Source organism: Streptomyces sp. NPDC056580, assembly GCF_042793175.1.
GTDB lineage: Bacteria > Actinomycetota > Actinomycetes > Streptomycetales > Streptomycetaceae > Streptomyces.
The window spans coordinates 1-55,282 of sequence record NZ_JBHTVE010000010.1 but is presented as its reverse complement, the minus strand read 5'-3'; the positions used below and the strand labels follow the sequence as shown (position 1 = coordinate 55,282).

Genomic DNA, 55,282 nt, shown 5'->3' with positions numbered 1-55,282 from the left:
GGTTTCGACGATCCCGAGCGCTGGTGGGAGGACGTCGTCGAGCACCGGGGCGCCGGCCCCCTGGACCCCTTCGCGCCGTTCGCCGCGCTGGAGGAGGCCATGAGCGCGCTGCGGGAGCGCTACGGCGCCGGCGGCAGACCGCGCGACCTCGTGCGGGAGGCCCACATGCGGCTCCAGGTGCGCGCCGCGCGCAAGGAGTTCGGGCCGGAGGTGGCCGTGGTGTGCGGCGCGTGGCACGTGCCCGCGCTGCGGGAGCGGGCCACCGTCACCGCCGACCGGGCGCTGCTCAAGGGGCTGCCCAAGGTCAGGACCGACCTGACCTGGGTGCCCTGGACGCACCGCAGGCTGGCCCGGTCGAGCGGCTACGGCGCCGGGATCGACTCGCCGGGCTGGTACGGGCACCTGTTCCGGGCGCCGGACCGTCCCGTCGAGCGGTGGCTGACCAAGGTGGCGGGGCTGCTGCGCGAGGAGGACCGGATGGTCTCCTCCGCGCACGTCATCGAGGCGGTACGGCTCGCCGGGACCCTCGCGGCGATGCGCGGCCGCCCGCTGCCCGGCCTGACCGAGACCACCGACGCCGTGCGCGCGGTGATGTGCGACGGCTCCGACGTGCCGCTGGCGCTGGTGCACGACCGGCTGGTCGTCGGCGACCTGCTGGGCGAGGTGCCGGAAGCGGCGCCCGCGGTGCCCCTGCAGCGCGATCTCGCCCGGGAGCAGCGCAGGCTGCGGCTGAAGCCGGAGGCGCTGGAACGGGAGCTGGAACTCGACCTGCGCAAGGACACCGACGCCGGCCGGGGCAGGCTGCTGCACCGGCTGCGGCTGCTCGGCGTCGGCTGGGGCGAGCCGGCCGAGTCACGGGGGAGCACCGGCACCTTCCGGGAGACCTGGCGGCTGCGCTGGGAGCCGGAGCTGTCGGTCCGGGTCGCCGAGGCGGGGGTGTGGGGGACGACCGTGCTCGCCGCGGCCACGGCGAAGGCGGAGGCCGACGCGCTCGCCGCGCGCGCCCTCGCCGACGTCACCGCCTTGGCCGAGCACTGCCTGCTCGCCGGGCTGCCGGACGCGCTGCCCGTGGTGATGCGGGTGCTCGCCGACCGGGCGGCCCTCGACACGGACGTCGGCCACCTCGCCCAGGCGCTGCCGGCGCTGGTCCGCTCGCTGCGCTACGGCGATGTGCGCGGCACCGACACCGGAGCCCTGGCCGGCGTCGCCGCGGGCCTGGCCGAGCGGGTCTTCGTCGGCCTGCCGGCGGCCTGCGCCGCCCTGGACGCGGACGCGGCACTGGAGATGCGCGGCCATGTGGACGCAGCGCACACGGCGGTGGGCCTCCTCGCGGAGACCCTGGCCGGCGCACCGGCCGCCGGCCACGGCGACCTGCGCGGCCGGTGGCGTGCCGTGCTGCGGACCCTGGCCACGCGGGACACCGTGCCCGGCGTCGTCCGCGGGCGGGCGGTACGGCTGCTGCTGGACGACGGCGAGCTGGAGCCGGAGGAGGCGGCCCGGCTGATGGGCCTGGTGCTCTCGCCGGGCACCCCGCCCGCCGACGCGGCGGCCTGGATCGAGGGCTTCGCCGGGGGCGGCGGCGGCATGCTGCTGGTCCACGACGAACGGCTGCTCGGCCTGGTCGACGCCTGGCTCACCGGGGTCCCCGCGGACGCCTTCACCGACGTGCTGCCGCTGCTGCGGCGCACCTTCTCGGCGTACGAGCCGGGCGTGCGCAGAACCCTCGGGGAACTGGTGCGCCGCGGCCCGGGGGCGGACACCGCCCGCACGGCCAGGACACCAGTAGTGCCCGGCTTCGCCGCCGAGCCCGACACCGAGCGGGCCGACGCCGTGCTGCCGGTGCTGCGGCTGCTGCTCGGCCCGGACCCGGACGACGGCACCACGACGAGCGACGACGACTGCCTGACGGGAGTGGGCGCATGACCGGCGAACCCCTGCTGACGGAACCCGCCGACCCGGCGCGCGAGCGGCTGCGGCGCTGGCGGCTGGTGCTCGGCGGCGACCAGGCCGACGGCACCGGATGCGCCCTGTCCGGCCGGGACGCGGCGATGGACGGCACGCTCGCCGCGCTGTACGGCAAGGGCGACAAACCGCAGGGCGGGCGGGAGCGTTCGGCGGGCCTCGGCGCCTCGGCGCCGTCCGTGGCCCGCTGGCTCGGGGACATCCGCACCTACTTCCCCTCCTCCGTCGTCCAGGTCATGCAGCGCGACGCCATCGACCGGCTGGGGCTCGCCTCCCTGCTGCTGGAGCCGGAGATGCTGGAGGCGGTCGAGGCCGACGTGCACCTGGTCGGCACACTGCTCTCGCTCAACCGGGCCATGCCCGAGACGACGAAGGAGACCGCGCGGGCGGTGGTGCGCAAAGTGGTCGAGGACCTGGAGAAGCGGCTCGCCACCCGCACCCGGGCCACCCTCACCGGCGCCCTCGACCGCAGCGCGCGGGTCAGCCGGCCGCGCCACCACGACATCGACTGGAACCGCACCATCGCGGCCAACCTCAAGCACTACCTGCCCGAGTACGGCACGATCGTGCCGGAACGGCTGATCGGGTACGGGCGGGCCGCGCAGTCCGTGAAGAAGGAGGTCGTCCTCTGCATCGACCAGTCTGGTTCGATGGCGGCGTCCGTGGTCTACGCGTCCGTCTTCGGCGCGGTGCTGGCCTCCATGCGGTCGATCGACACCCGGCTCGTCGTCTTCGACACGGCGGTCGTGGACCTCACCGACCAGCTGGACGATCCGGTCGACGTGCTCTTCGGCACCCAGCTCGGCGGCGGCACGGACATCAACCGGGCGCTCGCCTACTGCCAGGAGCGGATCACCCGACCGGCCGAGACGGTCGTCGTGCTGATCAGCGACCTCTACGAGGGCGGCATACGGGAGGAGATGCTCAAGCGGGTCGCGGCGATGAAGGCGTCCGGGGTGCAGTTCGTGGCCCTGCTCGCGCTGTCGGACGAAGGAGCGCCCGCGTACGACCGGGAGCACGCGGCGGCGCTCGCCGCGCTCGGGGCGCCGGCGTTCGCCTGCACGCCCGACCTGTTCCCCGAGGTGATGGCGGCGGCGATCGAGAAGCGGCCGCTGCCCATACCGGACACCGCGTGACGTGTGGTGGCGAAAGGGACATGGCTACTCATTGGTAACAGGGGGCTTGCGCTACCTCGGGCCGTGCGTGCGAGTATCTACGCCGCCTTCACCCCGACTCCAGGAAGCTCCCGCCTCTTGCCCTTGACAGCAGCTCCGTTCGGGATCGCTGTGCGCGCGCTGCGTACCGCGGCGGGGCGGCGTGCGCTCCAACTGGTGCTGCTGCTGGGCGGACTGCTCGCGCTCGGCTTCCTCTGCGGGACGCAGGCCCAGGCGGCCGAGGGCAAGCCGGCCACGGGCCCGGTGAGTTCGCCACTGCCGCGGTCCGGGCGCGAAGGTGTCGCAAGGATCGTCACGGCGCCGAGCGCCATGGCGCCGGCTGCCAAGGACTCGACGGAAGTCACCTCCCTCCAGGGGGTCGCTGACGGGACTGTCGCCGGGCGGGCTGCCGCCTCCGTGCGTGGGGTCGCTGACGGGACTGTCGCCGGGCGGGCTGCCGCCTCCGTGCGTGGGGTCGCTGACGGGACTGTCGCCGGGCGGGCCGCTGCCTCCGTGCGTGGGGTCGCTGACGGGACTGTCGTCGGGCGGGCCGCTGCCTCCGTGCGTGGGGTCGCTGACAGGACTGTCGCCGGACGGGCCGTCACCTCGGTGGAGGTGGTCACCGAACGGGTCGTCACCCCCGTGCGTACCGTCGTGCGCGAGACGTCCGGCGCCCTCGGCGAGGTGCGGACCACGGCGCTGCCCGGGGCCACCTCCCTGCCCGGGGCCACCTCCCTGCCCGTGCCGGGACTGCCCGTGCCAGGAGTCCCCGGAGTCTTCGACCCGCTGCCCGCGCACCAGTTGCCCGCGCCGGTCACCCCGGCGCCGGCGGCCGACCGGCCGGGCACCGGGAGCGCCGAGGGCGCCGGCCACCACCGCGCCGCCGCCCCCGTGCGGCCGTCGGAAGCGACGTACGGACCGGGCGCCGTGCCCGCCACCGCGCAGGCCCCGGCAGACAGCGCGGCTGCCCGTGCCACCGCACCGGCCGGAGCCCCGGCCAAGCTGCCCACGCCGTCCGGGGACCCGGACGGCGCGCTCGGCAAGCAGGCGGCCGACGGCACCGCCTCCCGGCACGGCGACGCGCACGCCGTCGCCCTCGACGGCCGGGCGCCCGTGCGGCTCCTGGCCGGCGCCACCGCGCGCGTCGACGCGCCCGGGACCCGGGAACGGCACCGGGACATCCCTCTCTTCCCCGGCTAGGGCCAGGACCGGCCTCCCCGCCACCGACCCGTGGCGCGGGGCGCGACAGGTCTGCCCGCCCGTCCGGGACCCCGTTTGTCGATCCCTTGCCGAACCCTCGGCGATCTCGCTGATCTCCCGGCGATCCCCGGACGGAACTTCCAGCCGATCCGAAGGACTGACGCACGCAATGAACAAGAACATCCGCCGTTCCATCGTCATCGCCGCCGGTGTGACCGGCGTCTGGGCGCTCGGCTCGGCCGCCGCCAGCGCGGACGAGCTGTCCTCGCCCGCGGTCTCCGTACCGGACACCGACAGCGGCGCCGGCACCCTGACCGGCGCGCTCGTCGGCACGGTCGACGGCGTCCTCACCGGCGTCACCGACGTCGCCGGCGATACGGGCGTCCCCGGCACCGTCTCCCGGCTGACCGACACCGCCACCGGGACCGTCTCCGACACGGCGGCCGAGGCGCACCAGCAGGCACGGACCGCCACCGGCGCCGCCGACCGGGCCGCCGACCAGGCAGGCGCCGGCGCCAGGACCCCCGCTGCCGAGAGGACCACGGCCGAGGAAGCCGCCAAGGCGGCCCAGGCCGCCCGCCCCGACCGGCCCGCGGCCGGTGCACAGGCACGGCGCGCGGAGACCGCACAGCACGCGCTGCACGCCCGTGAGAGGGGCGACGGACTCCTCGGCGGCACGACCGCCCGGGCCGCCAGGGCGACCGACGTGGTCGCCCCGTCCTCGCCCCCGGCCCTCGCCCCGCAGGGCGAGATCGACTACCTCTTCGGCCCGCTGTCCTCCTTCGCCCCCGAGGTGGAGGAGGCGCTGTCCGCCGCGCAGACCAGGCTCCACCGCGCTACCGCGGACGCCAACCCGCAGGTCCCGGCCGCCGTCGCGGGCGTGCCCGCGCACGCCGACGACGCGGTGGCCGGTGTGCGGCGGCGGGCCGCGGGCTCCGCGCGGGCGGTGCCGGGCGCGGCCGCCGTGGTGGTGGACGAGACGGCCGCCGCCGCGGTGCCGCCGGTGGCCGCCGCCACGGTGCACGGGATGGTGCCGGTCGCCGGGCGGGCCGTGACGGATGCGGGGGCGCTCGGGAACGGCGTGGCCGGTGCCGTGGCGCTCTTCGCGGACGGCGTCGTGGGCACCGTGCCGCCGGCCGTCCAGGAGGTGACCGGGCGGGCCGGGACCTTCGCGCAGGGCGTGGCCGGGCAGGTGCCGCCGTTCGAGGCCGGGGTCACCGGTGCCGTGGAGCCTGCCGTTAGCCGGGTCACCGGTGCCGTGGAGCCGGCCCTCGGCCAGGTCGCCGGCACCGTACGGCCGGCCGTGGACGGCATAGGCGGCAGCGCGAGCGGGCTGGCGTACGGCGCGGCCGGCGAGGCGGTGCCGTTCGCGGACGGCACCGCCGCTGCCGCCGGGCCCGTCACGGGTGAGGCGGGCCCCTTCGCGCGGGACCTCGGCTGGACCGCGCGGGTCACCGCCGGGCCGCTGGCGGCGCACGCCGTGGACGGGACCGCGCGGGCCGCTGAGAACGCCGCTCCGGGGTATGTGCACGACCTGACGAACCACTACGGCGTGCGGGCCTGACGGGCCGCGAAGACTCCGCGGAGGAGAGCCGGCCCGAGACGGCCGAATGCCGTCGGCCCGTCCGGCCGGCCCTCCGCGGTGCGCGGGCGGGTGGTCCCCATTGGGGTGGGGATCAGCCGTCCGGGGCCTCCAGGGGCCCGTACCGGGGGCCTCACCGGGCTCACCCCAGCCCGGTGAGGCCGCACACCTCCCCCATGTCGGCACGCCGTGCCAGCGAACCCGGCATCATGTGACAGGTATCACCGCTCAGGTGTGACCCTCGATTTAGGGAGCCCCCGCGAGCGGCGATAACCTGCGAGACGGACATGCCGCGCGCTCGGACACCGTGTGCGCTTCCCTTGTGACACAGCGGACGTCACGTTGCCCTTCGCGGCACGCCCACGCATCCAACGAACCGCGAGATCACTGATAGGGACGGAAGCGCGTGGACCTGTTCGAGTACCAGGCGAGGGACCTCTTCGCCAAGCACGATGTACCGGTGCTGGCCGGTGAAGTCATCGACACGCCTGAGGCGGCGCGCGCGATCACCGAGCGGCTGGGCGGCAAGTCCGTCGTCAAGGCGCAGGTGAAGGTCGGTGGCCGCGGCAAGGCCGGTGGCGTCAAGCTGGCCGCCTCCGCGGACGAGGCCGTCGCCCGTGCGACGGACATCCTCGGCATGGACATCAAGGGCCACACGGTCCACAAGGTCATGATTGCCGAGACGGCCCCGGAGATCGTCGAGGAGTACTACGTCTCCTACCTCCTCGACCGCGCCAACCGCACCTTCCTCTCCATCGCCTCCGTCGAGGGCGGCATGGAGATCGAGGAGGTGGCGGCCACCCGTCCGGAGGCCGTCGCCAAGACGCCGATCAACCCGATCGACGGTGTGGACGAGGCCAAGGCCCGCGAGATCGTCGAGGCCGCCAAGTTCCCGGCCGAGGTCGCGGACAAGGTCGTGAACGTCCTCGTCAAGCTGTGGGACACCTTCATCAAGTCGGACGCCCTCCTGGTCGAGGTCAACCCGCTGGCGAAGGTCGCCTCCGGCGAGGTCCTCGCCCTCGACGGCAAGGTGTCGCTCGACGACAACGCCGAGTTCCGCCACCCCGAGTACGAGGAACTCCACGACAAGGCCGCGGCCAACCCGCTTGAGGCCGCCGCCAAGGAGAAGAACCTCAACTACGTCAAGCTCGACGGTGAGGTCGGCATCATCGGCAACGGCGCCGGTCTCGTCATGAGCACCCTGGACGTCGTCGCGTACGCCGGTGAGAACCACGGCAACGTCAAGCCCGCCAACTTCCTGGACATCGGCGGTGGCGCCTCCGCCCAGGTCATGGCGAACGGCCTGGAGATCATCCTGGGCGACCCGGACGTCAAGTCCGTCTTCGTGAACGTCTTCGGCGGCATCACCGCCTGCGACGAGGTCGCCAACGGCATCGTGCAGGCCCTGAAGCTCCTCGAGGACCGCGGCGAGAACGTCACCAAGCCGCTCGTCGTCCGTCTGGACGGCAACAACGCCGAGCTGGGCCGGCAGATCCTCACCGACGCCAACCACCCGCTGGTGCAGCGCGTCGACACCATGGACGGCGCGGCCGACAAGGCCGCCGAGCTGGCCCACGCCGCCAAGTAAGCACTCAGGACGAGGACACAACACACCATGGCTATCTGGCTCAACAAGGACAGCAAGGTCATCGTCCAGGGCATGACCGGTGCCACCGGCATGAAGCACACCAAGCTCATGCTGGGTGACGGCACCCAGGTCGTGGGCGGCGTGAACCCGCGCAAGGCGGGTCAGACCGTGGACTTCGACGGCACCGAGGTACCGGTCTTCGGCACCGTCAAGGAGGCCATCGAGAAGACCGGCGCCAACGTCTCCGTCATCTTCGTGCCGGAGAAGTTCACCAAGGACGCGGTCGTCGAGGCCATCGACGCCGAGATCCCGCTGGCCGTCGTGATCACCGAGGGCATCGCCGTGCACGACACGGCCGCCTTCTGGGCGTACGCCGGCAAGAAGGGCAACAAGACCCGCATCATCGGCCCGAACTGCCCCGGCATCATCACCCCGGGCCAGTCGAACGTCGGCATCATCCCGGGCGACATCACCAAGCCGGGCCGCATCGGCCTGGTCTCGAAGTCCGGCACGCTGACGTACCAGATGATGTACGAGCTGCGTGACATCGGCTTCTCGACGGCCGTCGGCATCGGTGGCGACCCGATCATCGGCACCACCCACATCGACGCCCTGGCCGCGTTCCAGGACGACCCCGACACCGACCTGATCGTGATGATCGGTGAGATCGGCGGCGACGCCGAGGAGCGCGCGGCCGCGTTCATCAAGGAGAACGTGACCAAGCCGGTCGTCGGCTACGTCGCGGGCTTCACCGCGCCCGAGGGCAAGACCATGGGCCACGCCGGCGCCATCGTCTCCGGTTCGTCCGGCACCGCCCAGGCGAAGAAGGAGGCCCTCGAGGCCGCCGGCGTCAAGGTCGGCAAGACGCCGACCGAGACGGCGAAGCTGGCGCGGGAGATCCTGGGCGCCTGACGCACCCGGCTGAGCGTCCGCAGGCCCGTCCCCGGTGAGGGGGCGGGCCTGCGCGCGTTCCCGCCCGCCGGGCCGGTGGGCGCGACCGCGTCACCCGGCCACGGGCGTCAGCCGTTCCGGGCCGCCGGTCTGCGAGCGGCGGAGCTTCTCGCGCAGCGCCTGTTCCGCGCGGGACAGGGGGCCAAGGGCGGCCGGCGGCGGCACCCCCTGCACCGCCTGGGCCGGGGCGACGGGCGGCTCGTAGTGGGTCGGCGCCGTGCGCAGGGTCAGCGCCGTGGAGCCGACGATCGCGACCGTGAAGGCGATGGCCGCGCGCGTCCAGAAGACGTTCCGCCGTTCGCCGCCGGTCCGCACGGTCGCGGGCACGGGCGGCCGCGGCCGCTCGGCCGAGGCGAGCTCGACCAGCCGCCGGTGCAGTTCTGCGGGGTCGGCCAGCTGCGGGACCCGCGCGGCCACCGCCTCCCGGGCGCGGGTCAGCCGGCCGGCCGCGGCGGGTGTGCTCGCCTCCGTCTCCGCCGCCGTCTCCGGCAGGTCGAGGCCGACGCCGTCGTACAGCACGAGGGTGCGCCGGTAGGAGGGCGGCAGTTCGAGCAGGGCGTGCAGCAGCGCGCGGTCGGCGGGGTCGGCCGGCGGGGGTTCGGGGGAGCGGTGGCGGGGGCGGAAGCGGTGCCAGGGGGAGAGGGCCCATTCGTACGCCACCGCCCGCACCCAGCCCGCCGGGTCCCGATCCTGCGCCACCTCCGGCCAGCGCTGCCAGGCGAGCTGGAAGGCGTGCTCCACGGCCTCACGGGCCAGCTCGCGGCGGCCGGTGAGCAGGTACGCCTGCCGGACGAGGGCCGGAGCGCAGAACGCGTACAGCGCGTCGAAGGCCTGAGCGGGCGTCAGCGCGGGTGCTGACCCCTGGTCGTGCGCGTCCGTCCGCCCGGCCGCGGGCCCGGCGAGGCCGGCCAGCAGGCGGGCGTAGGCCTCGCCCTCCCGGCCGCCGGGGGTGTCCCGGCCGCGCTCCCAGGCGCGGACCGTGGCACGGCCGACGCCGATCCGCTCGGCGACCTGAGCCTCGGTCAGTCCGCCGGCCTCGCGCAGGCGTCGGCGTTCGGTCGGTGGTGGCAACTGGCTGGCCGGGCTTTCCGTCACAGGACACTCCTTCGGCCGAAAAAGTACATAAACATATATTGAACGACACATCGGTGGTTCTCCTGTTACGACGGGAAAGCGCGTGTCGTTGGGAGCATGGCGGGGTGACCCTGATGACCGATCGCCGACCTTCGTTGCCGCCCCTGCTGCACGGGATGCGTGACCGATCGCCCGGGCTGGGCGCCGGCCTGCTGGGCGGCGCGGTCGCCGCAGCACTCGGGCTCGGCTCGCTCGCGGTGCTCGTGCTGGCTCTGTGGATCAGCTCGCCGTACCCCGACAGCGGTCCGGACGGCGCGCTGCACGTCGCCGCCGCGCTGTGGCTGCTCGGGCACGGCGTCGAGCTGGTCCGCACCGACACGCTGTCCGGCGTGCCCCAGCCGGTGGGCGTGTCCCCGCTGCTCCTCCTCGCGCTCCCGGTGTGGCTGGTCCACCGGGCGGCGCGGGACGCGACGGACGCCTCCCCGGAGCCCGACGGCCCGCCGCCCGTCCCGGCGCGCACGGCGTGGACGGGCGTGGTCATCGGCTACCTCGGCGTCGGCACCGCCGCCGCGCTGTACTGCTCCGGCGGCGAACTGCGCCCTCAGTGGGGCTGGGTGACGGTGTGTCTGCCGATGGCCGCCGCGGTGCCCGCCGCGGCCGGGGTGTGGACGGCGCACGGCTGCCCGCGCGGACCCCTGCGCCGCCTGCTGCCGCGGCTGCCGGGACCGGTGCGGGCGCTGCTGTCCGGGCCGGACGCGTGGGCCCGGCTGGCCGCGGCGGTACGGGCCGCCGCCGCCGGGACGGCGGTGCTCGCCGGGGGCGGGGCGCTGCTGGTCGGGGTGTCGCTGGTGCTGCACGGCGATGGGGCGCGCGCGTCGTTCCTCCAGCTCACGGCGGGCTGGACCGGCCGGTTCGCCGTGCTGCTGCTCGGCATCGCGCTGATCCCGAACGCGGCGGTGTGGTCGGCCTCCTACGCCCTCGGCCCAGGCTTCGTCCTCGGCGCCGGGCACCTGGTGCGGCCCCTCGCCTCCGACCCCGCCCCGCTGCTGCCCCCGTTCCCGCTCCTCGCGGCCGTACCGGACCCGGGGCCCGGGACCCGGCTCGACTGGGCCGTGGGCCTGGTGCCGGTGGCGGCCGGGGTGACGGTGGCCTGGTTCCTGGCACGGGCGGCCGCGGGCCGGCGGTGGCGGACGGGCGCCGGGGAGCAGGCCGGGTGGCGGGCGGCGCCCTGGTCCGCCGTGCGGACGGCCGGGGCGCTGGTCCTGGCGGCACTGCTGTGCGGGACGGCCGTCTCGCTGCTCGCCGCGCTGTCCGGCGGCCGCCTGGGCACGGGGACGCTGGCCGACTTCGGCCCGGTGTGGTGGCAGGCCGGTCCGGTGGCCGCGCTGTGGATCACGGTGACCGGAATGCCGGTGACGCTGATCTCGCGGGCCTGGCGGCTGTGGCGGGGCCGGGCGCGGGCGGCCGAGCGGGCCGGGCGGGCGGCGACGGAGACGGGGGCCGCGCGGGCCCCGCTCATGGCTGCCGGCAAGGGGGCCGAGAGCCCCGCGCCGCAGCCGTCGAAGCCGGTCAAGGGCGCGAGGACGGCGAGTGGGCCGGGTGGGGGACAGCTCGAGGACGAGCTGTACGACTTCCTGCCCACCGGCGACCCGTACCCCCGGGCCTGGCGGGACGACGACCTCCCGGGTGCCTCCCGCTGGGAAGCCCTGCGCGCGGCCTCGACGCCCGCGCGGACACCGGAACAGCCGTCCACGCCGACCCCGCCACCACCCGCCGACGCACTCCGCCCCACCGGCGGCCCGGCAGCCGACGCGTCTCGGCTCGCTGGTGGTCGGGTTGCCGACGCGTCCCGTTCCACCGGCGGCCCGGCAGCCGACGCGTCTCGGCTCGCTGGTGGTCGGGTTGCCGACGCGTCCCGTTGCACCGGCGATCCAGATGCCGACGCGTCCCGTTCCACCGGCGACCCGGCAGCCGACGTGCCTCAGCCCGCCGGCGGTCCTGCTGCCGGGGTGTCCCGGCCCGTCACCGGCCCAGCGGCCGGTGACCCGTCGGGCCGGTACCAGGAGCCGGACCCGTCACCGGCCACCGCCGCCGAATCGCCTTCGGAGCCCGCCCGGCCGGCCTTGCCACACCCAGCGGCCCCGTCGGACACCTCCGGCCCGCCCGGACCGGCCGAGCCACCGGCCACCGCGTAGCCCCGTGGCCTCATGACGGCGTGGCCCGGCGCGTCAGCCGTTGCCGACGCCCAGGACCCCGCGCAGTTCCTTCGGCAGGTGCTGGTCGCAGGACTGTTTGGCCTGCTGGGTCAGGGCGTCGCTGACGCAGGTGTAGTAGTCGCTGTAGACGAGCTGGACCGTGAAGGTCGAGGCCACCAGGATCAGGGCGAGGCCGGCCGTGACCAGGCCGCTGACCGCCGCCGTGGTCTGCGGGCGGGCGCCCGGCGGCGGGGTGGGGGCGTCCGGGCCGGGGGTGCGGGGCTTGGCGCGCAGGGCGCTGATGCCCCAGTACAGGGCGAGCGCGCCCAGCAGCAGCGACACGTACGGCCAGCTGAAAAGGGCGAAGAAGACGGCCCACATGCCGGACAGCAGGGCGTAGCGCGCGCGGCGCTGGGCCGGGTCCGTGGGGTCCCAGCGCGTGCCGGATCCCGTCGGCCCGCCGGGGCCGGGGCCCTCGGGCCGGCTGCCGGGACGTTCGCCGAAGCCGCCGGAGGAGCGGCCGGGCTGGCGGTCGCTCCACTGACTGCCCCAGTGGGAGTCGCCCTGCGGGCCCGAGGACGGATCCTGGGACCCCTCGGGGCGGCGGGGCTGCCACGGCCGGTCCGGGGTGCCCTCCGGCGGCGGCGCGAACGGGTTGTCGTCCTTGCGCTCGCCGCCCTGCCCGTCGCCGTCCCGGCCACCCGACGGCGCCTCGGGCGGCGAGGACGGCCGCTCCCGGAGCAGCACGCCGGCACGCTCGCTCCCCTGGGCCAGAAGTGGCGGGAACGTGAGGAGTCGCAGGCTGCGATCGGGCATCAGAAGAGCGTCTTCCCCTAGGTGAGCGCGGCTGTCCGCGTTGAGCTTCCACCCCGTGAACGCACCGCACGGCGACCGCGTTCCCGGGGCTGCTCCTTCGTGATTCCCTCCGAACGCTACCTTCCGGCCACGCCCCCGTCCCGAGGGGGCCTTCCGGAGTGCCGGTATCGTTGCTGACGGCCGGCCGCTTCGTAGGCTTCCCCGTATCCGGGGCCGTGAAGCATTGGTACGAACGTACAAACCGTCGGCCGGACATGTCGCTCACCGAGAAAGGGCCCCACCGTGGCCGCCACCCCCGCTGGCCGAGCGGTCAAGCGCCTCGTCGTCCTGGTCTCCGGATCCGGCACCAATCTCCAGGCGCTCCTGGACGAGATCGAGCGCACCGGGGTGGAGGAGTACGGGGCGCGGATCGTCGCCGTGGGGGCCGACCGCGGCGGCATCGAGGGGCTCGCCCGGGCCGAGCGTGCCGGACTGCCCACCTTCGTGTGCCGGGTGAAGGACCACCCCACCCGGGAGGAGTGGGACGCGGCCCTCGCCGAGGCCGTGGCCGCGCACGAGCCCGACCTCGTGGTCTCCGCCGGTTTCATGAAGATCGTCGGCAAGGAGTTCCTCGCGCGGTTCGGCGGGCGGTTCGTCAACACCCACCCGGCGCTGCTGCCCAGTTTCCCGGGCGCCCACGGCGTGCGCGACGCGCTCGCGTACGGCGCCAGGGTCACCGGCTGCACCGTCCACTTCGTCGACGACGGCGTCGACACCGGGCCGATCATCGCCCAGGGCGTGGTCGAGGTCCGGGACGAGGACGACGAGAGCGCGCTGCACGAGCGCATCAAGGAAGTCGAGCGAAGGCTGCTCGTCGAGGTCGTGGGGCGGCTCGCCCGCCACGGCTATCGCATTGAGGGACGAAAGGTAGTTATCCAGTGACCGCCACCGCCGAGAGCACCAAGCGGCCCATTCGCCGGGCGCTCGTCAGCGTCTACGACAAGACCGGGCTCGAGGACCTCGCGCGCGGCCTGCACGAGGCCGGTGTCGAGCTGGTCTCCACCGGCTCCACGGCCGGCCGTATCGCCGCCGCCGGCGTCCCCGTCACCAAGGTCGAGGAGCTGACCGGCTTCCCCGAGTGCCTGGACGGCCGGGTCAAGACCCTGCACCCCAAGGTGCACGCGGGCATCCTCGCCGACCTGCGTCTCGATAGCCACCGCGAGCAGCTCGCCGAACTGGGCGTTGAGCCGTTCGACCTGGTCGTCGTCAACCTCTACCCGTTCCGCGAGACCGTCGCCTCCGGCGCCTCGGACGACGAGTGCGTGGAGCAGATCGACATCGGCGGTCCGTCGATGGTCCGCGCCGCCGCCAAGAACCACCCCTCGGTGGCCGTGGTGACCAGCCCGCAGCGGTACGCCGACGTCCTCGCCGCCGCCGCGGCCGGCGGCTTCGACCTGGCCACCCGCAAGCGGCTCGCCGCCGAGGCCTTCCAGCACACGGCCGCCTACGACGTGGCCGTCGCCTCCTGGTTCGCCTCCTCCTACGCCCCCGTCGACGAGTCGTCGTTCCCCGACTTCCTCGGCGCCACCTGGGAGCGCGCGCACACCCTGCGCTACGGCGAGAACCCGCACCAGCCGGCCGCCCTCTACGTCGAGGCCGGCGGCGAAGGTCTCGCGCAGGCCGAGCAGCTGCACGGCAAGGAGATGTCGTACAACAACTACACGGACACGGACGCCGCCCGCCGTGCCGCGTACGACCACGACGAGCCCTGCGTCGCGATCATCAAGCACGCCAACCCGTGCGGCATCGCGGTCGGCGCCGACGTCGCCGAGGCGCACCGCAAGGCGCACGCCTGCGACCCGGTCTCCGCGTACGGCGGCGTCATCGCCGTCAACCGGCCGGTCAGCAAGGAGATGGCCGAGCAGGTCGCGGAGATCTTCACCGAGGTCATCGTCGCGCCCGGCTACGAGGAGGGGGCCCTGGAGGCCCTCGCCAAGAAGAAGAACATCCGGGTCCTCAAGGCCCCGAACGGCCCGGCGAACCCCGTCGAGGTCAAGGCGGTCGACGGCGGCGTGCTGCTGCAGGAGACCGACCGGCTGCAGGCGGACGGCGACGACCCGGCCAACTGGACGCTCGCCAGCGGCGAGGCGCTGGGCGAGGCCGAGCTGGCCGAGCTCGCCTTCGCCTGGAGGGCCTGCCGCGCGGTGAAGTCCAACGCGATCCTGCTCGCCAAGGACGGCGCCTCGGTCGGCGTCGGCATGGGCCAGGTCAACCGCGTCGACTCCTGCAAGCTGGCCGTGGAACGGGCCGGCGAGGAGCGCGCCCGCGGCGCCTACGCGGCCTCCGACGCCTTCTTCCCCTTCCCCGACGGCCCCGAGATCCTCATCGGCGCCGGTGTCCGGGCGATCGTCCAGCCGGGCGGCTCGATCCGTGACGAGCAGGTCGTGGAGGCGGCCAAGAAGGCGGGCGTGACCATGTACTTCACCGGCACGCGCCACTTCTTCCACTGAGCCCGCAGGGGCACGGGAAGCGGCCTCCGGCCCCCTCACGGGGCCGGAGGCCGCGTCTCGTCGTGCGGGCGGGGCGCTCAGCTCACTGGCTGCGGATCACGATCGAGCCGCAGATCTTGTCGGCGAACGTCTGGCTCTTGGAGTCCCACGCCGGCCACAGGTAGCCGAGGTAGCAGGGCAGGCCGTCCAGGAAGTGGGCGAGCTGGCGCACGAACGCCATGCCGCCGCCGAGCGGCTGGCCGGTGTCCTCCTTGAGCGTGCGGATGCCGAGCGCCTTCTTGCCGATGGTCTGGCCGGTCTTGCCCTCCTGGATCACCTGCCAGATGAGGACGCCGACGCCGAGCAGGAAACCGACCAGCGTCAGGATCGGGGCGCCCGCCTTGGCGCCGATGAGGGCGAGGGGGAGGTAGGCGACCAGGTAGATGATGATGTCGATCAGCTTGCTGAGGAACCGCTGGCCCCAGTTGGCGTACTGCGGCTGCATGCCGTACCCGCCCTGCTGCGGGTGACCCGGGTAGCCCGGCTGCTGCGGGTAGCCGTAGCCCTGCGGGGGCACGCCCTGCGGGGCCTGCGGGTAGCCGGGCTGCTGGGGGTAGCCGTAACCCTGCTGCGGAGGGACGCCCTGAGGAGCCTGCGGGTAGCCCGGCTGCTGCGGTTGCCCGTAGCCCTGCTGCGGGTCCTGCGGCTGACCATAGGGGTTGTTGGGCGAGCCGAAACTCATGGCGGATTTCCTCCGTTGAATCTGCGGGGACGACGCGGAAGGAACGGAGGTACGTCAGGATCTGAGCGGTTTGCCCCCCAACCGGACCGCGATACTGCGCCGTTCATCGTCGTCGGGCAGGCGAGTTCTTGTCCAGCCGGATTCGCGATGCGTTGTGCAAGTGCAACATCGTCGATCATGTCCGGACATCCGGGACCTCCGCGGGCGCCGTCCCAGGTACCGGACGGTGGGGACCCGGATTGGAACCGGGGGCCGGTCATCCGCGAGGATGGGGGCATGACCGCCCAGATTCTCGATGGCAAGGCCACCGCAGCCGCGATCAAGTCCGATCTGACCGCCCGCGTGGCGGCGCTGAGGGAGCGGGGCGTCACGCCCGGCCTCGGCACGATCCTGGTCGGGGAAGACCCCGGCAGCCAGAAGTACGTCGCCGGCAAGCACCGAGACTGCGCCCAGGTCGGCATCGCCTCCATCCAGCGCGAACTGCCCGCCACGGCCACCCAGGAGGAGATCGAGGCGGTCGTCCGGGAGCTGAACGAGGACCCGGCCTGCACCGGCTACATCGTGCAACTCCCGCTGCCCAAGGGCATCGACGAGAACCGCATCCTGGAGCTGATGGACCCGGCCAAGGACGCCGACGGCCTGCACCCGATGAACCTCGGCCGCCTGGTGCTGAACGAGCCGGCGCCGCTGCCCTGCACCCCCAACGGCATCATCAGCCTGCTGCGGGCCCACGGCGTCGAGATCAAGGGCGCCGAGGTCGTCGTCGTCGGCCGCGGGGTGACCATCGGCCGTCCGATGCCGCTGCTGCTCACCCGGCGCAGCGAGAACGCCACCGTGACCCAGTGCCACACCGGCACCCGTGACCTGTCCGCCCACCTGAAGCGGGCCGACATCATCATCGCGGCGGCCGGCTTCCCGCACCTGATCCGTGCCGAGGACGTCAAGCCGGGCGCGGCCGTGCTGGACGTCGGCGTCTCCCGCAACGCCGAGGGCAAGATCGTCGGCGACGTTCACCCGGACGTGACCGAGGTCGCCGCCTGGATCTCCCCGAACCCGGGCGGTGTGGGCCCCATGACCCGGGCGCAGCTGCTGGTCAACGTGGTCGAGGCGGCGGAGCGCAGTGCCGGCTGAGGACGACCGCACGGTGACCGAGCCCACGGCCCGCGACGCGATCAGCGCCCCTGACGCCGAGGGGCGCCCGCGGCGTGTCACGCGCCGTTTCCCGCTGTTCACCAGGGACACCGCGCGGCCCGAGGGCGGCGGCCGGGCGGCCCCGAGCGACGCCCCGGCGCCCGCCCGGCAGTGGCCGGTGCTCGTCGTGCTGACCGCCGTCGCGCTCGGCCTGCTGCTGACCGCGGTCGACGTGTTCCGCTACGGCACCCTGCTGGTCGGCGCGGCCCTGCTGGCCGGGGCGGCCCTGCGCTGGACCCTGCCGGGCGTCGGCATGCTCGCCGTCCGCTCGCGGTTCACCGACATCGTCACCTACGGCGTCCTGGGTCTCGCGATCGTGCTGCTGGCGATGACGGCCCAGCCCCACCCGTGGCTGGAGATCCCGTTCCTGAAGGACACGCTGCACTTCACGCTGACCAAGTAGCGCCGGCCGTCGGCCTCTTGGCGCCCGGTGCGATGCGGTGCGACGGCGGCCCGTCCCCTCCCCCGAGCAAGGACGGACCGCCGTCGCGACGTAAGCCTTCCCTGCCGTGAACGCCCAGTTCAACGGCTGTCCGCGCGCTGTGGCACGGAAGTGACCATTCCGCTACGGTGTCCGCGCACTGCCACAGGTGTGCCGGCCGTGCCGGTGCCCCCGCGGAACGGCGCCGCGTCACGCAGGCTCGGGGAGGCGGGTGCGCGGCCGCCGGCACCCGTGCGCTCCCGCCCGGGGAACTGGGATCCTTGGTCGACGCATCCCTGTGGGTGGGCCCAGAACGATGTCGCGCCGGGAACGGACCGGTCCGGCGCGAGGGCCACGCGCGGGGAACGGCGCGGGAACCAACAGCACCGACCGGGGGGAAGAGGGGGAAGCGCGATGCCTCGATGGAAAGCCTTGCCGGACGAGCTGGATCCGCAGATCAAGGAGTTCACGAGCCAGTTGCGACGGCTCGTGGACCGCAGCGGCCTGAGCATCGCGGCGCTGGCGGACCGGACCGGCTACAGCAAGACGTCCTGGGAGCGCTACCTGGGCGGCCGGCTCCTCGCACCGAAGGGCGCGATCGTGGCGCTCGCCGAGGTCACCGGCACCCACCCGGTCCACCTCACCACGATGTGGGAGCTGGCCGAGCGGGCCTGGAGCCGTGCGGAGATGCGGCACGACCGGACCATGGAGCAGATCCGCATCTCCCAGGCGCGTGCCGCGCTCGGGGAGTTCGGGGCCGCGGAGGCCGAGGCCCAGGGGGCGGGCGGCACGCGGACGGCCCACCCGGGCCCCGGCACCGCACCCGGCACCGCACCGGGTCCCGGGACCGCACCGGGCGCCGCCGGCCCCGCGGGCGCCCCGCCGCGGGTTCCGTCCCAGCCGACGGCGTCCGACGCCGACGAACGCGAGCGCGCGGGCCGTGGCCCCGCGCCCGCGGTCAACTCCTGGGGACTGGCCGGTTACGAGGGACCGTCGCGGGCGAGCGGCCGCCCCGGCACGCGTCCCGTGCCCGTGCCCGTGCCGGAGGGCGCCGGCCGGCCTCCGGTCCCGCCGCAGCCGTACGGCGGGCAGCAGCCGCCGGCCCCCTCGGCCGGCGGCCGTTCCGCGGAGGAGGCCGGCGGCAGGCGGCGGCTGACGATGCTGCTCGCGGGCGCCGGGGCCGTCCTGGTCCTCGGCGCGGCCGCGTTCCTGGTCGTCACCCGGGGCGGCGGCGAGCACGGGAGCGCCGCGAAGCCGCCCTCCCCGTCCGCCAGCACCCGCCCCAGCCTGCCCGCCGGGGTCAAATGCGCCGGCTCGGCCTGCACCGGCAAGGACGCGGAGGCGATGGGCTGCAGCGGCAGCCTGGTGAGCACCGCGAAGTCGGCCGCCGTCGGCGCCGCCACCCTCGAGGTCCGCTACAGCAGGACCTGCGGCACCGCCTGGGGGCGCATAACCGGCGCCACCCTGGGCGACCAGGTCGAGGTGTCGGCCGGCAAGGCGCGCCAGCGGGGTGACATCACCGCGACCGGGGACACCATCGCCTACACCCCGATGGTCGCCGTGAAGGACCCCGCCGACGCCGAGGCGTGCGCCACCCTCGCCTCCGGCCTGACGGGCTGCACGAAGTAGCGGCCGCCACGGCCGGACGGGAGCGGAGGGGTCCGTTCGGGTGTTATTCGTGCGGTGGGACGCATGGGCGCCGGCATCCTGGGCACGCGAACCGTACCCCCACGGGAGTCCGGCAGTCCGGTACCCCCGACGGCGGCCGCCTCCCCCCTCTCCCGGACGGGCGGCCGCCGCTTCCGCACCCCCGTGAGCCGCCCCGCGGCCCGCCGGCGTGGCTTGTGGGCTGAGCCACAGGGCCCCGGACGTCTCGCATGGCGGATGCGCGATAGCCTGACCGGTGGATTCTCTTGACGCCAAGAGATCGATCATCCGCCGGGGCCGTGCCGCCCCACCGCCAGCTGTCCTACGGAGAACGCCATGACCCGCACTCCCGTGAACGTCACCGTCACCGGCGCGGCCGGCCAGATCGGTTACGCCCTGCTCTTCCGCATCGCCTCCGGCCAGCTGCTCGGCGCGGACGTGCCGGTCAAGCTGCGCCTCCTGGAGATCACGCCGGCGCTGAAGGCCGCCGAGGGCACGGCCATGGAGCTGGACGACTGCGCCTTCCCGCTGCTCCAGGGCATCGAGATCAGCGACGACCCGAACGTCGCCTTCGACGGCGCCAACGTGGCCCTCCTCGTCGGCGCCCGCCCCCGCACCAAGGGCATGGAGCGCGGCGACCTGCTCGAGGCCAACGGCGGCATCTTCAAGCCGCAGGGCAAGGCCATCAACGACCACGCCGCGGACGACATCAAGGTCCTGGTCGTCGGCAACCCGGCCAACACCAACGCTCTGATCGCCCAGGCCGCCGCGCCGGACGTACCGGCCGAGCGCTTCACCGCGATGACCCGCCTCGACCACAACCGCGCGCTGACCCAGCTCGCGAAGAAGACGGGCTCGACGGTCGCCGACATCAAGCGCCTGACCATCTGGGGCAACCACTCCGCCACCCAGTACCCCGACATCTTCCACGCCACGGTCGCCGGCAAGAACGCCGCCGAGGTCGTCGCCGACGAGAAGTGGCTGGCCGAGGACTTCATCCCGACCGTCGCCAAGCGCGGCGCCGCGATCATCGAGGCCCGTGGCGCCTCGTCCGCCGCCTCCGCCGCCAACGCGGCCATCGACCACGTGCACACCTGGGTCAACGGCACCGCCGAGGGCGACTGGACCTCCATGGGCATCCCGTCGGACGGCTCCTACGGCGTCCCGGAGGGCCTGATCTCCTCCTTCCCGGTCACCACCAAGGACGGCAAGTACGAGATCGTCCAGGGCCTGGACATCAACGAGTTCTCCCGCGCCCGCATCGACGCCTCCGTCAAGGAGCTCGAGGAGGAGCGCGAGGCGGTCCGCGGCCTCGGCCTCATCTGACCACGCCCGCGGCGGTGACGCCGTGAGACGCGAGTGGGCCCGCTTCCGGGGAACCGGAAGCGGGCCCACTCGCGTCTTGCCGCGGCGAGCGTCCGGCGCCCGCCGGTGCCCTATGCTGATGGTTCGTCAACTCGCCTGCACATCGAGTGACTTACCACGCCTCGGGGGAATCGCGTGAACACCGCTTCCGTGCCGCAGCAGCCGACGCCCGCGGCGGCACCGTCCGCACCACCGCCCACCCCGCCGCACGCCAGTGAGGCCACCCGGCTGCTGTGCGCGGGCGCCTACCTGGACCCGGACTACCGGGACCGGGTGATCGACGAACTCCACCTCAACGAGCAGCGGTTCGTGGCGCCCTCGCTCGGCCTCGACGCCGCCCGCGTGCTCGCCCATGCCCTGCGCGCCCGCCGCCGGGAGCTGCAGTGGGCCGCCGCCGTCCTCGGCCTGTGGCTGGTGGGAGCGGCGCTGACCCAGGGGCTGCTGGCCCTCTACGTCCTCCCCAGCCTGTACCTCGCTATCGGCGCCTGGATCAGGGGCCGCTCGCCGCAGGTCCCGGTGTACCGCGTGGTGGTCGCCTTCTTCTTCCGCTGGTGGGGCCGCATCCTGCTCGCGGTGCTGGCGCTGTTCACCGTGATCGCCGCGTTCGGCGGCGGGTCCGACGGCTCCTCGTCCGGCTCCTACGGCGGCTCGTACGACTCCTACGACTCGTACGGGGCCTCCGACTCGCCGAACCTGAGCGACGTCTTCCTGCCGGGCTCCGACGGCGGGACCCACTTCCGGCCCTGGCAGGCCTGGGCCGCCGTGGTCGTCCTCGTGCTCGTCGCGGTGTGCCTGGCCGCCCAGCGGGGCCAGTTCGCGCGCGTCATGGCCGGCGAGCTGTCCCCGCAGCGCTTCCCCGACGCCGCCAACGACCCCGCCGAGCAGAGCGAGAACCGGCGGTTCCAGTGGCTCAAGCACCGCATCCGGACGGAGCAGCACGCGCCGCTGGTCATGTACCACGAGTCGCGTCCGTTCTGCGGGGCCGGTGTGCCCCAGCAGGACTGGGTGCTGGCCGTCGAGCTGAAGCCCGACGCGCTGAAGAAGCGGCAGCAGCCCATCAGCAACCGGCTGGTGCTGGAGAGCATCCGGCCGCTGGTGGAGCGGCTCCGGCTGCCCGCCGAGTACGCGGGGGCCGGGGTGCGCGACCGGCTGCGCTGGCTGGAGATCGACGAGTGCGTGTTCCTGCCCGCCGAAGGGCTGCTGCGCCGCGAGGACGCGCCCTACCGGCCGGAGGCCTTCGAGGCGCACCGGGCGCACGCGGTCGAGGAGGGCGCCGAGAAGCGCCGGCACTTCCTGCGCGTCCGCGTCGGCGGCTGGGAGGAGGAACTGGTCGTCACGGTGTTCGTGCGCGTCCACACCCAGGGCCGCATGCTCATGCTGGAGATCGCCCCGCACGTGCTGCCGCCGGTTCGCCAGTTCTTCAAGGAGGCCGACCGCGCGGCCCACAGGTACCGGCACAACAGCGCGCTCGGCAAGGCGTTCTGGGCCGTGACCCGGGTGCCGGTCTCGCCGGCCGCCGCCCTGATCGTCCTCGGCCGGGCCGTGGCGTACGGCGGGCGGCTGCTGACCGGCGGGTACGCGCACGCGCTGCCGGACGGGCCCGCGCTGTCGGTGCGCGAACTGGGCTCGGCCGAGGCCGGTTCGCAGTTCCAGGAGATGGACGTCTCCCGCTACCTCAAGAGCATCCAGGACCGGGTGGCGAGCGGGGTGCGGGCCGCGCTCGCCGAAGCCGGTTACCAGACCGGCGAGTTCGTCCAGCAGATCAACAACATCAGCAACGGGGGCGTGCACATCGGCAGCGTCGAGGGCAGCACCTTCGCCGTCGGCGACAACTCCTCCGCCTCCTCCACCAACGGCGGCAGCGCGCCGCGGAAGGGAGCCGACGCCCATGGCGACGAATGAGCCGAGGGTCAGCATCGGCGACGTCTCGCACAGCACCTTCGCCATCGGCGACCACTCGCACGCCGAGAGCCACCACGGCACGGCCGCGCCGCGCGACGCGGCGGCCGAGGAACTGCTGCTGGCCGTACGGGAGCTGCGCGCCGATCTGGCCCGGGTGCGGGCCGACGACCGGACGGCGGAACTCGACTCCGCCCTCGCCGACACGGAGGACGAGATCACCCGCACCGGCCAGGCCGCCCCCTCCCGCCGCGAGCGCCTGCGCCGGCTGCTTGACGACTCCCAGGCGCTGGTGGGCCTGCTCGCCTCGGCGAGCACGCTGGCCGGCCTGGTGGGGCTGTGAGGCGGACGCGATGAGCGGGGGAGCGCGGTACTGGAACGAGGAGACCCAGCGCTGGGAGGACAGCGGGGGAGCACAGACCGGCGCACCGGTGACACCGCCGCCGCCTGCCATGCCGGACCGGGCCCCCGAGTGGCCGCCGGCCGGACCGCGGACGGCCGCCGAGGGCGCGTCCGCCCCCGCGGAGCCCGTCCCGTCCGCGCCCGAGCCGGCGCCGGGGGCGCCGCCGGCGCCCTGGTGGGACGCGCCGGGCACCGGGCCCGGCGCGTGGACGGGCGCCTCCGGCGGCCCGGCGGGCGGACCGGACGGTCCTGACACCGGTGGCGGCGGCGCGGGCTGGTCCTCGCCCGAGTGGCCCGTGCCGCCGATGCCGCCCGGGCCGGCGCCCGTGCGCACCGGCGGGCCCAGCCGGAGAACGGTCTGGACCGTCGTCGTGGGCGCGGCCGTGATCGGCGTCGCCGCGAGCCTGGTACTGACCCTCGTGCTCGGCCCGGGGGGCGACGGCAAGCCCGCCTCGGCGGCCTCGCCGACCGCCTCCGCGGTCCCGGACTCGCCCGTGCCGTCCGACGGCTCCGCCGACGGCCCGTCCGGCTCCGCGTCCGCCACGGACGACGCGGCCACCCCGTCCGCCTCGGCGAGCCCGCTGCCCGCGGACTGGGAGTCGTACGACGACGGCGAGGGCTTCCGGATCGCCCGCCCCAAGGGCTGGTCGCGGTCCACGCTCAGCTCCTCCTACGGCATCAGGATCGTCAACTACCGCAGTCCGGACCGTGAGCACCGGCTGCAGATCTACCAGGTCGCGGAGGCGTCCCCGGACGACTCGTTCCGGACGTACCTGTCCGCGGACACCGCCAAGCCGCCGGGATTCAAGAAGCTCTCGCTGGTCGACCTGGACGAGGGGGACTTCGTCGGCTCGCGCATGGAGTACCTGGCCGACAGCATCAGGGGCGAGCCGGACCTCGGCGTCTGGCATGTCTACGACGAGCGCTTCGTGGCCGTCGACGGGCGGATCTACGCCGTCGCCGCCTACGGCCCCGACCGGGACGGCGGCGACGACGAACTGAAGCTGCTCGACACCGCGCTGAGCAGGTTCTGCCCGCCCGACACGGGCTGTGACCCGCCGATGGACTGAACGCAGCGCCGCGGATGACCCGTTTCTATCCGTTTTGGCCTGAAATTTCAGTGACGCCGCGCACTGTCGGCCGCCGATTCCGCATGCAAGTCCGCAGTCGCGGGCAGGCGGCGACGGTCCCTGGGCACGCCCCCCGCGTGACACATGGGAGCCGAACAGGAACGGAAGGCGATACCGATCATGGCGGACATAACGGAACGACAAGATCAGGCGACCATCCACGCGGGAGGACAGTGGCTGGTGGCGATCTCCGGCGCGACGCGCGAGATCCTCGACCCCGCGGACGCCCGGCCATTCGCCCTGGTCGCCGAGGGTGACGAGAAGGACGCGGAGCGGGCGGTGGCCGCCGCCCGGCAGGCGTTCGACCACGGCCCCTGGCCCGGCACGCCGGTCGCCGAGCGCGCCGCGCTGCTGCGCCGCGTCGCCGACCTCCTGGCGCGCGACCGCGAGGAACTCGGCCTGCTGGAGAGCCGGGACGCGGGCAAGACCGTCGAGGAGGGCCGCGTCGACATCGACTGCGTCGCCGACGCCTTCCGCTACTTCGCCGACCTGGTCGCGGGCGAGGCCCCCGGCCGGGTGGTCGACGCGGGCTCACCCCACATCCACAGCGTCGTCGTCCACGAGCCGGTCGGCGTCTGCGCGTTGATCACCCCCTGGAACTACCCGCTGCTCCAGGCGAGCTGGAAGGTCGCCCCCGCGCTCGCGGCCGGCAACACCTTCGTGATCAAGCCCAGCGAGATCACCCCGATGACGACCATCGCGCTGATCGGGCTGCTGCGCGAGGCCGGTCTGCCCGACGGCGTCGCCAACCTGGTCACCGGCCCCGGCCACACCGTGGGCGCCCGGCTCGCCGAACACCCCGACGTCGACCTCGTCTCCTTCACCGGCGGCCTGGTCAGCGGCACCAAGGTCGCCCAGGCCGCCGCCCCCACCGTCAAGAAGGTCGCCCTCGAACTCGGGGGCAAGAACCCCAACGTGGTCTTCGCCGACGCCTGCGCCACCGAGGAGGGCTTCGACACCGCCGTGGACCAGGCCCTCAACGCCGCCTTCATCCACAGTGGCCAGGTCTGCTCGGCGGGCTCCCGGCTGATCGTCGAGGAGTCGGTCCGGGACCGCTTCGTCACCGAACTCGCCCGCCGCGCCCAGCGGATCCGGCTCGGCCGGGGCACCGAGGACGGTGTCGAGTGCGGCCCGCTCGTCTCCGCGCAGCAGCGCGCCAAGGTCGAGGGGTACGTCGCCTCCGCGCTCGAGGAGGGCGCGGTGCTGCGCTGCGGCGGCAGGCGCCCGGCGCCGTCCGCGGCCCGGCCGGAGAGCGGCTACTTCTACGAGCCGACCGTCCTCGACGCCTGCCACCGCGAGATGCGGGTCGTACGCGAGGAGGTCTTCGGACCGGTCCTGACCGTCGAGACCTTCCGCACCGAGGAGGAGGCGGTGTTCCTCGCCAACGACACCGAGTACGGCCTGGCCGGCGCCGTCTGGACCGCCGACGCGGGCCGCGCCCGGCGCGTCGCGGGGCGGCTGCGCCACGGCACCGTCTGGATCAACGACTTCCACCCCTACCTGCCGCAGGCGGAGTGGGGCGGCTTCGGCAGGAGCGGCACCGGCCGTGAACTCGGCCCCGCCGGCCTCGCCGAGTACCGCGAGACCAAGCACGTCTACCAGAACCTGGCGCCGGAGCCGGTGCGCTGGTTCGCCGGCTGAGCCCCCACCGGCCCCGCCGGCGAACCGTCTTCCGCACCCTGAACTTCCTCCCACCCCGCAGGAGTAACCACCCCATGCCCGATCACACCCACGAATTCGACTACGTCGTCATCGGCGGCGGAACAGCCGGTTCCGTCATCGCCTCCCGGCTGACGGAGAACCCGGACGTGACCGTCGCGGTCATCGAGGGCGGCCCCAGCGACGTCGGCCGCGACGACGTGCTGACCCTGCGCCGCTGGATGGGCCTGCTCGGCGGCGAACTCGACTACGACTACCCGACCACCGAACAGCCCCGCGGCAACTCGCACATCCGGCACAGCCGGGCCCGGGTGCTGGGCGGCTGCTCCTCCCACAACACCCTCATCTCCTTCAAGCCGCTGCCGTCCGACTGGGACGAGTGGGAGGAGGCCGGCGCCAAGGGCTGGGGCGCCGTGCCGATGGAGGCCTACTTCGCCCGCCTGAAGAACAACATCGTCTCCGTCGACGAGAAGGACCGCAACGCCATCGCCCGCGACTTCGTCGACGCCGCGCAGGCGGCGCTCGGCGTCCCGCGCGTCGAGGGCTTCAACGAGAAGCCGTTCACCGAGGGCGCCGGCTTCTTCGACCTCGCCTACCACCCCGAGGACAACAAGCGCTCCTCCGCCTCGGTGGCGTACCTGCACCCCGTCATGGACGAACGCCCCAACCTCCACTTGTTCCTGGAGACCTGGGCGTACAAGCTGGAGCTGGACGGCACCCGCGCCGAGGGCGTGCGCGTGCGCACCAAGGACGGCGAGGAACTGCTGGTACGGGCCCGCTCCGAGGTCGTGCTGTGCGCGGGCGCCGTCGACTCGCCCCGTCTGCTGCTGCACTCCGGCATCGGCCCGCGCGAGGACCTGGAGGCGCTCGGCATCCCCGTCGCCCACGACCTGCCCGGTGTCGGCGAGAACCTGCTCGACCACCCCGAGTCGGTGATCGTCTGGGAGACGAACGGGCCGATCCCGGAGAACTCCGCGATGGACTCCGACGCGGGCCTGTTCGTGCGCCGCGACCCCGGTCACCAGGGCCCGGACCTGATGTTCCACTTCTACCAGATCCCGTTCACCGACAACCCGGAGCGACTGGGCTACGAGCGGCCGGAGTTCGGCGTCTCGATGACACCGAACATCCCCAAGCCGAAGAGCCGCGGCCGCCTCTACCTCACCAGCGCCGACCCGTCCGTGAAGCCCGCGCTGGACTTCCGCTACTTCACCGACGAGGACGACTACGACGCGCGGACCCTGGTCGACGGCATCCGCATCGCCCGCCGGATCGCCGAGACCGAGCCGCTGGCCGGCTGGCTCAAGCGGGAGGTCTGCCCCGGCCCCGAGGTCCAGGACGACGCCGAACTCAGCGAGTACGCCCGCAAGGTCGCGCACACCGTCTACCACCCGGCCGGCACCTGCCGGATGGGCGCCGCGGACGATCCGCTCGCCGTCGTCGACCCGGAGCTGCGCATCCGCGGCCTCGACGGCATCCGCGTCGCCGACGCCTCCGTCTTCCCGACCATGACGGCGGTCAACCCGATGATCGGGGTGCTCATGGTCGGGGAGAAGGCCGTCGACCTGATCGGAGGCGATGCGCGATGACGCTCACCGTTCCCACCCGCAAGCCGCCCACCGGCGACGTCCCCGTCTTCTCCGTCGACGGACTGTGGAAGGTGTTCGGCCCCAAGGCCGGCCGCGTCCCCGGGGACCCGGAGCTGAGCGCCCTCAACCCCGCCGACCTGCGCTCCCGCACCGGCTGCACGGCCGCCGTCCGGGACGTCTCCTTCGACGTCCGCAAGGGCGAGGTCTTCGTGGTGATGGGCCTGTCCGGCTCCGGCAAGTCCACCCTGGTGCGCTGTCTGACCCGGCTCATCGAGCCCACCGCCGGGACCATCGCCATCGACGGCGAGGACGTGCGCGCGATGGACCGGGCGCGCCTGCGCGAACTGCGCCGCCACCGTGCCGCGATGGTCTTCCAGCACTTCGGCCTGCTCCCGCACCGCACGGTCCTCGACAACGTCGCCTACGGCCTGGAGATCCAGGGCGTCGGCCGGTCCGAACGGCGCGAGCGGGCCGCCGAGATGGTCGCCAAGGTCGGCCTCGAAGGCATGGAGAAGCGCCGCCCCGCCCAGCTCTCCGGCGGCCAGCGCCAGCGCGTCGGTCTCGCCCGGGCGCTCGCCGTCGACCCCGAGGTCCTGCTGTTCGACGAGCCGTTCAGCGCGCTCGACCCGCTGATCCGGCGCGACATGCAGCAGGAGGTGGCCCGGCTGCACAGCGAGGAGGGCCGCACGATGGTCTTCATCACCCACGACCTCTCCGAGGCGCTGAAGCTCGGCGACCGCATCGCCCTGATGCGCGACGGCCGTGTCGTCCAGCTCGGCACCCCCGAGGAGATCGTCTCCGCCCCCGCCGACGACTACGTCCGCGAGTTCGTCCAGGACGTGCCGCGCGAGCAGGTCGTCACCTGCCGCAGCGCCATGCGCCCCGCGTCCCTGGAGGAGGCCGGCCACGGCCCCGCCGTCCGCCCGGAGGCCACCGTCGCCGAGGCCATCGAGGCGGTGGCCCGGGCCGGCGCCCCGGCCCGTGTGATGAACGAGGGCAAGTGCCTCGGAGTGGTCGGACACGAGCAGTTGCTGAACGTGGTCGCCGGCACCGGGGCCGCGCCGGCCGGGGACGGCGGAGCGGACGCGGCCGGACCGGTCCGGAGCGCGGCGCGGCCCGCGCCCGCCCTGCGCGCCGGCACGGAGGCGGTGTGATGGCGACGGTCACCGCGACAGCCCCCCGCACGCACCTGCCCGGCGTCCTCAGACACCGCGCCGCGGCGAAGCTCCTCCTGCTCGCCGTCGTCGCCGCGGTCCTGGTACCCCTCGTCAACGCCCGCTGGGGCAGTGCGTCCTGGCCCGGCGCCCTCACCGTCGACCTCTCCAAGCCCCTGGCCTCCGCCAGCGACTGGGTGATCGACAACCGCGACAGCCACCCCCTGTTCCTGTACTTCTTCGGCTACATCAGCAACGCCGTCGTCCTCGCGGTACGCGCCGTGTACCTCACCCTGCTCGCCGCGGGCTGGGCCGGCGTCACCGCCTTCGGCGCCCTCGTCGCCTGGCGCGTCGCCGGTGTCCGGCTGGCCGCCGGCACCGCCGCCGCCCTGCTGGCCTGCGGGGTGCTCGGCATGTGGGTGCCGACCATGCAGACCCTGGCCCTCATGGTGGTCGCGGTCCTGGCCTCGGTGGCCGTGGGCGCCCTGCTCGGCCTGGCCGCGGGCCTCTCCGACCGGCTGGACCGGGCGCTGCGCCCGGTGCTGGACACCATGCAGGTGCTCCCGGCGTTCGCCTACCTCCTGCCCGTCGTCCTGGTCTTCGGCATCGGGGTGCCCGCGGCCGTGCTCGCCACCGTCGTCTACGCCGCCCCGCCGATGGCCCGGCTCACCGCGCTCGGTCTGCGCGGCGCCGACCCCGAGGTCCTGGAGGCCGTGGAGTCGCTCGGCGCCACCGCCCGCCAGCGGCTGCTGACGGCCCGGGTCCCGCTGGCCCGCAAGGAACTCCTGCTCGGCCTCAACCAGACGATCATGATGGCCCTGTCCATGGCCGTCATCGCCTCCGTCATCGGCGCCGGCGGCCTCGGCGACCGCGTCTACCAGGCCCTCGCCTCCGTCGACGTGGGTGCGGCCCTGGCCGCCGGGGTCCCGATCGTGCTGCTCGCGGTCGTCCTGGACCGCGTCACCGGCGCGGCCGGCGACGGCGGCACGGCGGCCGGCCGCCCCCGCACCGTCGGCTGGGCCTACGCCCTCGCCGTCACCGTGGCCGTCGCCCTGGCCACCCGGCTGCTCGGCGCCCTCGACTGGCCCGGCGGCTGGACCCTGCCGATCGCCGAGCCGGTCAACCGCGCCGTCGACTGGATGACCGCCCACCTGTACTCCGGTGTCCCGGTGGTCGGCGGCACCGCCGATTGGGCCGGCCACTTCACCACCTGGGTCCTCGACCCGGTCCGCGACGGACTGCAGTGGCTGCCCTGGTGGGCGGTGCTGCTCGCGGTCGCCGCCGTGGCCTGGCTGATCGGCACCTGGCGCACCGCGCTGACCGCCGTCCTCGCCATGGCCGCGATCGGCGTGCTCGGCGTGTGGAAGCCCTCCCTCGACACCCTCTCCCAGGTGCTCGCCGCCGTCGCCGTCACCCTCGTCCTGGGCTTCGCCACCGGCATCGCCGCGGCCCGCAGCGACCGCGTCGAACGCGCGCTGCGTCCGGTGCTGGACGTCTTCCAGACGATGCCGCAGTTCGTGTACCTGATCCCGGTCGTCGCCCTGTTCGGCGTCGGCCGCGCCCCGGCCGTCGCCGCGGCCGTCGTGTACGCGCTGCCGGCCGTCGTCCGGATCACCGCCCAGGGCCTGCGCCAGGTCGACCCGGCCGCCCTGGAGTCCGCACGCTCCCTCGGCGCCACCGGCCGCCAGCAGCTCTGGCAGGTGCAACTGCCGCTGGCCCGCCGCTCGCTGCTGCTCGCCGTCAACCAGGGCGTGGTCCTGGTCCTCGCCGTCGTCATCATCGGCGGCCTGGTCGGCGCAGGCGCCCTCGGCTACGACGTCGCCTTCGGTCTCGCCCAGGGCGACCTGGCGACCGGCCTGGTGGCCGGCGCGGCCATCGTCTGCCTGGGCCTGATGCTCGACCGGGTGACCCAGCCCACCGAACGGCGCGCGAAGAAGGGAGTGTGACATGGGATTCCGTACGACTTGCACGGTGGCCGCGGGCGTGTCCGCGCTCGCGCTGCTCACCGGCTGCGGCGCCGCCGACATGACCAAGCAGGCCAGCCCCTTCGCCAACGCGCGGGGCTCGAAGACCGTCACCCTGTCCGTGCAGTCCTGGGTGGGCGCCCAGTCCAACGTGGCCGTCGCCCAGTACCTGCTGGAGCACAAGCTGGGCTACCGCGTGGACACCGTCCAGGTCGACGAGGTGCCCGCCTGGGACGCGCTCAGCCAGGGCCGGGTCGACGCCATCCTGGAGGACTGGGGCCACCCGGACCAGGAGAAGCGGTACGTCGAGGACAAGAAGACCATCGCGTCCGGCGGCGGTCTCGGGGTGACCGGCCACATCGGCTGGTACGTCCCCACCTACCTGGTCAAGCAGCACCCGGACATCACCGACTGGCACAACCTGAACAAGTACGCCTCCCTCTTCCGCACCGCGGAGAGCGGCGGCAAGGGCCAGCTCATGGACGGCTCCCCGTCCTACGTCACCAACGACAAGGCGCTGGTGAAGAACCTGAAGCTGGACTACCAGGTCGTCTTCGCCGGGTCCGAGGCGGCGCAGATCACCCAGATGAAACAGTTCGCCAAGGAGAAGAAGCCCTTCCTGACGTACTGGTACGCGCCGCAGTGGCTGTTCAAGAAGGTTCCCATGACGGAGGTGAAGCTGCCGCCGTACAAGGAGGGCTGCGACGCCGACCCGGCCAGGATCACCTGCGCCTACCCGCACACCCCGCTGCAGAAGTACCTGAACTCCGGCTTCGCGAAGTCCGGCGGCGAGGCGGCGGCCTTCCTGAAGAAGTTCAAGTGGACGACCCAGGACCAGAACGATGTCTCGCTGATGATCGCCGACCAGAAACTGAGCCCGCAGGACGCGGCGAAGAAGTGGGTGGACAGCCACCCGTCCGTCTGGAAGAAGTGGCTGTCCTGACCCGGCTCAGCGCAGTCCGGCGACGATCCCGCCCAGCGCGGCCGCGGCCCGCCGCTGGAGTCCCGGACCGAACGTGACGCGAGTGGCCCCGAGTTCGCCGAGCACGGCGGGCGAGGGGCCCTCGCCGTCCAGCCGGGCCACCATGTTGAGCGGGCCCTGGATGCCCGACCGCAGCAGGGGAAGCACACCGGCCGGCGCGAGGATCGGGTACACGCAGTCCGCGCCCGCCGCCACGTACAGCGCGGCGCGCGCGATGGTCTGTCCGGGGTCGCCGTCGCCGTGCACGAAGGTGTCGACGCGGGCGTTGACGAACAGCCGGTCAGCGGCGGCCGAGCGGACCCCGGCGAGGTACTCGGCGTGCTCGTGCGGGTCCTTCAGGACGCCCGCCGCCGAGTCCTCGATGTTGCACCCCACCGCGCCCGCCTCCAGCAGCCGCTCCACCAGCTCCTTCGGCGCGAGCCCGTACCCGCCCTCGACGTCCGCGGACACCGGCACGTCCACCGCGCGGGCGATCCTGGCCACCGCGGCGAACATCTCCGCGGCCGGGGTGTCGCCGTCCACGTAGCCCAGACAGGCGGCGATCCCGGCGCTGGGCGTGGCCAGCGCCGGGAATCCCGCGTCGGCGCACACCCGGGCGCTCGCCGCGTCCCACGGGCCGGGCAGCACCAGCGGGTCGCCCTGCGGGCGCCGTCGGTGCAGCGCGCGGAACAGTTCCGCCCCGGTCGGGGCCGGCGGCTTCCCGGCGGCACGGCTCACCTGTGCTGTCCGGGCTGGTAGTGGCCCGGCGCCATCCGGCTGGTCACGCCGAAGCGGTTCCACGCGTTGATCACCGCGATCGCGGCGATCAGCTGGGCCAGCTCGGACTCCTCGAACCGCTTCGCGGCCCGCTCGTACACCTCGTCCGGCACGAACCCGTCGGTCAGCACGGTGACCGCCTCGGTCAGCTCGATCGCCGCCAGCTCCTTCTCCGTGTAGAAGTGCCGGGACTCCTCCCAGGCGCTGAGCTGCACGATCCGCTCCACGCTCTCGCCGGCCGCGAGCGCGTCCTTGGTGTGCATGTCCAGGCAGAAGGCGCAGTGGTTGAGCTGGGAGGCGCGGATCTTCACCAGCTCCAGCAGCCGGGGGTCCAGACCCTGCCTGGCGGCGGTGTCCAGGCGGACCATCGCCTTGTAGACCTCGGGCGCGTGCCGGGCCCACTCCAGACGCGGGGCGTGTTCGGTGGCGTACTCGACGGTTTCCTGTGCGCTGCTCATGCTTCGACACTAGGAGTCCGGCAGCCCAGGAGTATGGTCCACTTCCATGGCGGATTCCTGGGCCAATCTGGGCGTGGACCTGCATCTGGAACCGGCCGGGACCAGCGGGCTGCGCCGCGGCCTGACCGACGCGCTGCGGGACGCGGTCCGCACCGGCCTGCTCGCCCCCGGCACCCGGCTGCCGTCCTCCCGTTCCCTCGCCGCCGACCTCGGCATCGCCCGCAACACCGTCGCCGAGGCCTACGCCGACCTGGTGGCCGAGGGCTGGCTCACCGCCCGCCAGGGTTCCGGCACCCGGGTGGCGGAGCGAGCGGTGATCCCGCCGGCGGCGGACGCGCCCCGGCGCCGCCCGCCGGGCCGGCCGGCGTACAGCCTCCTGCCGGGCAGTCCCGACCTCACCGCCTTCCCGCGCACCGAGTGGCTCAAGGCCGCCCGCCGCGCCCTGGCCGCCGCCCCGGCCGACGCCCTCGGCTACGGCGACCCGCGCGGTCGCGCCGAACTGCGCACCGCCCTCGCCGGCTACCTCGCCCGTGTGCGCGGCGTCCGCGCCGACCCGGAGACGATCGTGATCACCGCCGGCTTCTCGCACGCCCTGCGCGTCCTCGGCGCGCTGCTGCGGGCGCGCGGGGTGCGGTCGGTGGCGGTGGAGTCCTACGGCCTCGACACCCACTGGGGCCTGCTGCGCGCCGCCGGTCTCACGACCCCCGCCCTGCCCTACGACGAACTGGGCACGGACACAGGCGCGTTGACCGGTGAGGGCGCGGTACTCCTCACCCCCGCCCATCAGTTCCCCATGGGCACGCCCCTGCACCCGGACCGGCGGACCGCGGTGGTGGAGTGGGCGCGGCGCACCGGCGCCCTGGTCCTCGAGGACGACTACGACGGCGAGTTCCGCTACGACCGCCAGCCCGTCGGCGCGCTCCAGGGCCTCGACCCCGGCCGGGTCGTCCACCTCGGCACCACCAGCAAGGCCCTCGCGCCCGGCCTCAGGCTGGGCTGGATGGTCCTGCCGCCCTCGCTGGCGGAGGAGGCGGCCGAGGCCAAGGGCCGGATCGACACCGTCGGCGTGCTGGACCAGCTCACCCTGGCCGAGTTCCTCACCTCCGGCGCCTACGACCGGCACGTCCGCTCCGCCCGGCTGCGCTACCGGCGCCGCCGGGACGCCCTCGCCGCCGCCGTCGCCGAGCGCGCGCCCGGCGTTCGGGTCACCGGGATCGCGGCCGGCCTGCACGCGGTGCTGCGGCTGCCGCCCGGCACCGAGCAGTCGGTGGTGCGGGCCGCGACCTGGCAGGGTCTGGCCCTGCACGGCCTGTCCTTCCACCGGCACCCCGAGGCCGTCGCCGAGCCCGCCGACGCGCTGGTCGTCGGGTACGGGACGCCACCGGACAGCGCGTGGGCGGGCGCGCTGGAGGCACTGTGCCGGGCGCTGCCGTGAGCCGTTCACCGTACGAGATGCACGCGACCGGTACCGCATGCCTGTACCATGCGACTGGTACGACATTCACGTACCAGTTGTGCCGATCCCGACGGAGTGGGTCATGTCCATCACTGCCAGCGAGGCCCGAGCCAAACTCTTCCCGTTGATCCAGCAGGTCAACGACGACCATGAGCCCGTCGAGATCACCTCCAGGGGCGGCAACGCCATACTGATGTCCGCCGATGACTTCCGCTCCTGGCAGGAGACCGTCTACCTGCTGCGTTCGCCGGCCAACGCCGCCCATCTCATGGCCGCCGTCGCGGCGGACAAGGCTGCCGACACTCCGGTGATCACCAGGAGCATGGAAGAACTCCAGGCCCTTGCGGAGGACGGGGAGTGAGGGACGTAAGGTTCCGGCCCACCGGGTGGGAGGACCTCCTGTACTGGCAGGACGCCGACAGGAAACCGTTCCGCAAGCTCGTCCGCCTCATCGGCGAGATCCAGCGCGATCCCTTCACCGGCATCGGCAGACCGGAACCGCTGAAGGGCGACCTGTCGGGCTACTGGTCGCGCCGGATCGACGACGAGCACCGGCTCGTCTACCGGGCCACCGAGAAAGAAGTCGTGATCATCAAGGCCAGGTACCACTACTGACGTTCCCGCGATGCCGGCGGGACCCCGGTGCCTACGACGGCCCACACTGTCTTGCCGGGAGCACCAGGGCGGGCCATCACACCCCACTCCTTGGCCAGTGCGGTGACCAGGACGAGTCCCCGGCCGCCGTCCTCCTCGCTTCCGGCGTCCTGTACCACGGGCAGCCGCTCACCGCGGGTGTCGCTCACCTCGATCCGGACCCGGCCCTCACCGTCTCGCCGGCACAGCCGAAGCGCGGCGTCCCTGCCGGGGACCCGCCCGTGGGTGACGGAGTTCGCGGCCAGCTCGCCGACGATCAGTTCCACCGCGTCGTGCGGGGGCGTGCCGGGGTGCCAGCCCCACGCGTCCATCTGGCAGGAGGCGAGTCTGCGGGCGAGCCGGGCATCGCGCGGTGAGGAAGTGAAGCGGAAGCCGAACACCGTCTGCTCCGGGAGCGGAAGCGGGAGCGCGGCCCGTCGGACCCGGCCGGGGGAAGTGGTCACGCACCGAAGATCCCGCGCCGCCACACCCGCTGACCAGGTGGGACGCCCCCACGACCATGATCTGTGGGGGTGCCCGGCGAGGGTGTCTGGCTTGTCGGGTCCTGGTCGTAGCCGCCCGCCAGCTGTCAGGCCGTGCCACCGAGCAGGCGGTGCGTGATGATGCCCCGGGTGTCGGTGAGCCACTGGCGCGGTGAGACACCCGCAGGCGGCGGCTCGCTGAGGCCGAGTGCCGCCGCCGCCTCGTGGAGCTCGTCCTCCGACGGGTTCAGGGCCAGGAACTCCGTGATGTCGGACGCGGCTCGCCTCACGTCCTCGACCGGTTCACCGGAGAGGTAGTCGTCCACTGCCTCGGCATGGGACTCGTACTCGAGCTCCAGGCTGTCCTGGTAGAAGTACGCGCCGAGCAGATGGGCCAGCGCCGGGAACCGCTCCCGCCATTCCCACGCGATCGCGGGGCGCACCGAGGGGCGGGGAACCGCCGGAGAGGCGAGGAAGCGCTCCAGATGGTGCAGAACGACGCGCAGACAGTCCTCCACGCCGACGCCCGGGGGCGGCGCGATGTGCGGAAGCAGATCGACGTCGTCCGCGATCTCCTCGTCGAAGAGTCCGAGTGCCAGAAGGTCCCTGATCTCCCGCGCTGCTTCGGCCGCACGGGCCGGTGCATGGGCAGCGACCCGGAGATATGCGCCCAGCGCCGTACCGGCCGCTTCGAACGTGTCGTCGAATGCGTGACCGGGCTGTTCGTACGCCTGAAGAAGCCGGCGCAGTTCGTGGAAGCGGTCGTCCACCGGTGTCATCGTCGCTGTCGGCCTGTCTGGTTCTAGGGGACGGGATAGGAGGTGAGGACGCATGCGGGCAAGCGGCTCGGCGCCTGGGAGAGGCTCGTCCGGCAGATGGAGGCCGATTGGGCGCCGTCCGGCTGGTTTCCGCCCGCCCTGTATCTCGAACGTCTTGAGGCGAGGGACGAACTGGAGCAGACGAGCAAACAACTCCCCGAGGCAGCGGCCGCCTTGCTCCAGAACGCCCTTGAGTCTCTCGACGCGCTTTTCGCTCAGATGACGGTCGAGGACGCCGACCAGCTGTGCAGGGAATTGGCCCGTGTGAAAGGCATTGCCCCGGGAAGCGGCTGGTGGTGGAACCGACGTCCTGACCCCCTGCCTTGGTGATGCGGTCTCGTCGCTGCGATCGACGGGGTGGCGGGCGAGGGTGTCTGGCCTGTCGGGGAAGGGGGGCCCGGTCTCATCGCTCCACCGGGGCGGCTTCCCTCACGCCGACAGCCGGCGAACCCTGTTGTCGTCCGTCACCTCGTACACCTCTATCCGCAGCAGGTCGCGGACGTGACCTGGAACGCGCTCGACGGCCTTCACGGACGAGGAGGGCACGACGAGCGCGTACCGTGTCCGGGCATCCTGGTTCGTCATGCGGCGCAGCAGTTGCCCGTAGGCGATGTCGGCGTCGATGCCCTTCTCACTGGTACGGCCCTTGGCCTCGCAGATCAGCCGTTCTTCGCCGCGCACCGCTTCGAGGTCGGTCCAGCGGTCCGTGGGCTCGACCGGCGTCCAGCCCTCGGCGAGCAGCCAGGTGCGGAAGGCGTCGGTGACCCGGTCCTCGTCGTTGTCCCGGGCCTTGCACAGGCCGATGACGTACGCCCCGTCGCTGTCGTCTCTCGCTCCCATGGCGTGCATGCTGCCAGGGGCCGCTGACAGTGGGGAGTCATGCGAGGACCGGTGCCTGCGGTGTGCGTGGTGTAGGTCGGATGCCCGGGTGCGGTGAGTTGAGACAGGGGCGGCACAACGTCTCGTCGCCGACCGGCCGGAAGAGGGTCGCCTGTACGTGGTCGCCCTCGCATTCGCGGAGGGTGGCGAGCCGGGTGGAGAGGCCGGGGTGCGCCTGCAGGGCGTACGGGGGCGTGTTCGGCGGCGGGGGCGAGGTGGGCGCAGGCGATACCGGTGGTACCTCGGTGAGGAGGTAGCGCAGGAGGCCGCCGGGGCGGTGGACGCGGGTGTCGCCGTCGGGGAGGTTGCGCAGGATGTGGGCGCGGATCGCGGCGGGCGGGTGCCCGGCGGCGAGCCAGCGGGCGGTGAGGTCCGTCAGCTCGGCGTGCATCGGGCGGGGGATGGTGCGCAGGGCCGGGTCGAGGTCGCGGTAGGAGGCGGCGAGGGCGCGGGCCTGTTCGAGGTGGGGAGTTGGGGGCTCGGCCCTTCCCTCCTCGTGGTCCTCGCCGTCTACCTGGGCTTGCGGGGTTTCCGGGGCTGGCGAGGCGTGCGCGGCTTCGGCGGGTGCGGGGGCATCGGGTGCGTCCTCGGGGGGTTTGGGGGGTTGGTTGTGGGTGTTCCGATGGGTGTCGTCGTAGGGAAGACCGTCGGTGAGCCGAGCGGTCCGCTCACCGGCCGCCGGATTCAGGGGACTCGGTGCGACCTGCGGCGGCGCGACGGGCATCCGGGCGAGGAGCTTGGTGGCTTCGGCGGGGTTCAACGGCACGTTGGAGACGAGCTGTTGGGTGACCCAGTGGCCGCCGGGGCCCTGGACGCGCCTCTCGTGCACGAAGCCTTCGTCCTTGAGCTGGCGCTTGGCTCGGGTGAAGGCGCAGGCGCCGATGTTGGCTCGTTCGGCGGTTCGGGAGAGGGATTCCCTTGTGCCCTGGGGGAGGGAGAGCTGCCAGGTCAGCAGGCGGACCGCGTCCGAGGAGAGGCGGGGGTGCCGGATGATGTCGTGCGAGAACTGGGTGTAGGCGCGCGGGGGCGCGATACAGTGCCGGTAAATCACGGTGGAGTCCTGTTCCACTGGTGGTTCAGGCCCTCGCGAACGGTTGCCGCCGTTGCGGGGGCCGAGTTCTTTGTGTGCTGTTGGGGTGACCGTACCGCACCGTGAGTGCGCGGATGAACGCGTCGAGTGAAGAAAGCTTTCGCTGGTCAGCGTTCACTCACACGAGTCAACCTGCCCGAGATTGCGATCGGTTGACGTACGCGACTCCTACTCTGCGATCACGGACGGTGAGCGGTGGGCGAGGAGGGTCGTATGGAGTCGGGGGCGGACTCGGGCGCGGGTGCGGAGGGGGAAGCCGGCGGGGAGTTTCTGCGCTGCTTCGGGCGTCAGATCAAGTTGCTGCGGGAGCAGGGCGGCCTCACTCAGGCGCAGTTGGGGGAGCGGGTCGGGTACGGCGAGGCGCAGATCGCGGCGGTGGAGCAGGGGCGGCGGATTCCCAAGCCGGAACTGATCGACGCGGTGGGCCGGGTGCTGGGTGCGCGGGGCGGCGCTCGCAATGGTGGCGACTGTGTCGAGGTCGCGGACGCCGGTACGGCCGTGCTGGTCCGTGACTCCAAGCGGCCGGGGGAGGCGTCCCTCACCGTCGGCGCCGGTGAGTGGGCCGCGTTCATGCGGATGGCCGAGCGCGGCTGAGGTGAGCAAGGAGGGGCGGTCGGCATCCGACCGCCCTCTCCGCTTACTCGCTTCTCTCCGCAGCGGGCTCAGTCCTCCTCCGCGGCCGGCGCCTCCCCGAACCGCGCCAGTGCCAGCGCCCCCGCCACCGCCACCGCGAACCCGAGGGCGGCCAGCCAGCCCAGGCCCTCCCGGGTGCGGTCGCCGAGCCAGACGACGCCCACCGCCGCCGGGCCGATCGTCTCGCCGATCACCATGCCGGCCGTCGCCGTGGTCACCGAGCCGCGCTGCAGGGCCGAGGTCAGCAGCACGAAAGCGGCGGCGCCGCCGGTCAGGAGGGCGTAGAACGCCGGGTTCGTGAACAGCCCGGCCGGCCGCAGCGAGTCGACCAGCCGCACCGCCACCTCCACCACGCCGAACCCGAAACCCGCCCCGAGACCCAGGACCAGGGCCCGCATCCGCCCCGACAGCCGCCCGCCCAGCAGAGCGAGCACCGCCATGCCGGCCGCCGTCGCCAGCATCGCCCACTTCAGTGCCTGCGAACCGCCCTCGGCGCCCTCCGGCCCGGACGCCAGGCCCAGTATCGCGAGCCCGGCGCACACCACGCCCACCGCGCCCCACTCCGTGCCGCTCAGCCGCGCCCGCAGCAGCCGTGCCGCGACCACCGCCGTCACCGCGAGGCTGGAGGCCAGTGCCGCGCTCACCGCGTAGATCGGGATCGAGCGCAGCGCCGCGATCTGGAACAGGAAACCCAGCCCGTCCAGCGCCAGCCCGGCCAGGTACCGCCACTGCCGCAGGGCCCGCAGCAGCAGGGCCACTTCGCCGCCGCCGGCACCGGCCTGCCGCGCGGCCATCGCCTGCAACACCGTCGCGGTACCGAAGCAGACCGCAGCGCCGAGGGCGCACACCATTCCGAACAGCACGGACCGACTCTAGGGGAGGGCGGGTCCGCGGGGCCCGTTGCGGGAACCCGCGGCCGAACGCCTAGGCTGACCGCCGCACACCGAACAGCAGGCGGGGGAGACACCACATGGCGAACACGCGCGCGCGACTGCGCTCCACCACGGTCGTCCTCGGCGGCATGGGCCTGCTCGCCGCCGCCCTGACGGCCTGCTCCTCCGACCCGGACAAGCGCTGCGTCGACCGGGACAGCTACCGCATGGGCCAGGGCTACAAGGTCGTCTCCGACAAGAACTGCAAGTCCGCCAAGGCCCCGGTGAACGGCTCCTGGTACTACGGCGGCAAGAGGAAGGGCTCCTGGGCCTCCGGCGGCTCCTTCACCAAGCCGGGCAAGGGCTCGGGCGGCTCCTCGGGCGGCGGCGGAGTGCACCGCGGGGGCTTCGGCGGCGGCAAGGGCGGCTCCGGCGGCTGACCGCCGGCTCACCATGGAACGCCGGACCATCACCCCCCGCCCCGGCTGGCAGCGGACCGTCGAGGAGCAGGGGCTCGTCTATCCGCTCACCCGCCACCCCGACGGCTCCCTGCGCCCCTACTGGGACGAGAGCGCCTACTACGCCTTCACCCTGGAAGAGGTCGAGGCGCTGGAGGAGACCGTCGCGGAGCTGCACCGCATGTGCCTGGCCGCCGCCGGGCACATCGTGGCGCAGGACCGTTTCGCCGACCTAGGCATCACCGACCCGCGGGTCGTCGCGGCCGTCGCCGAAGCCTGGCGCCGCCGTGCCGAACTGCCGTCCGTCTACGGCCGCTTCGACCTCCGGTACGACGGCACCGGCCCGGCGAAACTGCTGGAGTACAACGCGGACACCCCCACCTCACTGGTCGAGGCCGCCTCGCCCCAGTGGTTCTGGATGGAGGAGCGCTTCCCCCGCGCCGACCAGTGGAACTCCCTGCACGAACGCCTGGTCGACGCCTGGCGCGAGCAGGCCGCGCTGCTCCCGCCGGGCAGCCCGCTGCACTTCGCGCACTCCTCCGCCGACGAACTCGGCGAGGACCTGATGACGGTCGCCTACCTGAAGGAGACCGCCGAGCAGGCCGGACTCGCCACCGACTGGATCTCCATGGAGGAGATCGGCTGGGACACCCTCTCCGGCCGTTTCGTGGACAACGGACTGCGGTTCATCCGCGCCGTCTTCAAGCTCTACCCCTGGGAGTGGCTCACCACCGACGCGTTCGCCGGGCACGTCCTCGACACCCTCGACAACGGCGGCGGCAGCGGCACCACCCTGTGGATCGAACCCGCCTGGAAGATGCTGCTCAGCAACAAGGCCCTGCTGGCCGTCCTCTGGGAGCTGTACCCCGGCCACCCGAACCTGCTCCCCGCCCACCTCGACGGCCCCCGCGAACTGGCCCGGACCACCGGTTACGTGGCCAAGCCGCTGCTGGGCCGGGAGGGCGAGGGCGTCACCGTGCACGAGCCGGGCGGGCCCGCGGCCGTGCGCGACGAACCCTGCTGCTACCAGCAACTCGCCCCGCTGCCCGCCTTCGACGGCAACCACGTCGTCCTCGGCGCCTGGACCGTCCGCGACGAACCCGCCGGCCTCGGCATCCGCGAGTCGTCGGGCCTGATCACCGACGGGTACGCCCGCTTCCTCCCGCACGTGATCCTCTAGGGCCGGTCGCGGAAGCGGCCTCTGCCGCGCGACGCCACACACCGGACGCCGCGCGACGCCAGGCACCGGACGGCCTGCGACGCCAGGCACCGGACGCCGCGCGACGCCACGCACCAAACGCCGCGCGTGCCGCCCTCAGGGCGACGAGGCCGCTTCGGCAACCGGTCCTAGGCGCCGTCCAGCACGGCCGCCAGCCGGTCGAGCCCCCAGTCCAGGTCCTCCTCGGTGACGACCAGCGGCGGCGAGATCCGGACGGTCGGGCCGTGGGCGTCCTTCACCAGCACCCCGTGCTCCACCAGCCGCTCCGACACCTCACGCGCGGTGCCGGCCCGCGGCGCGACGTCCACGCCCGCCCACAGCCCGCGCCCGCGCACCGCGGTCACCGCGCCCGTGCCGAGCAGCCCGCGCAGGCGCCGGTGCAGCCGTTCGCCCAGCTCGGCCGCGCGCGCCTGGTACTCGCCGGTGCGCAGCATCGCGATCACCTCCAGCGCCACCGCGCAGGCCAGCGGGTTGCCGCCGAACGTCGACCCGTGCTCGCCCGGCCGGAACACACCGAGCACCTCCGCGCTCGACACCACCGCCGACACCGGCAGGATGCCGCCGCCCAGCGCCTTGCCCAGCACGTACACGTCCGGCACCACGCCCTCGTGCTCGCACGCGAAGGTGCGTCCGGTCCGGCCCAGCCCCGACTGCACCTCGTCGGCGACGAAGAGCACGTTCCGCTCCCGGGTCAGCTCCCGCACCCCGGCCAGATAGCCGGCCGGCGGCACGATCACCCCCGACTCGCCCTGGATCGGCTCCAGCAACACGGCGACGGTGTTCTCGGTGAGCGCCCGCCGCATCGCCGTCAGGTCCCCGTACGGCACGATCTCGAACCCCGGCGTGTACGGCCCGAAGTCCGCCCGGGCCTGCGGGTCGGTCGAGAAGCTGATCACCGTCGTCGTGCGCCCGTGGAAGTTGCCGCCCGCGACCACCACCTTGGCCATCTCCGCCGGCACCCCCTTCACCCGGTAGCCCCACTTGCGGGCCGTCTTCACCGCGCTCTCCACCGCCTCGGCGCCGCTGTTGACGGGCAGCACCATCTCCATGCCGCACAGCTCCGCCAGCTGGGTGCAGAAGGGCGCGAACCGGTCGTGGTGGACGGCGCGGGACGTCAGCGTCACCCGCGCGAGCTGCCGCTCGGCCGCCTCCACCAGACGCCGGTTGCCGTGCCCGAAGTTGAGCGCGGAGTACCCGGCCAGCAGATCCAGGTACCGGCGCCCCGCCACGTCCGTCAGCCACGCCCCCTCCGCCGTGGCCACGACGACCGGCAGCGGGTGGTAGGTGTGCGCACTGTGCGCGTCGGCGGCGGCGATGAGGTCTTCTGCAGTGGTCACGGCCTCTCCCGGATACGACGGTGACTCTCCCGGACACGACGGTGGCCCCTTCCTATCGCCGCTCGCATGGTGGACGCGGGATCTCCCGGTTCCGGCGCGCCCGGTAGGCTGATCAGCGGGTCGTGACTGGCGCGCAGGGATGGGACGGACCATCGGGGAGCGGCCCGAACGGGAAACAGTGCCGTGCGCCTGGGCCGAACGTGAACGCTGAACGCACGCCGTCCGGAGGTCCCCATGCCAGAGCAGAAGCCCCTCTCCACCGAGTCCACGGCCTTCCGCGCCGCCCTCGACGTCATCCGCACGGTCGAACCCCGGATCGCCGACGCCATCGGCCAGGAGGTCACCGACCAGCGCGCGATGCTCAAGCTGATCGCCTCCGAGAACTACGCCTCCCCGGCCACCCTGCTGGCGATGGGCAACTGGTTCAGCGACAAGTACGCCGAGGGCACCGTCGGCCGCCGCTTCTACGCCGGCTGCCGCAACGTCGACACCGTCGAGTCCCTGGCCGCCGAGCACGCCCGCGAGCTGTTCGGCGCCCGGCACGCCTACGTCCAGCCGCACTCCGGCATCGACGCCAACCTCGTCGCCTTCTGGGCCGTGCTCGCCGACCGCGTCGAGGTGCCGTTCCTGGAGAAGACCGGCGCCCGCCAGGTCAACGACCTCACCGAGGCCGACTGGGCCCAGCTGCGCCAGGCCTTCGGCAACCAGCGCATGCTCGGCATGTCCCTGGACGCCGGCGGCCACCTCACCCACGGCTTCCGCCCGAACATCTCAGGAAAGATGTTCGACCAGCGGTCCTACGGCACCGACCCCGCCACCGGTCTCATCGACTACGAGGCGCTGCGCGCCCAGGCCCGCGAGTTCAAGCCGCTGATCATCGTGGCCGGCTACTCCGCCTACCCGCGCCTGGTGAACTTCCGGATCATGCGGGAGATCGCCGACGAGGTCGGGGCGACCCTGATGGTCGACATGGCCCACTTCGCGGGCCTGGTCGCCGGCAAGGTCCTGACCGGCGACTTCGACCCGGTCCCGCACGCCCAGATCGTGACCACGACCACCCACAAGTCCCTGCGCGGCCCGCGCGGCGGCATGGTGCTGTGCGACGACTCCCTGAAGGACCAGGTCGACCGGGGCTGCCCGATGGTGCTCGGCGGCCCGCTGCCGCACGTGATGGCCGCCAAGGCCGTCGCCCTCGCCGAGGCCCGGCAGCCCGCCTTCCAGGACTACGCCCGCCGCATCGTCGACAACTCGCGCGCCCTGGCCGAGGGCCTGACGCGCCGCGGCGCCACCCTGGTCACCGGCGGCACGGACAACCACCTCAACCTGATCGACGTGGCCACCTCCTACGGCCTCACCGGCCGCCAGGCCGAGGCGGCCCTGCTGGACTCCGGCATCGTCACCAACCGCAACGCCATCCCGGCCGACCCGAACGGCGCCTGGTACACCTCCGGCATCCGGGTCGGCACCCCCGCCCTGACCACCCGGGGCCTCGGCACCGCCGAGATGGACGAGGTGGCCGGCCTCATCGACCGCGTCCTCACCGCCACCGAGCCCGGCACCACCAAGTCCGGCGCCCCCTCCAAGGCCCAGCACGTCCTCGACCCCAAGATCGCGGACGAGATCTCGCACCGGGCCACCGACCTGGTCGCGGGCTTCCCGCTCTACCCCGAGGTCGACCTCGGCTGACCCTCACAGGTCGATCAGCTCCTGACGGGGCTCCCCGCGCGGCGGACCGGCGCGACGCCGGTCCGCCGCGCGGCGCACCAGCAGCGTGCCGGCGATCCCCGCGGTGAGCCCGCCGGCGGCCGCCCACCACAGCGGCGCGGCGGACCGGGCGGCGCGCCGGTCCGCGGCGGCCGGAGCGCCGAGGAGTCCCGCGCGGTCCAGCCGGTCGTAGAGGTCCCGCCGCGCCGGGTGCCACCGGATGTCGTCGTCCTGCACGTCCGGCGCGGGGTCCGAGCGCACCCAGGGCGTGCCGTCCGCGGCCAGGAAGAGCTGGTCCACCCGCTCCAGGGCCACGTCCCCGCCCGGCGCCCGGACGGTCTGCGGCCAGCCGCCCACGCCGGTCAGCCCCCACACCACGGTCACCCGCACTCGCGGGTACCGGCCGTGCGTCCAGGCCCGGGGCACCGGCCGGGTCCCGGTGTAGTCCGGCCGCAGCAGCTCCCGGAGTCGGTCGAAGGCGGGTTCGCCGGACGCCACCGCCCGGGGCGCACCGCCGCCGGCCGGGAGGATCATCACCACGTCGGGTGGATCGGCGCCGGCCGCCCGCGCCGTGCCCGGCGCCGTCGCCGCGGCGAGCGCCACCGCGGCCGCCGTCACCCGGGCGGCCCGCGCCCGCCCTCGCCGTGGGCCCCGTGCGTCCATGATTTTCCCCCTCCGGTGTCCCACCCTTTGTTACACCTGGCGGAACGGATCGCGCCCCACCTGTTTCCCACCCGTTCCGGATCGCCGCCCGTTACCTGAGAGAATGGTGAACATGGCCACTGACCGACCTCGCGTGCTCTCCGGAATCCAGCCCACCGCCGGCTCGTTCCACCTCGGCAACTACCTCGGCGCCGTCCGCCAGTGGGTGTCCCTGCAGGAGTCCCACGACGCGTTCTACATGGTCGTCGACCTGCACGCGATCACCGTGCCGCAGGACCCGGCCGAGCTGCGGGCCAACACCCGGCTGGCCGCCGCGCAGTTGCTGGCCGCCGGTCTCGACCCGGAGCGCTGCACCCTCTTCGTGCAGAGCCACGTCCCCGAGCACGCCCAGCTCGCCTGGGTCATGAACTGCCTCACCGGCTTCGGCGAGGCCTCCCGCATGACCCAGTTCAAGGACAAGTCCGCCAAGCAGGGCGCCGACCGGGCCTCCGTCGGCCTGTTCACCTACCCGGTCCTCCAGGTCGCGGACATCCTGCTGTACCAGGCCAACGAGGTGCCGGTCGGCGAGGACCAGCGCCAGCACATCGAGCTGACCCGCGACCTCGCCGAGCGCTTCAACGGGCGGTTCGGCCGGACCTTCACCGTCCCGAAGCCGTACATCCTCAAGGAGACGGCGAAGATCTACGACCTGCAGGACCCGACGGTCAAGATGAGCAAGTCGGCGTCGACGCCCAAGGGCCTGATCAACCTGCTCGACGAGCCGAAGGCGACGGCGAAGAAGGTCAAGAGCGCGGTCACCGACACCGACACGGTGATCCGCTACGACACCGTGGAGAAGCCGGGCGTCTCCAACCTGCTCACCATCTACTCCACCCTCACCGGCCGCTCGATCGAGGAGCTGGAGAAGGACTACGAGGGCAAGATGTACGGCGCGCTCAAGACCGACCTCGCCGACGTCATGGTGGAGTTCGTGACGCCGTTCCGGGAGCGCACCCGGCAGTACCTGGAGGACCCCGAGACGCTCGACTCGGTCCTGGCCAAGGGCGCGGAGAAGGCACGTGCCGTCGCCGCGGAGACGCTCGCGCAGGCGTACGACCGCGTGGGGTTCCTGCCGGCGAAGCACTGAGCGGCACCCGGGCGTGCGACCGCACGCGCACCCGGGCGGGCGGAGCGCTGCACATCACTGCCGCCGCGCCTGCCCACGGGACACCCGTGGCCGTACAGTCGATAACCGACGGGTGAGAAGAAAACAGACACGACGAGGGGAGACGACGTGGGGACCGTAACGATCGGCGTTTCTGTCGCCGTCCCGGAGCCTCACGGCAGCCTGCTCCAGCAGCGGCGCGCGGGCTTCGGCGACGTCGCGGCCCACGGCATTCCCTCGCATGTCACCCTGCTGCCGCCGACCGAGGTGGACGAGGCCGACCTGCCGGCGGTGGACGCCCACCTGAGAGGGGTCGCGGCGGCCGCGCGGCCGTTCCCGATGCGGCTGTCCGGGACCGGCACCTTCCGGCCGCTGTCGCCGGTCGTCTACGTGTGCGTCGTCCAGGGCGCGGAGGACTGCGCCTGGCTGCAGCAGCGGATCCGGGACGCCTCCGGGCCTGTGCCGCGTGAGCTGCAGTTCCCGTACCACCCGCACGTCACGGTCGCGCACGGCATCGACGAGGCGGCCATGGACCTGGCCTTCGCCGAGCTGGCCGGCTTCCGGGCCGAGTGGCCGTGCACCGGGTTCGCGCTGCACGAGCAGGGCGCCGACGGCGTGTGGCGCAAGCTGCGCGAGTACCCGTTCGGCGGCTCCGTGGTGCCGCCGCAGGCGGGCCACCTGGACCGCGGCACGATCGCCAGCCGGTAGCCGCCGCCCCGCCCGGGGGCGCTCAGAGGGGCAGCCGGCGGAACACCGTCCGCGGCACGTGCCGCAGGACCGCCGTCACCGGACGGAGCACGCCCGGCACCCACACCGTCTCCGAGCGGCGGCGCAGGCCCAGTTCGACGGCCGTGGCGACCGCCTCGGGGGTGGTGGCGAACGGAGCCCGGGGCAGCCCGGCCGTCCTGCGGGTGACGACGAACCCGGGGCGTACGACCATGACGTGCACGCCGGTGCCGTACAGCGCGTCGCCGAGACCCTGCGCGAAGGTGTCGAGCCCGGCCTTGCTGGAGCCGTAGATGAAGTCCACGCGGCGGGCACGGTCGCCGGCGACGGAGGAGAGGACCACCAGCGAGCCGTGGCCCTGGGCCTGCAGCGCGCGGGCCGCCACCAGGCCCGCCGACACGGCTCCGGTGTAGTTGGTCTGCGCGACCCGCACGGCGCGCAGCGGGTCGCGCTCGTCGTGGGCCTGGTCGCCGAGGATGCCGAAGGCCAGCAGCACCAGGTCGACGCCGCCCTCGGCGAACACCTTGCCGAGGACCGGCTCGTGGGACTCGGGGTCGAGGGCGTCGAAGGCCAGGGTGTGCACGTCCGCGCTCAGCGCGCGCAGACTCTCGGCCGCCTGCTCCAGACCGGGCGAGGGCCGTCCCGCCAGCCGCACGGTCCGGGCGCCGCGGGCGATCAGGCGGCGCACCGTGGCGAGCGCGATCTCGGAGGTGCCGCCGAGGACGAGCAGGGACCGGGGGAGGGGTTCGAGGTCGAACATGCCGGTGACCGTATCGTCCACTTATGAGCGCCTGGCCGGGGAACATGGCTCCGTGCGCCGGAACGGGTGATTAATGGGATGTCGCTCCATAGTGCCGCCGTCGCCCGCACATCGGTTCCCGGTCGCGCGGGCAGATGCCGACCATGGACTGGCTGAAGAAGCTCCCCGGCATCGGGCCGATCGTCACCCGGCTGATGGCCACCCACGCCTGGCGTTCCTACGAGCGCCTGGACCGGGTGAAGTGGACGCGACTGGCCGCCGCGATGACCTTCGTCAGCTTCGTCGCGCTGTTCCCGCTGCTGACCCTGGCCGCCACCGTCGGCGCCGCCACGCTCAGCCAGTCCCAGCAGAGGAACCTGCAGAACAAGATCGCCGAGCAGATCCCCGGCATCTCCGACCAGCTCGACATCAACTCCCTGGTGGAGAACGCCGGCACCGTCGGGGTCATCGCCGGCGCCCTGCTGCTGTTCACCGGCATGGGCTGGGTCGGCCAGGTGCGCGACTGCCTGCGCGCGGTGTGGGAGCTGCCCGACAGCGAGGAGAACCCCCTCGTGGCCAAGGCCAAGGACGCGGGCATCCTGGTCGGGCTCGGCGGCGCCGTGGTCGCCACCCTCGCCATCTCCACGGTGGCCTCGGCGATGGTGGGCCGGCTCAGCGACGCGCTCGGCCTGGACCGGGCCGGCTGGGGGCACGTGCTGCTGCAGATCATCGCGTTCGCCGTGGCCGTGCTCGCCGACTTCCTGCTCCTGCTCTACGTGCTGACCCTGCTGCCCGGCGTCGAGCCCCCGCGCCACCGACTGCTCGTGGCCGCGCTGACCGGCGCGGTCGGCTTCGAACTGCTGAAGCTGCTGCTCAGCGGCTACATCCAGGGAGTCGCCTCGAAGAGCATGTACGGCGCGTTCGGCGTGCCCGTGGCCCTGCTGCTGTGGATCAACTTCACCGCGAAACTGGTCCTGTTCTGCGCCGCCTGGACGGCTACGCGGAGCAAGGACGCCGAGATCACGGACGCGTCCGGCGGCGCATCAGCTCCGGCAGCGGCCAACGGCGGTTGATCAGGAACACCCCGCTCCCGAGCAGCACCAGCAGCCCGCCGGCGATGGCCAGGGCGGTCCCGGCGCCGGTGGAGCCGTTGCGGCCGGCGGCGCTCGCCACCGGCCGGGTGCCGCCTCCGTCCGCCCGCCGTTCCGTCCCGGCGGTGGCGCCGGGCTGGGTGGTGGACGGCTCGGCGTTCAGCGGCGGGACCAGCTCGCCCACCGGCCGCACCTTGCCGGCCGCCCGGAAGCCCCAGTCGAACAGCTTCGCGGTCTCCTTGTAGACCTCGTTGTGCTCGTTCTTCGCCGGGTTCATCACCGTGACCAGCAGCACCTTGCCGCCGCGTTCGGCGACGCCGGTGAAGGTGGCCCCCGCGTTCGTGGTGTTGCCGTTCTTCACCCCGGCGATGCCCTGGTAGACGGGCACGTCCGTGTCACCGCTCAGCAGCCGGTTGGTGTTGCGGATCTCGCCGGACTCGAACTTCGCCGACACGGTGGAGCAGTACTCGCGGAAGTCCTTCTTCTGCAGCCCCGAACGGGCGAACAGCGTCAGGTCGTACGCCGACGACACCTGCTTCGGCGCGTCGTAGCCGTCCGGGCTGACCACGTGCGTGTCCAGGGCCTGCAGTTCTTCCGCGTGGGCCTGCATGTCCCCGACGGTGCGGTCGACACCGCCGTTCATCGAGGCCAGCACGTGCACGGCGTCGTTGCCCGAGCGCAGGAAGACGCCGAGCCACAGGTCGCGCACCGAGTAGGTGTGACTCTCCTTTATCCCCACCACGCTCGAACCGGCGCCCATGCCCGCGAGGTCGGAGGGGACCACCTTGTGCTCCATCGTCTTCGGGAACCGGGGCAGCAGGGTGTCCGCGAACAGCATCTTCAGCGTGCTCGCCGGGGGCAGCGGCCAGTGCGCGTTGTGCGCGGCGAGGATCTCGCCGGACTCGGCGTCGGAGACGATCCAGGACCGTGCGGTGAGGTCCTTGGGGAGCACGGGCACGCCGGCCGCGAGGTTCACCTGGGTCCCCGGCTGGCCGAGCCGGGCGCCGCCCACCCGCGACATGCCCACCGGGGGAGTGGCCACCGGGCCCGTGGAGGGCTTCGGGGCCGCGAGCGCCACGGGCGAGGCGACGGACAGGGACAGCAGCGTGGCGGAGGCGACCAGCACAGGCCGCCTGAAGGTCTTCTTCGGTGCGGGCACGGCAGGAAACGTACCTGTCGTGGTCATCGAAGTCCCGCCCGGCACTCCACCCCGGCCACGGCCCGCGTGTCCCGGCGGCGATACTGGAGCCACGCCGTGCTCATCCGGGGGACAGCCCCCGGGCCCCCGGCCGGTGGCCCGGGCCCGGCGTCGTGTCGAAAGGTAAGCCCCTGTGAAACTCAGCCGCCCGGTCTCCTGGTTCCTGCTCGCCTTCGGGGTGTGGAGCTGGGTCATCTGGGTCACTTTCGTCAAGAACCTGGTCAAGGACGGCAGCGGACTCGCCTTCGACGACGGCCACCCGACCGCGTACTTCTGGGTGCACCTGCTGCTGGCGATCGTCTCCTTCGTATTGGGGACGGTCATCGGGGTCATCGGGTTGCGCGGACTGCGCGCACTGCGCCGGACGTCATAGCGGGAGACACTGCAGCGTGGTCATCGTCTTCGTCCTCGTCGCGGCGGCAGCCCTGGCCGTGCTGGTGTCCGGGCACTGGTACGTGTGGCGCCGCCTGGTCCGTGACACCACCCGCGGCCCGGGTCCCGCCCGCCGCGCCGGCACGGTGGTGTTCGTCGCCGGACCGCTGCTGATGGTCGGCGCCCTGGTCGCCGAACGCTCCGGCGCCCCCTTCTGGCTCCAGCGCGTCCTCGGCTGGCCCGGCTTCCTGTGGATGGCGCTGGCGCTGTACCTGCTGCTCGCGGTGGTGGCCGGCGAGATCGTACGGCCGTTGCTGCGCAGGCTCCTGGAGCGGCGGGCGCAGCACACCGAGGCCCCCGTGCGGGAGCCGGAGACCGTGCCGGCGGCACCCGGCCCGTCACCGGACGAGCCGGAGCCCGCCGGGCAGGCGCGCCGCGCGACGAGCGCCCCCTCCCGGCGGCTGTTCGTCTCCCGGGTCGTGGGCGGCGCCGCCGCGGCCGCCGCGGTCGGGACCGTCGGCCAGGGAACCTACGGCGTGCTGCGCGGGCCGCGGGTCAAACGCGTCACCGTGCCGCTCGCCCGGCTGCCGCGCGCCGCGCACGGCTTCCGGATCGCCGTCGTCAGCGACATCCACCTCGGACCCGTCCTCGGCCGCGGTTTCGCGCAGCGGGTCGTCGACGCCGTCGACTCCACCCAGCCGGACCTGATCGCGGTCGTCGGCGACCTGGTGGACGGCAGCGTGAAGGACCTCGGCCCGGCCGCCGCGCCCCTGGCCCGGCTCAGCGCGCGGCACGGCGCGTACTTCGTCACCGGCAACCACGAGTACTTCTCCGGCGCCGAGCAGTGGGTCGCCGAGGTGCGCACCCTCGGGCTGCACCCGCTGGAGAACGCCCGCACCGAGCTGCCCTACTTCGACCTGGCCGGGGTGAACGATCTCCAGGGCGAGAGCGAGGGGCAGGGCCCGGACTTCGCCAAGGCGCTCGACGGCCGGGACCCGGCCCGCGCCTGCGTGCTGCTCGCCCACCAGCCGGTGCAGATCCACGAGGCGGTCCGGCACGGCGTCGACCTCCAGCTCTCCGGCCACACGCACGGCGGCCAGCTCTGGCCCGGCAACCTGATCGCGGCCGCCGCCAACCCCACCGTGGCCGGACTCGAACGCTACGGCGACACCCAGCTCTACGTCAGCCGGGGCGCCGGCGCCTGGGGGCCGCCCACCCGGGTCGACGCCCCCTCGGACGTGACCGTGATCGAACTGGCCGCCACCCGCGCCTGATCCGGAGGCCGGCGCCCGCCGCGGAAACCGCTTCCGGCTCCCTGTGGGGAGGCTGTGGATTTCGGTGGAAAACACGCCTCGGTAAGTTCTCGCTCATTCGGGCCGATTGCTCTTCCCCCCGCCGAAACAGGTGTGATTAGGTGAGCCGCGCCACCAGGGGAGTGGCCGATTTTGTGCTGGGCCAGGGGTAGGGCCTTGGCCGGCAGGCCTGGGGAGGGCACCACCATGCGATCTGTTCGCATGCGCATTCTCGTGACGCTGCTCGTACTGGTCGTCGTGGGGATCGGCGGCTGGCAGCTGCTGCCGTCGCAGGACGGCAAGAACCGGACGATCACCGTCGGCACGACCGACGCCGTCACCTCACTGGACCCGGCCGGCGCCTACGACGCCGGTTCCTGGGCGCTGTTCAGCAATGTCTTCCAGACCCTGCTGACCTTCGAGCCGGGCGGGGTCCAGCCCGTCCCCGACGCGGCGAGAAGCTGTACCTTCGAGGGCGGCGGACTGAAGACGTACCGGTGCTCCCTGCGTGACGACATCACCTTCCCGAGCGGGCGCAAGCTCACCGCCGCGGACGTGAAGTACTCCTTCGAGCGGGTCAAGAGGATCAACTCGGACGTCGGACCGGCGTCCCTGTTCTCCACCCTCGGCTCGGTGACCGCCGACAGCGCGACGACCGTCACCTTCCACCTGTCGTCCCCGGACGCCACCTTCCCGCTGAAGGTCGCCACCGGCGCCGGCTCGATCGTGGACAGGGACGCCTATCCGGCCGGGGCGCTGCGCACCGGCGGCGGCGTCGACGGCACCGGTCCGTACACGCTGACCTCGTACACCAAGGACCGCAAGGCCGTCCTCGCGCCCTACGCGAAGTACGCGGGCTACCTCGGCGGGACCGGCCGCCCCATCGAGCTGCGCTACTACGCCGACTCCGGGCGGCTGCGGAACGCCTGGCAGCACAAGCAGGTCGACGTCGCCACCCGCACGCTGCCGCCGCAGGTCCTGTCCGAGCTGAACCCGAGCGACCCCACCCAGCGCGTCACCGAGTCCGACAGCTCCGAGACCCGCAACCTGTACCTCAACACCCGTTCCGCCTCCCCGCTGCACGACGCGCGGGTGCGCCGGGCCATGGCCTGGCTGGTCAACCGGGAAAAACTCGCCGCCAAGGTGTACGACGGCACGGTCGACCCGCTGTACTCGCTGATCCCGGCCGGCATCATCGGCCACACCACGTCCTTCTTCGACGCCTACCCGACGCAGAGCGCCAAGAAGGCGCGGGAGCTGCTCACCCAGGCCGGGGTGAGCCTGCCGGTGCGCTTCACCCTCGGCTACGGCGAGGGCCGGGGCGCCGGCGCGGAGGAGTCCGCCGAGCTGAAGCAGCAGCTCGAGAAGGGCGGCCTGTTCAAGGTGGACGTCCAGGGCTACGAGTGGACCGACTTCCAGAAGCGCTGGGCCGCGGGGAAGATGGACGCCTGGGCGGTCGGCTGGGTGGCCGACTACCCCGACCCGGACACCTTCGGCTCCCCGCTGGTCGGCACCGGCTCCACCATGAGCACCGGCTACAGCAACAAGGCCGTCGACGCCCTCATCACCGACAGCCGGCATTACGCCGACCGTTCGCGGGCCTCGAACGACTTCCGCGCCATCCAGGGCGACGTGGCGGCCGACGTGCCGCTGATCCCGCTGTGGCAGCGCAAGGAGTACGTGGTCAGCACCGAGGACGTCGGCGGCGGCCAGTACCTCTCGGACGGCACGGGCGTCTTCCGCCTGTGGCGCCTGCAGTGGATCTGACGGACCGCGGGTGAGGGCTCAGTCCCCTTCCCCGCCCTCGCCCGGGCCCGTGCGGCGGTCCTCGCGCCCGGCCCTGGCCGCCGGGTCCGGCAGCGCCCGCGTCATCCCGGGCAGGAAGTCCGTGAACAGCTCGTGGACCTCCAGCACCAGGGGGCGCAGCACCCGGAACCGGGCCAGGGCCACCCCGCGGGCGGTCAGCCGCGCCCCCCGCCGCGCCAGCCGGTAGCTGCGCTCGCGGCCCTCGGTCCGGTCGAAGATCCAGTACAGGACGAGGCCCATCTGGGACAGCCACATCAGCTCCGGCAGCACGTCCCTGAGTTCGGGCGCCACCTTCGACTTCGAGCCGGCCAGCACCTGCCGGTGGACGCTGATGGCCTGCTCCCGCGCGTGCTCGCTCTCCGGGGAGAACGGGCTGAGCGGGCTGTCGGGGTCGGCGGCGTTCTTGAAGAACTGGACCGCGAACTCGTGGTACGGCCGGGCGATGTCCAGCCACGCGGTCAGCACGCCCGCGAGCCGGGCCTCCAGATCCGTCTCCCGGTCCAGGACCCCCCGTACCGCCACCTGGTGCTCGGCGGCGATGCGGTCGTAGAAGCCCTGGATCAGGTGCTCCTTGCCCTCGAAGTAGTAGTACGCGTTGCCGACGGAGACGCCGGCCTCCTTGGCGATGGCCCGCATGGTCGTCTTGTCGTAGCCGCGCTCCTGGAAGAGCCGCATCGCGGTCTCCAGGATCAGCGCGCGGGTCTGCTCGGACTTGCTCTGGGGGCCGGCCGCTTCGGGGCCGTCGTTCTTCGCGGGCACGACAGGAGCCTAACCAGTCGCGCAGGCTCCGCCGGAACAGGTCGGCGGGTTGTGGGTCCAGCCCGTGTACGGGTCGTACGTCCACCCGTCGGTCCGCCGGTACGACCGGCCGCCCCACTGCGCGCCCCGCCACTTGGCGGCCGCCAGCACCGCGGCCCGGGCCAGCTTCGCCCCGGCCGGGGTGCTCAGCCGGTGGGCGAGCGGGCGGTGTTCGCGCAGCGCCCACAGGACGACGATCCAGGCGCGGGAGGCCTGGTAGACCTGGCCGGAGTCACCGATCACGGTGACCTCGTCGAGGGTGGCGGCGTGGTCGAGGCCCGGGAAGCGGCGGCGGGCCTGGTCCGAGCCGGCCGGGACCAGTTCCAGCGGCACCAGCTTCGGCTGCCGTACGAGCCAGTCGCGCAGGTGTGCGCAGAGGGCGCACTCGGCGTCGTACAGGACGGTGAGCCCGCGGACCGGGACGGATCCGGCGTCCCGGTCCGGCGCGGAGGTCACCGCGCTCACGCCCCGGCCGTGGGCGGGACCCAGGCCTGCGGGGGCACCGGGGGCTGCTGCTCGCGCTCCATCAGCCCGCGCCGCCGGATCCTGTTGAGCACGTACACGTTGCCCAGGTGCATCACACCGAGCACCAGCAGCACCACCCCGAGCTTGGCCGACAGGGCCTCGAAGATGCCGCGGGTGTCCTCTATCTCGCCGTCGTCGTTGAGGTACAGCGCCACGAAGCCGAGGTTGACCAGGTAGAAGCCGACCACCAGGAGATGGTTGACGGCGTCGGCGAGCTTCTCGTTGCCGTGCAGCACGTCGGACAGGAAGACCCTGCCGTTGCGGCTGAGCGTGCGGGCCACCCAGACGGTCAGTGCGACGCTGACCACCAGGTAGATGACGTAGGCGATGACGGTGCGGTCCATGCCCCACCCCTTCTTGAACGCGTTCAAAAAGCTGACAGGGATGACTGTAGACCTGCTTTTGAACATGTTCAACTCAACGGGGCGGTGGATCGCGTCAGTTCAGGCGGCCCAGCTCCGGGCGCTTGCTGTAGTCCGTGAACCCGAGCACGTTCCCCCAGGGATCGGCGATCTCGACGGTCCAGCCGGTGGCGCCCGGGAACACCTCGTCCAGCGGCGCGATCCCGGCGCCGGCCAGCGCCCGGGCCGCCGCCCGCGCGTCCGGCACCTCGAGCCACAGCCGCGGCGGCGGCCAGGGCGGCGACCGGTGCCCCAGCGCCTCCTCGGCGCGCAGCAGGATGCCGGGTGTCTCGCCGCCGACCTTCAGCAGGGCGATCCCGGCCTCGTCGAGCCGGAACCCGACGGTGAACCCGGCCCGCTCGTAGAAGTCGACGGCCTCGCCGAGGTCGCCGACGGGGAACAGCGCGTTGTCGAACCCGAGCAGTTCGTACGACCCTTTGTCTGACATGTCGTCACATTAGGGCCGGAAACGGGCCATACGCGAGAAGCCCCACCGGAACACCTTCCGTTCTAGTGGTCGTCGCAACACCCCAGTTCAGGGGATGCGATGGACTTCGAGATCCGGAAGAGCCGCAAGGAGCAAGGGCCCCGCAAGCT

The 55,282-nt window shown here is 73.3% G+C and carries 53 protein-coding genes and 1 riboswitch (1 of these 54 cut by a window edge); of the genes, 35 read left to right on the top strand and 18 right to left on the bottom strand.

What is annotated here, in order from left to right:
- The 6 genes from ACFQ9Z_RS22900 to sucD all read left to right on the top strand — a co-directional run.
- A protein-coding gene (locus ACFQ9Z_RS22900; RefSeq protein ID WP_383021709.1) for a DUF5682 family protein crosses the window boundary here: on the top strand, positions 1-1,923 show its 3' portion. It extends 456 nt beyond the left edge of the window; 1,923 of the gene's 2,379 nt are visible here — the last part of the coding sequence; the start codon falls outside the window, past its left edge; its stop codon occupies positions 1,921-1,923.
- Positions 1,920-3,098 carry a VWA domain-containing protein gene (locus ACFQ9Z_RS22895; protein WP_383021705.1) on the top strand — a complete coding sequence of 393 codons (1,179 nt, stop codon included), beginning with the start codon at positions 1,920-1,922 and terminating at the stop codon, positions 3,096-3,098. Before ACFQ9Z_RS22900 ends, ACFQ9Z_RS22895 begins: the two co-directional genes overlap by 4 nt.
- Before the next feature lie 579 nt (positions 3,099-3,677).
- Positions 3,678-4,316: a hypothetical protein gene (locus ACFQ9Z_RS22890; RefSeq protein ID WP_383021700.1), complete on the top strand. Its 639-nt coding sequence runs from the start codon at positions 3,678-3,680 to the stop codon at positions 4,314-4,316.
- 169 nt (positions 4,317-4,485) lie between these two features.
- Entirely contained in the window at positions 4,486-5,880 is a 1,395-nt protein-coding gene (locus ACFQ9Z_RS22885; protein ID WP_383021697.1) for a hypothetical protein, read from the top strand.
- 424 nt (positions 5,881-6,304) lie between these two features.
- Positions 6,305-7,486 carry an ADP-forming succinate--CoA ligase subunit beta gene (gene sucC / locus ACFQ9Z_RS22880; protein WP_383021694.1) on the top strand — a complete coding sequence of 394 codons (1,182 nt, stop codon included), beginning with the start codon at positions 6,305-6,307 and terminating at the stop codon, positions 7,484-7,486.
- A 27-nt stretch (positions 7,487-7,513) separates the two neighbouring features.
- Positions 7,514-8,398 carry a succinate--CoA ligase subunit alpha gene (gene sucD, locus ACFQ9Z_RS22875; protein ID WP_383021691.1) on the top strand — a complete coding sequence of 295 codons (885 nt, stop codon included), beginning with the start codon at positions 7,514-7,516 and terminating at the stop codon, positions 8,396-8,398.
- Positions 8,399-8,488: 90 nt separating this feature from the next.
- On the opposite strand, the gene ACFQ9Z_RS22870 is transcribed toward sucD, so the two are convergent.
- Entirely contained in the window at positions 8,489-9,532 is a 1,044-nt protein-coding gene (locus ACFQ9Z_RS22870) for a sigma factor-like helix-turn-helix DNA-binding protein (RefSeq protein WP_383021686.1), read from the bottom strand.
- A 155-nt stretch (positions 9,533-9,687) separates the two neighbouring features.
- Here ACFQ9Z_RS22870 and ACFQ9Z_RS22865 point away from each other — a divergent pair, with 155 nt between their 5' ends.
- Positions 9,688-11,706, top strand: a complete 2,019-nt coding sequence (locus ACFQ9Z_RS22865; RefSeq protein WP_383021683.1) for a DUF6350 family protein — start codon at positions 9,688-9,690, stop codon at positions 11,704-11,706.
- Between the two features lie 33 nt (positions 11,707-11,739).
- On the opposite strand, the gene ACFQ9Z_RS22860 is transcribed toward ACFQ9Z_RS22865, so the two are convergent.
- Complete coding sequence (locus ACFQ9Z_RS22860) at positions 11,740-12,522, bottom strand: hypothetical protein (protein ID WP_383021680.1); 783 nt, start codon at positions 12,520-12,522, stop codon at positions 11,740-11,742.
- A gap of 282 nt (positions 12,523-12,804) precedes the next feature.
- Between ACFQ9Z_RS22860 and purN the strand changes: the two genes are divergently transcribed.
- Positions 12,805-13,443 carry a phosphoribosylglycinamide formyltransferase gene (gene purN / locus ACFQ9Z_RS22855; RefSeq protein WP_383021676.1) on the top strand — a complete coding sequence of 213 codons (639 nt, stop codon included), beginning with the start codon at positions 12,805-12,807 and terminating at the stop codon, positions 13,441-13,443.
- Positions 13,440-15,011 carry a bifunctional phosphoribosylaminoimidazolecarboxamide formyltransferase/IMP cyclohydrolase gene (gene purH, locus ACFQ9Z_RS22850; RefSeq protein ID WP_383021672.1) on the top strand — a complete coding sequence of 524 codons (1,572 nt, stop codon included), beginning with the start codon at positions 13,440-13,442 and terminating at the stop codon, positions 15,009-15,011. Before purN ends, purH begins: the two co-directional genes overlap by 4 nt.
- A gap of 82 nt (positions 15,012-15,093) precedes the next feature.
- On the opposite strand, the gene ACFQ9Z_RS22845 is transcribed toward purH, so the two are convergent.
- A complete protein-coding gene (locus ACFQ9Z_RS22845; protein ID WP_383021667.1) occupies positions 15,094-15,732 on the bottom strand; it encodes an RDD family protein in 639 nt (212 codons plus the stop codon).
- 276 nt (positions 15,733-16,008) lie between these two features.
- Here ACFQ9Z_RS22845 and ACFQ9Z_RS22840 point away from each other — a divergent pair, with 276 nt between their 5' ends.
- The 12 genes from ACFQ9Z_RS22840 (at position 16,009) to ACFQ9Z_RS22785 (ending at position 31,096) form a co-directional block, all read left to right on the top strand.
- Entirely contained in the window at positions 16,009-16,863 is an 855-nt protein-coding gene (locus tag ACFQ9Z_RS22840; RefSeq protein WP_383021664.1) for a bifunctional methylenetetrahydrofolate dehydrogenase/methenyltetrahydrofolate cyclohydrolase, read from the top strand.
- Positions 16,853-17,326 (top strand): DUF3017 domain-containing protein, encoded by a 474-nt coding sequence (locus tag ACFQ9Z_RS22835; protein ID WP_383021661.1) that lies wholly within the window; start codon positions 16,853-16,855, stop codon positions 17,324-17,326. The genes ACFQ9Z_RS22840 and ACFQ9Z_RS22835 overlap by 11 nt, the downstream gene beginning before the upstream one ends.
- A gap of 432 nt (positions 17,327-17,758) precedes the next feature.
- Positions 17,759-18,973 (top strand): DUF2690 domain-containing protein, encoded by a 1,215-nt coding sequence (locus tag ACFQ9Z_RS22830; protein ID WP_383021658.1) that lies wholly within the window; start codon positions 17,759-17,761, stop codon positions 18,971-18,973.
- A gap of 354 nt (positions 18,974-19,327) precedes the next feature.
- Complete coding sequence (locus tag ACFQ9Z_RS22825) at positions 19,328-20,317, top strand: malate dehydrogenase (protein ID WP_143627726.1); 990 nt, start codon at positions 19,328-19,330, stop codon at positions 20,315-20,317.
- Positions 20,318-20,491: 174 nt separating this feature from the next.
- Complete coding sequence (locus tag ACFQ9Z_RS22820; protein ID WP_383021654.1) at positions 20,492-22,258, top strand: hypothetical protein; 1,767 nt, start codon at positions 20,492-20,494, stop codon at positions 22,256-22,258.
- Entirely contained in the window at positions 22,245-22,598 is a 354-nt protein-coding gene (locus tag ACFQ9Z_RS22815; protein WP_143627722.1) for a hypothetical protein, read from the top strand. The genes ACFQ9Z_RS22820 and ACFQ9Z_RS22815 overlap by 14 nt, the downstream gene beginning before the upstream one ends.
- 10 nt (positions 22,599-22,608) lie before the next feature.
- Complete coding sequence (locus tag ACFQ9Z_RS22810; protein ID WP_383021648.1) at positions 22,609-23,727, top strand: hypothetical protein; 1,119 nt, start codon at positions 22,609-22,611, stop codon at positions 23,725-23,727.
- 180 nt (positions 23,728-23,907) lie between these two features.
- Positions 23,908-25,428, top strand: a complete 1,521-nt coding sequence (locus ACFQ9Z_RS22805; RefSeq protein ID WP_383021645.1) for an aldehyde dehydrogenase family protein — start codon at positions 23,908-23,910, stop codon at positions 25,426-25,428.
- A gap of 74 nt (positions 25,429-25,502) precedes the next feature.
- Entirely contained in the window at positions 25,503-27,035 is a 1,533-nt protein-coding gene (locus ACFQ9Z_RS22800) for a GMC family oxidoreductase (protein WP_383021641.1), read from the top strand.
- On the top strand, positions 27,032-28,189 hold the full coding sequence (locus ACFQ9Z_RS22795; protein ID WP_383021636.1) for a glycine betaine/L-proline ABC transporter ATP-binding protein: 1,158 nt from the start codon (positions 27,032-27,034) through the stop codon (positions 28,187-28,189). The genes ACFQ9Z_RS22800 and ACFQ9Z_RS22795 overlap by 4 nt, the downstream gene beginning before the upstream one ends.
- Positions 28,189-30,135, top strand: a complete 1,947-nt coding sequence (locus ACFQ9Z_RS22790) for an ABC transporter permease (protein ID WP_383021632.1) — start codon at positions 28,189-28,191, stop codon at positions 30,133-30,135. The genes ACFQ9Z_RS22795 and ACFQ9Z_RS22790 overlap by 1 nt, the downstream gene beginning before the upstream one ends.
- Before the next feature lies 1 nt (position 30,136).
- Positions 30,137-31,096, top strand: coding sequence for an ABC transporter substrate-binding protein (locus ACFQ9Z_RS22785; RefSeq protein WP_383021629.1), 960 nt, complete (start codon positions 30,137-30,139; stop codon positions 31,094-31,096).
- A 6-nt stretch (positions 31,097-31,102) separates the two neighbouring features.
- On the opposite strand, the gene ACFQ9Z_RS22780 is transcribed toward ACFQ9Z_RS22785, so the two are convergent.
- The gene (locus ACFQ9Z_RS22780) at positions 31,103-31,852 is read right to left on the bottom strand and encodes an isocitrate lyase/phosphoenolpyruvate mutase family protein (RefSeq protein WP_383021626.1); all 750 of its coding nucleotides are present in this window, start codon (positions 31,850-31,852) and stop codon (positions 31,103-31,105) included.
- Complete coding sequence (locus ACFQ9Z_RS22775) at positions 31,849-32,349, bottom strand: carboxymuconolactone decarboxylase family protein (protein WP_383021622.1); 501 nt, start codon at positions 32,347-32,349, stop codon at positions 31,849-31,851. Before ACFQ9Z_RS22775 ends, ACFQ9Z_RS22780 begins: the two co-directional genes overlap by 4 nt.
- A gap of 46 nt (positions 32,350-32,395) precedes the next feature.
- Here ACFQ9Z_RS22775 and ACFQ9Z_RS22770 point away from each other — a divergent pair, with 46 nt between their 5' ends.
- The 3 genes from ACFQ9Z_RS22770 to ACFQ9Z_RS22760 all read left to right on the top strand — a co-directional run bounded on the left by ACFQ9Z_RS22770 (position 32,396) and on the right by ACFQ9Z_RS22760 (position 34,420).
- Entirely contained in the window at positions 32,396-33,784 is a 1,389-nt protein-coding gene (locus ACFQ9Z_RS22770) for a PLP-dependent aminotransferase family protein (protein WP_383021618.1), read from the top strand.
- 103 nt (positions 33,785-33,887) lie between these two features.
- Positions 33,888-34,166, top strand: coding sequence for a type II toxin-antitoxin system Phd/YefM family antitoxin (locus tag ACFQ9Z_RS22765; protein ID WP_383021613.1), 279 nt, complete (start codon positions 33,888-33,890; stop codon positions 34,164-34,166).
- Positions 34,163-34,420, top strand: a complete 258-nt coding sequence (locus ACFQ9Z_RS22760) for a Txe/YoeB family addiction module toxin (RefSeq protein WP_383021609.1) — start codon at positions 34,163-34,165, stop codon at positions 34,418-34,420. Before ACFQ9Z_RS22765 ends, ACFQ9Z_RS22760 begins: the two co-directional genes overlap by 4 nt.
- Here ACFQ9Z_RS22760 and ACFQ9Z_RS22755 read toward each other — a convergent pair.
- Together ACFQ9Z_RS22755 and ACFQ9Z_RS22750 are read right to left on the bottom strand one after the other, a co-directional pair.
- Positions 34,414-34,902, bottom strand: coding sequence for an ATP-binding protein (locus ACFQ9Z_RS22755; protein ID WP_383021604.1), 489 nt, complete (start codon positions 34,900-34,902; stop codon positions 34,414-34,416). The two genes, ACFQ9Z_RS22760 and ACFQ9Z_RS22755, sit on opposite strands and share 7 nt — an antisense overlap.
- A 125-nt stretch (positions 34,903-35,027) precedes the next feature.
- The gene (locus ACFQ9Z_RS22750) at positions 35,028-35,699 is read right to left on the bottom strand and encodes a contact-dependent growth inhibition system immunity protein (RefSeq protein WP_383021600.1); all 672 of its coding nucleotides are present in this window, start codon (positions 35,697-35,699) and stop codon (positions 35,028-35,030) included.
- Positions 35,700-35,741: 42 nt separating this feature from the next.
- On the opposite strand from ACFQ9Z_RS22750, the gene ACFQ9Z_RS22745 reads away from it, so the two are divergent.
- The gene (locus ACFQ9Z_RS22745) at positions 35,742-36,068 is read left to right on the top strand and encodes a hypothetical protein (RefSeq protein WP_383021595.1); all 327 of its coding nucleotides are present in this window, start codon (positions 35,742-35,744) and stop codon (positions 36,066-36,068) included.
- Between the two features lie 99 nt (positions 36,069-36,167).
- Here ACFQ9Z_RS22745 and ACFQ9Z_RS22740 read toward each other — a convergent pair whose 3' ends face one another.
- Both ACFQ9Z_RS22740 and ACFQ9Z_RS22735 read right to left on the bottom strand, forming a co-directional pair.
- On the bottom strand, positions 36,168-36,578 hold the full coding sequence (locus ACFQ9Z_RS22740) for a hypothetical protein (RefSeq protein WP_383021592.1): 411 nt from the start codon (positions 36,576-36,578) through the stop codon (positions 36,168-36,170).
- A 37-nt stretch (positions 36,579-36,615) separates the two neighbouring features.
- Positions 36,616-37,668 carry a hypothetical protein gene (locus ACFQ9Z_RS22735; RefSeq protein ID WP_383021589.1) on the bottom strand — a complete coding sequence of 351 codons (1,053 nt, stop codon included), beginning with the start codon at positions 37,666-37,668 and terminating at the stop codon, positions 36,616-36,618.
- A gap of 252 nt (positions 37,669-37,920) precedes the next feature.
- Between ACFQ9Z_RS22735 and ACFQ9Z_RS22730 the strand changes: the two genes are divergently transcribed.
- On the top strand, positions 37,921-38,301 hold the full coding sequence (locus ACFQ9Z_RS22730) for a helix-turn-helix domain-containing protein (RefSeq protein ID WP_383021586.1): 381 nt from the start codon (positions 37,921-37,923) through the stop codon (positions 38,299-38,301).
- A gap of 68 nt (positions 38,302-38,369) precedes the next feature.
- Here the strand turns inward: ACFQ9Z_RS22730 and ACFQ9Z_RS22725 are convergent, their stop codons facing one another.
- A complete protein-coding gene (locus tag ACFQ9Z_RS22725) occupies positions 38,370-39,191 on the bottom strand; it encodes a DMT family transporter (RefSeq protein WP_383022401.1) in 822 nt (273 codons plus the stop codon).
- Positions 39,192-39,310: 119 nt separating this feature from the next.
- On the opposite strand from ACFQ9Z_RS22725, the gene ACFQ9Z_RS22720 reads away from it, so the two are divergent.
- Positions 39,311-39,652, top strand: a complete 342-nt coding sequence (locus ACFQ9Z_RS22720) for a hypothetical protein (protein ID WP_383021583.1) — start codon at positions 39,311-39,313, stop codon at positions 39,650-39,652.
- Positions 39,653-39,665: 13 nt separating this feature from the next.
- Positions 39,666-40,850 carry a glutathionylspermidine synthase family protein gene (locus ACFQ9Z_RS22715; protein WP_383021580.1) on the top strand — a complete coding sequence of 395 codons (1,185 nt, stop codon included), beginning with the start codon at positions 39,666-39,668 and terminating at the stop codon, positions 40,848-40,850.
- A gap of 167 nt (positions 40,851-41,017) precedes the next feature.
- Here ACFQ9Z_RS22715 and rocD read toward each other — a convergent pair whose 3' ends face one another.
- Positions 41,018-42,226: an ornithine--oxo-acid transaminase gene (rocD, locus tag ACFQ9Z_RS22710; RefSeq protein WP_383021576.1), complete on the bottom strand. Its 1,209-nt coding sequence runs from the start codon at positions 42,224-42,226 to the stop codon at positions 41,018-41,020.
- A gap of 112 nt (positions 42,227-42,338) precedes the next feature.
- Positions 42,339-42,428, top strand: a riboswitch (ZMP/ZTP riboswitch).
- 32 nt (positions 42,429-42,460) lie between these two features.
- On the opposite strand from rocD, the gene ACFQ9Z_RS22705 reads away from it, so the two are divergent.
- On the top strand, positions 42,461-43,912 hold the full coding sequence (locus ACFQ9Z_RS22705) for a glycine hydroxymethyltransferase (RefSeq protein ID WP_383021573.1): 1,452 nt from the start codon (positions 42,461-42,463) through the stop codon (positions 43,910-43,912).
- A 3-nt stretch (positions 43,913-43,915) separates the two neighbouring features.
- Here ACFQ9Z_RS22705 and ACFQ9Z_RS22700 read toward each other — a convergent pair whose 3' ends face one another.
- Positions 43,916-44,593: a hypothetical protein gene (locus ACFQ9Z_RS22700; RefSeq protein ID WP_383021569.1), complete on the bottom strand. Its 678-nt coding sequence runs from the start codon at positions 44,591-44,593 to the stop codon at positions 43,916-43,918.
- A 112-nt stretch (positions 44,594-44,705) separates the two neighbouring features.
- Here ACFQ9Z_RS22700 and trpS point away from each other — a divergent pair, with 112 nt between their 5' ends.
- Positions 44,706-45,719: a tryptophan--tRNA ligase gene (gene trpS / locus ACFQ9Z_RS22695; protein ID WP_383021566.1), complete on the top strand. Its 1,014-nt coding sequence runs from the start codon at positions 44,706-44,708 to the stop codon at positions 45,717-45,719.
- Between the two features lie 147 nt (positions 45,720-45,866).
- The gene (locus tag ACFQ9Z_RS22690) at positions 45,867-46,445 is read left to right on the top strand and encodes a 2'-5' RNA ligase family protein (RefSeq protein ID WP_383021562.1); all 579 of its coding nucleotides are present in this window, start codon (positions 45,867-45,869) and stop codon (positions 46,443-46,445) included.
- Between the two features lie 22 nt (positions 46,446-46,467).
- On the opposite strand, the gene ACFQ9Z_RS22685 is transcribed toward ACFQ9Z_RS22690, so the two are convergent.
- Positions 46,468-47,223 (bottom strand): decaprenylphospho-beta-D-erythro-pentofuranosid-2-ulose 2-reductase, encoded by a 756-nt coding sequence (locus tag ACFQ9Z_RS22685; protein ID WP_383021558.1) that lies wholly within the window; start codon positions 47,221-47,223, stop codon positions 46,468-46,470.
- A gap of 143 nt (positions 47,224-47,366) precedes the next feature.
- On the opposite strand from ACFQ9Z_RS22685, the gene ACFQ9Z_RS22680 reads away from it, so the two are divergent.
- Positions 47,367-48,275, top strand: a complete 909-nt coding sequence (locus tag ACFQ9Z_RS22680; RefSeq protein WP_383021555.1) for a YihY/virulence factor BrkB family protein — start codon at positions 47,367-47,369, stop codon at positions 48,273-48,275.
- Here the strand turns inward: ACFQ9Z_RS22680 and ACFQ9Z_RS22675 are convergent.
- Complete coding sequence (locus ACFQ9Z_RS22675) at positions 48,223-49,452, bottom strand: D-alanyl-D-alanine carboxypeptidase family protein (protein WP_383021552.1); 1,230 nt, start codon at positions 49,450-49,452, stop codon at positions 48,223-48,225. The genes ACFQ9Z_RS22680 and ACFQ9Z_RS22675 overlap by 53 nt on opposite strands.
- 172 nt (positions 49,453-49,624) lie before the next feature.
- Here ACFQ9Z_RS22675 and ACFQ9Z_RS22670 point away from each other — a divergent pair, with 172 nt between their 5' ends.
- From ACFQ9Z_RS22670 to ACFQ9Z_RS22660, 3 genes are all read left to right on the top strand, one after another.
- A complete protein-coding gene (locus tag ACFQ9Z_RS22670) occupies positions 49,625-49,864 on the top strand; it encodes an SCO4848 family membrane protein (RefSeq protein ID WP_383021547.1) in 240 nt (79 codons plus the stop codon).
- Positions 49,865-49,880: 16 nt separating this feature from the next.
- The gene (locus ACFQ9Z_RS22665) at positions 49,881-51,137 is read left to right on the top strand and encodes a metallophosphoesterase (protein ID WP_383021543.1); all 1,257 of its coding nucleotides are present in this window, start codon (positions 49,881-49,883) and stop codon (positions 51,135-51,137) included.
- Between the two features lie 240 nt (positions 51,138-51,377).
- The gene (locus tag ACFQ9Z_RS22660) at positions 51,378-52,922 is read left to right on the top strand and encodes an ABC transporter substrate-binding protein (RefSeq protein ID WP_383021540.1); all 1,545 of its coding nucleotides are present in this window, start codon (positions 51,378-51,380) and stop codon (positions 52,920-52,922) included.
- A gap of 18 nt (positions 52,923-52,940) precedes the next feature.
- Here ACFQ9Z_RS22660 and ACFQ9Z_RS22655 read toward each other — a convergent pair whose 3' ends face one another.
- From ACFQ9Z_RS22655 to ACFQ9Z_RS22640, 4 genes are all read right to left on the bottom strand, one after another.
- Complete coding sequence (locus ACFQ9Z_RS22655) at positions 52,941-53,720, bottom strand: TetR/AcrR family transcriptional regulator (protein WP_383021536.1); 780 nt, start codon at positions 53,718-53,720, stop codon at positions 52,941-52,943.
- Between the two features lie 9 nt (positions 53,721-53,729).
- Positions 53,730-54,224 carry a thiol-disulfide oxidoreductase DCC family protein gene (locus tag ACFQ9Z_RS22650; RefSeq protein WP_383021533.1) on the bottom strand — a complete coding sequence of 165 codons (495 nt, stop codon included), beginning with the start codon at positions 54,222-54,224 and terminating at the stop codon, positions 53,730-53,732.
- A complete protein-coding gene (locus tag ACFQ9Z_RS22645) occupies positions 54,221-54,628 on the bottom strand; it encodes a hypothetical protein (protein ID WP_383021530.1) in 408 nt (135 codons plus the stop codon). The genes ACFQ9Z_RS22650 and ACFQ9Z_RS22645 overlap by 4 nt, the downstream gene beginning before the upstream one ends.
- Positions 54,629-54,722: 94 nt before the next feature.
- Positions 54,723-55,133, bottom strand: a complete 411-nt coding sequence (locus tag ACFQ9Z_RS22640) for a VOC family protein (RefSeq protein ID WP_383021526.1) — start codon at positions 55,131-55,133, stop codon at positions 54,723-54,725.
- Positions 55,134-55,282 lie beyond the last annotated feature (149 nt).

Coding starts and splice junctions, on each gene's coding strand:
- ACFQ9Z_RS22895 (WP_383021705.1), top strand. CDS start 1,920: ATGACCGGCGAACCCCTGCTGACGGAACCCGCCGACCCGGCGCGCGAG.
- ACFQ9Z_RS22885 (WP_383021697.1), top strand. CDS start 4,486: ATGAACAAGAACATCCGCCGTTCCATCGTCATCGCCGCCGGTGTGACC.
- sucD (WP_383021691.1), top strand. CDS start 7,514: ATGGCTATCTGGCTCAACAAGGACAGCAAGGTCATCGTCCAGGGCATG.
- ACFQ9Z_RS22865 (WP_383021683.1), top strand. CDS start 9,688: ATGCGTGACCGATCGCCCGGGCTGGGCGCCGGCCTGCTGGGCGGCGCG.
- ACFQ9Z_RS22860 (WP_383021680.1), bottom strand. CDS start 12,522: ATGCCCGATCGCAGCCTGCGACTCCTCACGTTCCCGCCACTTCTGGCC.
- ACFQ9Z_RS22845 (WP_383021667.1), bottom strand. CDS start 15,732: ATGAGTTTCGGCTCGCCCAACAACCCCTATGGTCAGCCGCAGGACCCG.
- ACFQ9Z_RS22840 (WP_383021664.1), top strand. CDS start 16,009: ATGACCGCCCAGATTCTCGATGGCAAGGCCACCGCAGCCGCGATCAAG.
- ACFQ9Z_RS22830 (WP_383021658.1), top strand. CDS start 17,759: ATGCCTCGATGGAAAGCCTTGCCGGACGAGCTGGATCCGCAGATCAAG.
- ACFQ9Z_RS22825 (WP_143627726.1), top strand. CDS start 19,328: ATGACCCGCACTCCCGTGAACGTCACCGTCACCGGCGCGGCCGGCCAG.
- ACFQ9Z_RS22815 (WP_143627722.1), top strand. CDS start 22,245: ATGGCGACGAATGAGCCGAGGGTCAGCATCGGCGACGTCTCGCACAGC.
- ACFQ9Z_RS22810 (WP_383021648.1), top strand. CDS start 22,609: ATGAGCGGGGGAGCGCGGTACTGGAACGAGGAGACCCAGCGCTGGGAG.
- ACFQ9Z_RS22805 (WP_383021645.1), top strand. CDS start 23,908: ATGGCGGACATAACGGAACGACAAGATCAGGCGACCATCCACGCGGGA.
- ACFQ9Z_RS22800 (WP_383021641.1), top strand. CDS start 25,503: ATGCCCGATCACACCCACGAATTCGACTACGTCGTCATCGGCGGCGGA.
- ACFQ9Z_RS22795 (WP_383021636.1), top strand. CDS start 27,032: ATGACGCTCACCGTTCCCACCCGCAAGCCGCCCACCGGCGACGTCCCC.
- ACFQ9Z_RS22790 (WP_383021632.1), top strand. CDS start 28,189: ATGGCGACGGTCACCGCGACAGCCCCCCGCACGCACCTGCCCGGCGTC.
- ACFQ9Z_RS22785 (WP_383021629.1), top strand. CDS start 30,137: ATGGGATTCCGTACGACTTGCACGGTGGCCGCGGGCGTGTCCGCGCTC.
- ACFQ9Z_RS22775 (WP_383021622.1), bottom strand. CDS start 32,349: ATGAGCAGCGCACAGGAAACCGTCGAGTACGCCACCGAACACGCCCCG.
- ACFQ9Z_RS22770 (WP_383021618.1), top strand. CDS start 32,396: ATGGCGGATTCCTGGGCCAATCTGGGCGTGGACCTGCATCTGGAACCG.
- ACFQ9Z_RS22765 (WP_383021613.1), top strand. CDS start 33,888: ATGTCCATCACTGCCAGCGAGGCCCGAGCCAAACTCTTCCCGTTGATC.
- ACFQ9Z_RS22750 (WP_383021600.1), bottom strand. CDS start 35,699: ATGACACCGGTGGACGACCGCTTCCACGAACTGCGCCGGCTTCTTCAG.
- ACFQ9Z_RS22740 (WP_383021592.1), bottom strand. CDS start 36,578: ATGGGAGCGAGAGACGACAGCGACGGGGCGTACGTCATCGGCCTGTGC.
- ACFQ9Z_RS22730 (WP_383021586.1), top strand. CDS start 37,921: ATGGAGTCGGGGGCGGACTCGGGCGCGGGTGCGGAGGGGGAAGCCGGC.
- ACFQ9Z_RS22725 (WP_383022401.1), bottom strand. CDS start 39,191: ATGGTGTGCGCCCTCGGCGCTGCGGTCTGCTTCGGTACCGCGACGGTG.
- ACFQ9Z_RS22720 (WP_383021583.1), top strand. CDS start 39,311: ATGGCGAACACGCGCGCGCGACTGCGCTCCACCACGGTCGTCCTCGGC.
- ACFQ9Z_RS22715 (WP_383021580.1), top strand. CDS start 39,666: ATGGAACGCCGGACCATCACCCCCCGCCCCGGCTGGCAGCGGACCGTC.
- ACFQ9Z_RS22705 (WP_383021573.1), top strand. CDS start 42,461: ATGCCAGAGCAGAAGCCCCTCTCCACCGAGTCCACGGCCTTCCGCGCC.
- ACFQ9Z_RS22700 (WP_383021569.1), bottom strand. CDS start 44,593: ATGGACGCACGGGGCCCACGGCGAGGGCGGGCGCGGGCCGCCCGGGTG.
- trpS (WP_383021566.1), top strand. CDS start 44,706: ATGGCCACTGACCGACCTCGCGTGCTCTCCGGAATCCAGCCCACCGCC.
- ACFQ9Z_RS22685 (WP_383021558.1), bottom strand. CDS start 47,223: ATGTTCGACCTCGAACCCCTCCCCCGGTCCCTGCTCGTCCTCGGCGGC.
- ACFQ9Z_RS22680 (WP_383021555.1), top strand. CDS start 47,367: ATGGACTGGCTGAAGAAGCTCCCCGGCATCGGGCCGATCGTCACCCGG.
- ACFQ9Z_RS22660 (WP_383021540.1), top strand. CDS start 51,378: ATGCGCATTCTCGTGACGCTGCTCGTACTGGTCGTCGTGGGGATCGGC.
- ACFQ9Z_RS22645 (WP_383021530.1), bottom strand. CDS start 54,628: ATGGACCGCACCGTCATCGCCTACGTCATCTACCTGGTGGTCAGCGTC.
- ACFQ9Z_RS22640 (WP_383021526.1), bottom strand. CDS start 55,133: ATGTCAGACAAAGGGTCGTACGAACTGCTCGGGTTCGACAACGCGCTG.